Origin of the sequence: Ruania alkalisoli (genome assembly GCF_014960965.1) — a bacterium.
In the GTDB taxonomy this organism is placed as follows: Bacteria; Actinomycetota; Actinomycetes; order Actinomycetales; family Beutenbergiaceae; genus Ruania; species Ruania alkalisoli.
On the sequence record NZ_CP063169.1, the window covers coordinates 1 to 57,671 of the forward strand.

Annotated in this window: 52 protein-coding genes and 2 tRNA genes (1 of these 54 running past the window's edge); 41 read left to right on the plus strand and 13 right to left on the minus strand. The window is 66.2% G+C overall.

Translation table 11 applies throughout. From position 1 onward, the window contains the following. The first annotated feature begins 406 nt into the window (after window positions 1-406). The 13 genes from dnaA (at window position 407) to IM660_RS00060 (ending at window position 14,723) form a co-directional block, all read left to right on the plus strand. Entirely contained in the window at window positions 407-1,831 is a 1,425-nt protein-coding gene (dnaA, locus tag IM660_RS00005; RefSeq protein ID WP_246465359.1) for a chromosomal replication initiator protein DnaA, read from the plus strand. Between the two features lie 516 nt (window positions 1,832-2,347). Next, the gene (gene dnaN, locus IM660_RS00010) at window positions 2,348-3,472 is read left to right on the plus strand and encodes a DNA polymerase III subunit beta (protein ID WP_193497434.1); all 1,125 of its coding nucleotides are present in this window, start codon (window positions 2,348-2,350) and stop codon (window positions 3,470-3,472) included. A gap of 27 nt (window positions 3,473-3,499) precedes the next feature. After that, the gene (gene gnd, locus IM660_RS00015) at window positions 3,500-4,399 is read left to right on the plus strand and encodes a phosphogluconate dehydrogenase (NAD(+)-dependent, decarboxylating) (RefSeq protein WP_193497435.1); all 900 of its coding nucleotides are present in this window, start codon (window positions 3,500-3,502) and stop codon (window positions 4,397-4,399) included. A gap of 19 nt (window positions 4,400-4,418) precedes the next feature. Then, complete coding sequence (recF, locus tag IM660_RS00020; RefSeq protein WP_193497436.1) at window positions 4,419-5,591, plus strand: DNA replication/repair protein RecF; 1,173 nt, start codon at window positions 4,419-4,421, stop codon at window positions 5,589-5,591. Then, window positions 5,581-6,159, plus strand: a complete 579-nt coding sequence (locus IM660_RS00025) for a DciA family protein (RefSeq protein ID WP_246465051.1) — start codon at window positions 5,581-5,583, stop codon at window positions 6,157-6,159. Before recF ends, IM660_RS00025 begins: the two co-directional genes overlap by 11 nt. Before the next feature lie 223 nt (window positions 6,160-6,382). Continuing rightward, a complete protein-coding gene (gene gyrB, locus IM660_RS00030; protein WP_193497438.1) occupies window positions 6,383-8,419 on the plus strand; it encodes a DNA topoisomerase (ATP-hydrolyzing) subunit B in 2,037 nt (678 codons plus the stop codon). A 34-nt stretch (window positions 8,420-8,453) separates the two neighbouring features. Beyond that, entirely contained in the window at window positions 8,454-11,024 is a 2,571-nt protein-coding gene (gene gyrA / locus IM660_RS00035; protein WP_193499137.1) for a DNA gyrase subunit A, read from the plus strand. Further along, window positions 11,024-11,677 carry a DUF3566 domain-containing protein gene (locus tag IM660_RS00040; RefSeq protein ID WP_193497439.1) on the plus strand — a complete coding sequence of 218 codons (654 nt, stop codon included), beginning with the start codon at window positions 11,024-11,026 and terminating at the stop codon, window positions 11,675-11,677. The genes gyrA and IM660_RS00040 overlap by 1 nt, the downstream gene beginning before the upstream one ends. A gap of 106 nt (window positions 11,678-11,783) precedes the next feature. Next, a tRNA-Ile gene (locus tag IM660_RS00045) sits at window positions 11,784-11,857 on the plus strand. A gap of 23 nt (window positions 11,858-11,880) precedes the next feature. Continuing rightward, window positions 11,881-12,000 (plus strand): DLW-39 family protein, encoded by a 120-nt coding sequence (locus tag IM660_RS19705; protein WP_210769046.1) that lies wholly within the window; start codon window positions 11,881-11,883, stop codon window positions 11,998-12,000. A 42-nt stretch (window positions 12,001-12,042) separates the two neighbouring features. Next, window positions 12,043-12,115 (plus strand) — tRNA-Ala (locus IM660_RS00050). Between the two features lie 36 nt (window positions 12,116-12,151). After that, window positions 12,152-13,201 (plus strand): hypothetical protein, encoded by a 1,050-nt coding sequence (locus IM660_RS00055; protein ID WP_193497440.1) that lies wholly within the window; start codon window positions 12,152-12,154, stop codon window positions 13,199-13,201. A 52-nt stretch (window positions 13,202-13,253) separates the two neighbouring features. Next, window positions 13,254-14,723, plus strand: a complete 1,470-nt coding sequence (locus IM660_RS00060) for a DNA cytosine methyltransferase (protein ID WP_193497441.1) — start codon at window positions 13,254-13,256, stop codon at window positions 14,721-14,723. Window positions 14,724-15,205: 482 nt separating this feature from the next. Here the strand turns inward: IM660_RS00060 and IM660_RS00065 are convergent, their stop codons facing one another. Both IM660_RS00065 and IM660_RS00070 read right to left on the minus strand, forming a co-directional pair. Then, complete coding sequence (locus IM660_RS00065) at window positions 15,206-16,258, minus strand: LacI family DNA-binding transcriptional regulator (RefSeq protein ID WP_343072107.1); 1,053 nt, start codon at window positions 16,256-16,258, stop codon at window positions 15,206-15,208. After that, the gene (locus IM660_RS00070; protein ID WP_246465052.1) at window positions 16,255-17,400 is read right to left on the minus strand and encodes a LacI family DNA-binding transcriptional regulator; all 1,146 of its coding nucleotides are present in this window, start codon (window positions 17,398-17,400) and stop codon (window positions 16,255-16,257) included. Before IM660_RS00070 ends, IM660_RS00065 begins: the two co-directional genes overlap by 4 nt. A 133-nt stretch (window positions 17,401-17,533) precedes the next feature. Between IM660_RS00070 and IM660_RS00075 the strand changes: the two genes are divergently transcribed. From IM660_RS00075 to IM660_RS00090, 4 genes are read left to right on the plus strand one after another with little or no spacing between them, the layout of a single operon-like run. Further along, complete coding sequence (locus IM660_RS00075; protein ID WP_193497443.1) at window positions 17,534-18,841, plus strand: ABC transporter substrate-binding protein; 1,308 nt, start codon at window positions 17,534-17,536, stop codon at window positions 18,839-18,841. Next, window positions 18,838-19,755, plus strand: coding sequence for a carbohydrate ABC transporter permease (locus IM660_RS00080; RefSeq protein WP_425503848.1), 918 nt, complete (start codon window positions 18,838-18,840; stop codon window positions 19,753-19,755). The genes IM660_RS00075 and IM660_RS00080 overlap by 4 nt, the downstream gene beginning before the upstream one ends. 14 nt (window positions 19,756-19,769) lie before the next feature. Continuing rightward, a complete protein-coding gene (locus IM660_RS00085) occupies window positions 19,770-20,585 on the plus strand; it encodes a carbohydrate ABC transporter permease (RefSeq protein ID WP_193499140.1) in 816 nt (271 codons plus the stop codon). Window positions 20,586-20,613: 28 nt separating this feature from the next. Further along, window positions 20,614-23,415, plus strand: coding sequence for an alpha-L-rhamnosidase (locus IM660_RS00090; RefSeq protein ID WP_193497444.1), 2,802 nt, complete (start codon window positions 20,614-20,616; stop codon window positions 23,413-23,415). 93 nt (window positions 23,416-23,508) lie between these two features. Here the strand turns inward: IM660_RS00090 and IM660_RS00095 are convergent, their stop codons facing one another. Further along, the gene (locus IM660_RS00095; protein ID WP_193497445.1) at window positions 23,509-24,402 is read right to left on the minus strand and encodes a helix-turn-helix transcriptional regulator; all 894 of its coding nucleotides are present in this window, start codon (window positions 24,400-24,402) and stop codon (window positions 23,509-23,511) included. 240 nt (window positions 24,403-24,642) lie between these two features. Between IM660_RS00095 and IM660_RS00100 the strand changes: the two genes are divergently transcribed. The 9 genes from IM660_RS00100 (at window position 24,643) to IM660_RS00140 (ending at window position 34,928) form a co-directional block, all read left to right on the plus strand. Continuing rightward, entirely contained in the window at window positions 24,643-24,834 is a 192-nt protein-coding gene (locus IM660_RS00100; protein ID WP_193497446.1) for a ferredoxin, read from the plus strand. A gap of 4 nt (window positions 24,835-24,838) precedes the next feature. After that, window positions 24,839-26,068, plus strand: coding sequence for an NAD(P)/FAD-dependent oxidoreductase (locus IM660_RS00105; protein ID WP_193497447.1), 1,230 nt, complete (start codon window positions 24,839-24,841; stop codon window positions 26,066-26,068). A 215-nt stretch (window positions 26,069-26,283) separates the two neighbouring features. Beyond that, the gene (locus IM660_RS00110; RefSeq protein WP_193497448.1) at window positions 26,284-27,264 is read left to right on the plus strand and encodes a cytochrome P450; all 981 of its coding nucleotides are present in this window, start codon (window positions 26,284-26,286) and stop codon (window positions 27,262-27,264) included. A gap of 160 nt (window positions 27,265-27,424) precedes the next feature. Next, window positions 27,425-28,696, plus strand: coding sequence for an ABC transporter substrate-binding protein (locus tag IM660_RS00115; RefSeq protein ID WP_246465053.1), 1,272 nt, complete (start codon window positions 27,425-27,427; stop codon window positions 28,694-28,696). Beyond that, window positions 28,693-29,610, plus strand: a complete 918-nt coding sequence (locus IM660_RS00120; RefSeq protein WP_425503849.1) for a carbohydrate ABC transporter permease — start codon at window positions 28,693-28,695, stop codon at window positions 29,608-29,610. Before IM660_RS00115 ends, IM660_RS00120 begins: the two co-directional genes overlap by 4 nt. Next, complete coding sequence (locus IM660_RS00125; protein WP_425503850.1) at window positions 29,607-30,440, plus strand: carbohydrate ABC transporter permease; 834 nt, start codon at window positions 29,607-29,609, stop codon at window positions 30,438-30,440. Before IM660_RS00120 ends, IM660_RS00125 begins: the two co-directional genes overlap by 4 nt. A gap of 21 nt (window positions 30,441-30,461) precedes the next feature. Continuing rightward, entirely contained in the window at window positions 30,462-33,062 is a 2,601-nt protein-coding gene (locus IM660_RS00130) for an alpha-L-rhamnosidase (protein ID WP_193497450.1), read from the plus strand. A gap of 79 nt (window positions 33,063-33,141) precedes the next feature. Further along, window positions 33,142-33,711, plus strand: a complete 570-nt coding sequence (locus IM660_RS00135) for a dihydrofolate reductase family protein (protein ID WP_193497451.1) — start codon at window positions 33,142-33,144, stop codon at window positions 33,709-33,711. Between the two features lie 173 nt (window positions 33,712-33,884). Further along, window positions 33,885-34,928: an NAD(P)-dependent alcohol dehydrogenase gene (locus IM660_RS00140; protein ID WP_193497452.1), complete on the plus strand. Its 1,044-nt coding sequence runs from the start codon at window positions 33,885-33,887 to the stop codon at window positions 34,926-34,928. 4 nt (window positions 34,929-34,932) lie between these two features. Here IM660_RS00140 and IM660_RS00145 read toward each other — a convergent pair whose 3' ends face one another. Both IM660_RS00145 and IM660_RS00150 read right to left on the minus strand, forming a co-directional pair. Then, window positions 34,933-35,121 carry a helix-turn-helix transcriptional regulator gene (locus tag IM660_RS00145; protein ID WP_159618833.1) on the minus strand — a complete coding sequence of 63 codons (189 nt, stop codon included), beginning with the start codon at window positions 35,119-35,121 and terminating at the stop codon, window positions 34,933-34,935. A gap of 3 nt (window positions 35,122-35,124) precedes the next feature. Further along, window positions 35,125-35,604, minus strand: coding sequence for a hypothetical protein (locus tag IM660_RS00150; RefSeq protein WP_193497453.1), 480 nt, complete (start codon window positions 35,602-35,604; stop codon window positions 35,125-35,127). 211 nt (window positions 35,605-35,815) lie between these two features. On the opposite strand from IM660_RS00150, the gene IM660_RS00155 reads away from it, so the two are divergent. Both IM660_RS00155 and IM660_RS00160 read left to right on the plus strand, forming a co-directional pair. Further along, on the plus strand, window positions 35,816-36,100 hold the full coding sequence (locus tag IM660_RS00155) for a DUF2277 domain-containing protein (protein WP_193497454.1): 285 nt from the start codon (window positions 35,816-35,818) through the stop codon (window positions 36,098-36,100). 83 nt (window positions 36,101-36,183) lie between these two features. After that, window positions 36,184-37,044, plus strand: a complete 861-nt coding sequence (locus IM660_RS00160; protein ID WP_193497455.1) for an aldo/keto reductase — start codon at window positions 36,184-36,186, stop codon at window positions 37,042-37,044. A gap of 46 nt (window positions 37,045-37,090) precedes the next feature. Here the strand turns inward: IM660_RS00160 and iolD are convergent, their stop codons facing one another. Genes iolD through iolC form a run of 4 tightly spaced genes read right to left on the minus strand, consistent with a single transcriptional unit; the run spans window position 37,091 to window position 41,828 of the window. Further along, window positions 37,091-39,013 carry a 3D-(3,5/4)-trihydroxycyclohexane-1,2-dione acylhydrolase (decyclizing) gene (iolD, locus tag IM660_RS00165; RefSeq protein ID WP_193497456.1) on the minus strand — a complete coding sequence of 641 codons (1,923 nt, stop codon included), beginning with the start codon at window positions 39,011-39,013 and terminating at the stop codon, window positions 37,091-37,093. Next, window positions 39,013-39,906: a 5-deoxy-glucuronate isomerase gene (iolB, locus tag IM660_RS00170; protein WP_193497457.1), complete on the minus strand. Its 894-nt coding sequence runs from the start codon at window positions 39,904-39,906 to the stop codon at window positions 39,013-39,015. Before iolB ends, iolD begins: the two co-directional genes overlap by 1 nt. Window positions 39,907-39,942: 36 nt before the next feature. Continuing rightward, window positions 39,943-40,845 carry a Cgl0159 family (beta/alpha)8-fold protein gene (locus tag IM660_RS00175; protein ID WP_193497458.1) on the minus strand — a complete coding sequence of 301 codons (903 nt, stop codon included), beginning with the start codon at window positions 40,843-40,845 and terminating at the stop codon, window positions 39,943-39,945. Next, window positions 40,842-41,828, minus strand: a complete 987-nt coding sequence (gene iolC, locus IM660_RS00180) for a 5-dehydro-2-deoxygluconokinase (RefSeq protein ID WP_193497459.1) — start codon at window positions 41,826-41,828, stop codon at window positions 40,842-40,844. Before iolC ends, IM660_RS00175 begins: the two co-directional genes overlap by 4 nt. 159 nt (window positions 41,829-41,987) lie before the next feature. Between iolC and IM660_RS00185 the strand changes: the two genes are divergently transcribed. From IM660_RS00185 to IM660_RS00205, 5 genes are all read left to right on the plus strand, one after another. Further along, a complete protein-coding gene (locus tag IM660_RS00185) occupies window positions 41,988-42,737 on the plus strand; it encodes a GntR family transcriptional regulator (RefSeq protein WP_193497460.1) in 750 nt (249 codons plus the stop codon). Window positions 42,738-42,989: 252 nt separating this feature from the next. Beyond that, a complete protein-coding gene (locus tag IM660_RS00190; protein WP_193497461.1) occupies window positions 42,990-43,859 on the plus strand; it encodes a hypothetical protein in 870 nt (289 codons plus the stop codon). A 132-nt stretch (window positions 43,860-43,991) separates the two neighbouring features. After that, the gene (locus IM660_RS00195; RefSeq protein ID WP_246465055.1) at window positions 43,992-44,930 is read left to right on the plus strand and encodes an ABC transporter ATP-binding protein; all 939 of its coding nucleotides are present in this window, start codon (window positions 43,992-43,994) and stop codon (window positions 44,928-44,930) included. Continuing rightward, window positions 44,923-45,825, plus strand: a complete 903-nt coding sequence (locus IM660_RS00200; RefSeq protein ID WP_246465056.1) for an ABC transporter permease — start codon at window positions 44,923-44,925, stop codon at window positions 45,823-45,825. The genes IM660_RS00195 and IM660_RS00200 overlap by 8 nt, the downstream gene beginning before the upstream one ends. Beyond that, complete coding sequence (locus IM660_RS00205) at window positions 45,822-46,634, plus strand: ABC transporter permease (RefSeq protein WP_193497463.1); 813 nt, start codon at window positions 45,822-45,824, stop codon at window positions 46,632-46,634. Before IM660_RS00200 ends, IM660_RS00205 begins: the two co-directional genes overlap by 4 nt. 48 nt (window positions 46,635-46,682) lie before the next feature. Here IM660_RS00205 and IM660_RS19790 read toward each other — a convergent pair whose 3' ends face one another. The 3 genes from IM660_RS19790 to IM660_RS00220 all read right to left on the minus strand — a co-directional run bounded on the left by IM660_RS19790 (window position 46,683) and on the right by IM660_RS00220 (window position 48,997). After that, complete coding sequence (locus IM660_RS19790; protein WP_246465057.1) at window positions 46,683-47,393, minus strand: sortase domain-containing protein; 711 nt, start codon at window positions 47,391-47,393, stop codon at window positions 46,683-46,685. Between the two features lie 18 nt (window positions 47,394-47,411). Continuing rightward, window positions 47,412-48,182: a hypothetical protein gene (locus IM660_RS00215; RefSeq protein WP_193497464.1), complete on the minus strand. Its 771-nt coding sequence runs from the start codon at window positions 48,180-48,182 to the stop codon at window positions 47,412-47,414. 146 nt (window positions 48,183-48,328) lie between these two features. Beyond that, window positions 48,329-48,997: a GntR family transcriptional regulator gene (locus tag IM660_RS00220; protein WP_159618860.1), complete on the minus strand. Its 669-nt coding sequence runs from the start codon at window positions 48,995-48,997 to the stop codon at window positions 48,329-48,331. A gap of 213 nt (window positions 48,998-49,210) precedes the next feature. Between IM660_RS00220 and IM660_RS00225 the strand changes: the two genes are divergently transcribed. The 6 genes from IM660_RS00225 to IM660_RS00250 all read left to right on the plus strand — a co-directional run bounded on the left by IM660_RS00225 (window position 49,211) and on the right by IM660_RS00250 (window position 56,013). Further along, window positions 49,211-50,986, plus strand: coding sequence for a GH39 family glycosyl hydrolase (locus tag IM660_RS00225; protein WP_193497465.1), 1,776 nt, complete (start codon window positions 49,211-49,213; stop codon window positions 50,984-50,986). Then, complete coding sequence (locus IM660_RS00230; RefSeq protein ID WP_246465058.1) at window positions 50,979-51,827, plus strand: aldo/keto reductase; 849 nt, start codon at window positions 50,979-50,981, stop codon at window positions 51,825-51,827. Before IM660_RS00225 ends, IM660_RS00230 begins: the two co-directional genes overlap by 8 nt. Window positions 51,828-51,852: 25 nt before the next feature. Continuing rightward, entirely contained in the window at window positions 51,853-52,830 is a 978-nt protein-coding gene (locus IM660_RS00235; protein ID WP_193497466.1) for a carbohydrate ABC transporter permease, read from the plus strand. An 8-nt stretch (window positions 52,831-52,838) separates the two neighbouring features. Beyond that, window positions 52,839-53,699 carry a carbohydrate ABC transporter permease gene (locus tag IM660_RS00240; protein ID WP_193497467.1) on the plus strand — a complete coding sequence of 287 codons (861 nt, stop codon included), beginning with the start codon at window positions 52,839-52,841 and terminating at the stop codon, window positions 53,697-53,699. A 66-nt stretch (window positions 53,700-53,765) separates the two neighbouring features. Continuing rightward, a complete protein-coding gene (locus tag IM660_RS00245) occupies window positions 53,766-55,220 on the plus strand; it encodes an ABC transporter substrate-binding protein (protein ID WP_193497468.1) in 1,455 nt (484 codons plus the stop codon). Window positions 55,221-55,248: 28 nt separating this feature from the next. Beyond that, window positions 55,249-56,013: an SDR family NAD(P)-dependent oxidoreductase gene (locus IM660_RS00250; protein ID WP_193497469.1), complete on the plus strand. Its 765-nt coding sequence runs from the start codon at window positions 55,249-55,251 to the stop codon at window positions 56,011-56,013. Between the two features lie 104 nt (window positions 56,014-56,117). Here the strand turns inward: IM660_RS00250 and yczE are convergent, their stop codons facing one another. Continuing rightward, entirely contained in the window at window positions 56,118-56,885 is a 768-nt protein-coding gene (gene yczE / locus IM660_RS00255; RefSeq protein WP_246465059.1) for a membrane protein YczE, read from the minus strand. A gap of 121 nt (window positions 56,886-57,006) precedes the next feature. On the opposite strand from yczE, the gene IM660_RS00260 reads away from it, so the two are divergent. Both IM660_RS00260 and IM660_RS00265 read left to right on the plus strand, forming a co-directional pair. Beyond that, a complete protein-coding gene (locus IM660_RS00260; protein WP_218958797.1) occupies window positions 57,007-57,504 on the plus strand; it encodes a DinB family protein in 498 nt (165 codons plus the stop codon). A 162-nt stretch (window positions 57,505-57,666) separates the two neighbouring features. Next, window positions 57,667-57,671 carry the 5' portion of a zinc-binding dehydrogenase gene (locus IM660_RS00265; RefSeq protein WP_193497470.1) on the plus strand. It continues 964 nt past the right edge of the window, so the window shows 5 of its 969 coding nt (coding positions 1-5); its start codon is at window positions 57,667-57,669; the stop codon falls past the right edge of the window.

The window sequence follows — 57,671 nt, forward strand, 5'->3', positions numbered from 1 at the left end:
GAGTCCGCGTCAGGTCCATCACATCACGGTGCCGCACGTCCCCTGGGCCTACGCCCATCACCACCGGCCCGCTCTCTAGCGGCTCCTCACCACGGCGTGCTCGGCACACGCTCGACCGAGCGGTCATCGCACCACCCCCACCTTCACCCACAACTGTGGACAACCGGTGGCGGGAGGTGCCCATCCACAGTTAGAGTCACAACTTCCAGCACGACGTTCCTCCGGTCGCAACTCGCACCAGGACGCGGTACGTGCCTGAGCGGAGAGTTTCACACAGACTGTGGATACAGTTGTGGATCAACGCCGTCGAGAAGTCCGAGAGCAACTGCGTCCCACAGGGGGTCACGTGTCCGAGTCGCCCGTGGATCCAGCCGACCTCACCAAAGCCTGGGATCGTGCCTTCGAGATTCTCAGCCAACGAGGTGATCTGGCAGGGGCGCAACTGGGTTTCATCCGGCTCACCAGGCCACTCGGTGTCATCGATGAGACCATCCTGCTCGCTGTCCCCAGCGATTTCGCCAAGGACTTCATCGAGACCCGGGCACGGGAGTCGATCATCGCCGCCCTCACCACCGCCCTGGATCGCACTGTCCGGGTGGCGGTGACGGTCGATCCGTCGCTCGAGGACGCCGTCCCGGCCGAGCCTCCCGCCAGCGTGGACCCGGAGCCGAATCTCCGCGAGACACCCCCGCCGCCCAGCCAGATCGCCGATCCGCCGCGCGCTGAGCGCCCGCCGCGATCGGAGACCTATCGCTCCGAGAACCGCCCGGACAACTACGCCACCGGTGTCGACCCCTACGCCCGGCTGAACCCGAACTACACCTTCGACACATTCGTGATCGGTTCGAGCAACCGGTTCGCACATGCGGCCGCGACCGCCGTCGCCGAAGCTCCGGCGAAGGCCTACAACCCGCTCTTCATCTACGGTCAGTCCGGTCTGGGCAAGACGCACCTGCTGCACGCAATCGGCCACTACGCCAAGAGCCTCTATCCCGGCATCCGGGTGCGGTACGTCAACTCGGAAGAGTTCACCAACGACTTCATCAACTCGATCCGCGATGACAAGGCGGAGGCCTTCCAGAAGCGGTACCGCGAGGTGGACGTCCTCCTCATCGACGACATCCAGTTCCTGCAGGGCAAGGAACAGACGATGGAGGAGTTCTTCCACACCTTCAACACCCTGCACAACGACAACAAGCAGGTGGTCATCACCTCTGACTTACCGCCCAAGCACCTGAACGGGTTCGAGGACCGGATGCGGTCTCGCTTCGAGTGGGGTCTGATCACCGACGTCCAACCGCCGGACCTGGAGACTCGAATCGCCATCCTTCGCAAGAAGGCCGGGGCGGAGTCGCTGCAGGCGCCCAGTGAAGTGCTCGAGTACATCGCTTCGAAGATCTCCTCCAACATCCGCGAGCTCGAAGGCGCACTCATCCGCGTCACGGCATTCGCCAACCTCAACCGCCAGACGGTCGACCTGGCTCTGGCGGAAATGGTCCTCAAGGATCTGATCACCGATACGGACGGAGCCGAGATCACACCCTCGGTGATCATGGCCCAGACCTCGGCGTACTTCGGAGTCACGATCGAAGCCCTGTGCAGCGCCGATCGCTCCCGGGTGCTGGTCAACGCTCGCCAGATCGCCATGTATCTGTGCCGCGAGCTCACCGAACTCTCCTTGCCGAAGATCGGCCAGGTCTTCGGCGGACGTGACCACACCACCGTGATGCACGCCAACCGCAAGATCCGCCAGCAGATGGCCGAGCGACGATCTACGTTCAACCAGGTCACCGAGCTCACCAACCGCATCAAGCAGCAACAGCGGGCCTGAGCCTGCTCAGCGTTCACGCAGCCCCTCTGACCAGGGACGATGGACGCGTCCATGCACAGATGTGGATGAATCTGTGGATGGCCGTGGATAGCCGGGCCCCATCCGTGGACGAATGACATCAATCTCGTGGACGGCGGCTGTGCACGCACGCCCGGTCCACATGCCTCCCGTCACCCTGTGAGGTGTAGTTCATGCATCCATCCACACCCTCGCGCGGCCGCTGACCTGCAACAACGCCGCTTACCCACATCCTCCACAACACCGATGACGAAGATGACACTTATCTCCGGACATCAGGGTGTGAACAACCAACATTGCCCCTCTGGCCACTCCAGGGGCCCCTCAGGTGGATCTCACGACCCAAGAGATGACAACCTGTCGCCCGGAGTGCTCCGTGTCGTCTACTGTCGAGACGGGACGCACGACTCTCGATCTGTTGATCGAGGACGTATGACACCGCCAGTCACTATGCTCGGGAGCCCCGAGTGCGCATGAACGAGGAATGAGGCCGACATCGTGAAGTTCAGGGTGGAGCGAGACGTCCTGGCGGACGCCGTTACGTGGACAGCACGCACCCTGCCGAGCCGTCCGCCGTCCCCAGTACTGGCTGGCGTGCGCCTCGAAGCCGACGGCACCGGCCTCGTCCTGTCCACTTTCGACTACGAGGTGTCCGCTCGCTCGGCCGTCGTCGCCGACGTCGAGGTGCCAGGCAGCGTCCTGGTCTCCGGCCGCCTCCTCGCCGAGATCTCCAAGGCACTACCGAACAAGCCGGTCGAGGTCAGCGTCGAAGGTAACCGTGTCAGCGTCGTCTGCGGTTCGTCGCGCTTCACCTTGCTGACCATGCCGGTCGAGGACTACCCGACACTGCCGGAACTTCCGGATGTCACCGGCAGTATCGCGGGAGATTCTTTCGCTCAGGCCATCTCGCAGGTCACGATGGCAGCTGGTCGGGACGAGACCCTGCCGTTGCTGACAGGTGTGCGGGTCGAGATCGACGGTGATGCTCTCACCATGCTGGCCACCGACCGTTACCGCCTCGCCATGCGGCAGATCACGTGGTCTCCCGCGGCACCGTCGGTCTCCCGGGTGGCACTGGTCCGGGCTCGAACGCTCTCCGACGTCGCGCGGAACCTCTCCAACGCCGGGTCCATCGATATCGCCCTCGCCGACGGTGGCGACATCATCGGGTTCGAAGCCGGCGGCCGGCGCACCACCTCGCTTCTCGTCGACGGTGAGTACCCACCGGTCCGTCGCCTGTTCCCCGACCAGACGACGACGCATACGATCACCAGCACTCATGAGCTGGTCGAGGCTGCCAAGCGCGTCTCGCTGGTTGCCGAGCGCAACACTCCGATCCGGCTCTCCTTCAGCGAAGGGCAGGTCGTCCTCGATGCGGGACAGGGTGATGATGCCCAGGCCACCGAGGTGCTCGAATCCACCCTGGTCGGTGAGGAGATCTCCACGGCATTCAACCCGCAGTACCTGTTGGACGGACTGAGCGCGTTGAACACCGACTTCGTGAGGCTCTCCTTCACGCACCCGTCGAAGCCTGCCGTCATGACCGGCCAGGACGATGCGGACGGCACCGATCACGCCGAGGAGTTCCGTTACCTGCTCATGCCCATCCGGTTCGGAGCCTGATCACCACCACGCAAGGAAGGCGCGCGCATGCACCTCGGACTTGTCGGACTCGGCAAAATGGGCGGCAATATGCGCGACCGCCTGCGTGCTGCCGGTCATCACGTCACCGGATATGACCGCAATCCCGAGGTCACCGATGTTGCCTCGCTTGAGGACCTGGTCGCTGCGTTCGACGCGGAAGAACGCACGGTCGTCTGGGTGATGGTGCCGGCCGGCGAGATCACTGAAGCGGTGATCACCGAACTCGCCGGCTTGCTCTCAGCAGGCGACGTGATCATTGACGGTGGAAACTCCAAGTACGTCGATGACCTGCGCCGTGCGGAGCAGTTGAGCGCTTCCGGTATCCAGTACGTCGACGCCGGCGTCTCCGGCGGGATCTGGGGCAAGGAGAACGGGTACGGCCTCATGGTGGGCGGGGCTGACGATGTCATCGACTCACTGATGCCGATCTTCGATGACCTCCGCCCCGATGGACCCCGGAATGAGGGTTTCGTCCACGCGGGGCCGGTCGGTGCGGGCCACTACGCCAAGATGGTCCACAACGGCATCGAGTATGGCGTGATGCAGGCGTATGCCGAAGGTTACGAGATCCTCGCCGCCAAGGACGAGCTGATCACCGATGTCGGTGCCATCTTTGAGGCATGGCAGCGAGGCACGGTGGTGCGCTCATGGCTGCTGGAACTCCTGGTGAAGGCCCTCAACGAGGATCCGGACCTGGATGACATCCGTGGATATGTCGCAGACTCTGGTGAAGGGCGCTGGACCGTGGAGGAAGCAATACAGCGGGCGGTGCCTGCACCGGTGATCAGCGCAGCGCTCTTCGCTCGTTTCGACTCCCGCCAGGAAGACTCCCCGGCGATGAAGGCTGTTGCCGCGTTGCGCAATCAGTTCGGCGGGCACGCCACCAAGCCGTCGGCAGACGGCTGATCGCATCACATCGACAGGCATGTACGTCTCTGACCTCGCCCTCACCGACTTCCGCTCCTACCATGAGGCGCTGCTGTCCCTGGATCCGGGGATCACTGCTTTCGTCGGTCCCAATGGGCAGGGAAAGACGAACCTCGTCGAGTCGATCGGCTATCTGTCCACGTTCTCCTCGCACCGGGTCGCCTCCGATGCGGCGCTCGTGCGGCACGGCGCCTCCCGGGCGATCATCCAGGCGAAGGTGGTCAGTGACGAGCGGACCTCGGTGCTCGAACTGGAACTCGTCTCCGGCAAGGCGAACAGGGCGCGTCTGAATCGTTCCCCGATGCCGCGTGCCCGCGAGCTACAGGGCATGCTCCGAACTGTCGTTTTCGCCCCCGAGGATCTCTCGCTCGTCAAGGGCGATCCGGATGGCCGGCGCCGCTTCGTCGATGAGCTGCTCGTGCTGCTCAGCCCCAAGCTCGCCGGTGTCCGTTCCGACTACGAACGGGTCGTTCGGCAGCGCAACGCCTTGCTCAAGTCGGCTGCGGGTGCACGTCGAGGCGGTGGAAACGCGGATCTGCGCACGCTCGACGTCTGGGACGAGAAGGCTGCAGCCGCAGGCGCCCAGCTGACCGCCGCCCGGGTCAGGATGCTGCGTGACCTGCGACCACATGTGCAGAGCGCTTACGAACGCGTCAGCTCAGGGCAGAGCCTGGCGGAGATCGCTTACCGCGCCACCGTCCAGCAGGCGATGTCCGATCAGGGCAGCGAGTCTGGCGGAGAAGAGGCGCTCACGAACGCGGACCTGGTGGAGGCTCAGCTGCTGGAGGCGATGTCGCGGCTGCGGCCCAAGGAGATCGAGCGCGGCGTCAGCCTCGTGGGCCCGCACCGTGACGAACTCGAACTGCGCCTCGGTGGACTGCCGGCGAAGGGATATGCCTCCCACGGGGAGTCGTGGTCGTTGGCGTTGGCGCTGCGCTTGGCGAGCTATGAGCTGCTCAAGGCCGATGACTGGCGGTCCGATGGCGAACCCGTGCTCATCCTCGACGATGTCTTCGCCGAGCTCGACAGCCGACGTCGCAACCGGCTGGCTGAGTTGGTCGCCAAGGCCGAGCAGGTGCTCATCACTGCCGCTGTCGCAGAGGATGTGCCGGAACAGCTCGAGGGTGCCCGGGTCGACGTCATGGGATCGGTGGCCACCCGTGTCCGCTGACGATGCCCCCGGCCAGGAGCCGGGGAAAGGGCCCAACGACGGCGTAGCTGAGCCCGATCAGGATGAAGCCGCCCGTAGCGCGCTGGCCAGGGCCCGCGATGCTGCCCGGGCGAAGGGCCTCCGCACGGCACGCCCTGGGACGGCTACGCCGCGCAAGTTCCGCCGTCATGACGGAGTGGTGTTCGAATCGGCGCCGGGGCATGGCAGTGGGCGAGACCCAGCACCTCTCGGAAACACCGTCGACGCACTCGCCCGGCAGCTGGGTTGGAGCCGGCCGCTATCCATCGGTGGCGTGATCGGGCGGTGGCGAGAGGTGGTCGGCGACCAGATTGCCGACCACTGCACACCCGAAACGTTCGACGAGGGAGTCCTGATCGTCCGAGCCGATTCCACGGCATGGGCGACCCAGATCCGGTTGCTGATCCCTCAGCTGGATCGACGCCTGGCCGAGGAGGTCGGTGAGGGCGTCGTCACCCGGATCCAGGTGCTTGGTCCCGGGGGGCCGACCTGGCGCCGCGGACCCCGTGTTGCGCCTGGCGGCCGTGGCCCACGCGACACTTACGGATGATCTGCCGGAGCGAACGCCAGGCTCGCAGTCGAGTCAGCGACACAGTCCTGTGGACAAACGTGTGGATATTCGTCTGTTCGGGCTGGTGAGGGGTAGAATCGCACGGACCGCCTGAGGGTTGTGGGATACGTTCCACCGCGCGCGGGCCGGCGTCCGCCTGCATCGGCTCCAACCGGAGGCGGTGCGGTGGGCGCACTGATGACGATAGGAGAGCCAGACGAACGTGGCTGACGAGACTTCTGAGCCAGCACCCGGGCAGCACACCGCCGGATCCACTGGCTACGACGCCGGCAACATCACCGTTCTGGAAGGGCTCGAAGCAGTCCGCAAGCGACCCGGGATGTACATCGGGTCCACCGGGGAGCGCGGACTGCACCACCTGGTCTACGAGGTGGTCGACAATGCGGTGGACGAAGCCCTCGCGGGATACTGCGACCACGTCCAGATCACGCTCCTCGCCGATGGTGGCGTACGTGTGATCGACAACGGCCGCGGCATCCCGGTCGCGATGCACCCGACCGAGGGGCGCCCGACCGTCGAAGTGGTCATGACCGTGCTGCACGCCGGCGGCAAGTTCGGTGGCGGCGGCTATGCCGTCTCCGGTGGTCTGCACGGTGTGGGTATCTCGGTCGTGAACGCCCTCTCCACCCATGTGGTGACCGAGGTCAGCCGCGACGGCTACCACTGGCGTCAGGAGTTCTCCGACGGCGGCGCTCCGCTGGGTGAGCTGCAGCGCCTTGCGCCGACAGATGAGACCGGTACCACGCAGACCTTCTGGGCGGATCCGGGCATCTTCGAGACCATCGACTACGACTTCGAGACGTTGCGTTCCCGGATGCAGCAGTACGCCTTCCTCAACAAGGGGCTGCGCATCACACTCACGGACGAGCGGCACGGCGACACCGACGACGAGGTGGCCGGCGCCGCCTCTGACGATTCGAACCACCCTGATCACAGCCGGTCGATTAGCTACAAGTACGACCGCGGCCTGCTCGACTATGTCGCGCATCTGAACGCAGCCAAGCGGTCCGATCTCGTGCACCCGGAGCCGATCTCGTTCGAGTCTGAGGACGTCGAACGCACGATCTCGCTCGAGATCGCCATGCAGTGGACCGGCGCGTACTCCGAAAGCGTGCACACCTACGCCAACACGATCAACACCTCTGAGGGCGGTACGCACGAAGAGGGATTCCGGTCAGCGATGACCACGTTGGTGAACCGGTACGCCCGGGAGAACAAGTTGTTGCGTGAGAAGGACGACAACCTCACCGGAGACGACATCCGGGAAGGGCTGACCGCCGTCATCTCGATCAAGCTCGGCGAGCCGCAGTTCGAGGGACAGACCAAGACCAAGCTCGGAAATACCGAAGCGCGCACCTTCACGCAGAAGGTGGTCTTCGACCAGTTCGGCGACTGGCTCGAGCGCCATCCGAACGAGGCGAAAGACATCATCCGCAAGGCGATCCAGGCCTCGGCCGCGCGGCTGGCCGCTCGCAAGGCTCGAGAGGCGACACGCCGCAAGGGTCTCCTCGAAGGCGGTGGCTTGCCCGGCAAGCTGAAGGACTGCTCGACCCGGGATGCATCGCGTTCGGAAGTTTTCATCGTGGAGGGCGACTCGGCAGGCGGTTCGGCGGTCCAGGGCCGGAACCCGGAGACGCAGGCGATCCTGCCGATCCGAGGAAAGATCCTCAACGTCGAGAAGGCGCGGGTGGACAAGGCCCTCGGTAACCAAGAGGTGCAGGCTCTCATCACGGCCTTCGGCACCGGGATCGGCGAGGACTTCGATATCTCGAAACTGCGGTATCACAAGATCGTGCTGATGGCCGATGCCGATGTGGACGGCCAGCACATCTGCACCCTGCTCCTCACCCTGCTGTTCCGGTACATGCGCCCGCTGATCGAAGGCGGCTACGTCTACCTCGCGCAGCCACCGCTGTACCGGATCAAGTGGACCAACGCTCCGCACCAGTACGTCTTCACGGACAAGGAGCGCGACGCGATGCTGGCAGAAGGCCTGGCCAAGAACCAGCGCCTGCCCAAGGAGACCGGGATCCAGCGATACAAGGGTCTGGGCGAGATGGACTACCGGGAACTGTGGGAGACCACCATGGATCCCGACACGCGCACCCTGCGTCAGGTGACGATCGGGGAGGCAGCGGCTGCGGACGAGATCTTCTCCATCCTCATGGGTGAAGACGTGGAGTCCCGCCGTTCGTTCATCCAGCGCAATGCCCACGACGTGCGCTTCCTCGACGTCTGAGTAAGGAAACTTCGTGACAGACGACATCACCCCTATGCCCGGCGACGCGGCGGAAGTCATCACCGATCGCATCGAGCAGGTCGACCTGCAGCTGGAAATGCAGCGGTCCTACCTCGACTACGCGATGAGCGTGATCGTCAGTCGTGCACTGCCCGACGTGCGCGACGGTCTCAAGCCGGTGCACCGGCGCATCCTGTACGCGATGTTCGACGGCGGATACCGCCCGGACTCCTCGTTCTCGAAGTGCTCGCGCGTGGTCGGGGACGTGATGGGGCAGTTCCACCCCCACGGCGACAGTGCGATCTATGACGCGATGGTTCGCCTCGTGCAGCCGTGGTCGATGCGTTATCCCCTGGTGGCCGGCCAGGGGAACTTCGGCTCCCCAGGTAACGACCCTGCAGCGGCGCCGCGGTACACCGAGTGCAAGATGGCACCGCTCGCACTGGAGATGGTGCGTGACATCGACAAGAACACCGTCGATTTCGGGGACAACTACGACGGGAAGACGCAGGAGCCCACCGTCCTGCCGTCCCGGATCCCGAACCTGCTGGCCAACGGCAGCTCTGGTATCGCCGTCGGGATGGCGACCAATATTCCCCCGCACAACTTGCGTGAGCTCGCCGAGGGCGTCCATTGGCTGCTACAGAACCCTGAGGCGACAGCGGAGGAGCTGCTCGCAGCTCTCTTACAGCGCATCAAGGGGCCCGACTTCCCGACCGGTGCGCAGGTGCTGGGGCTGCGCGGTATCGAGGACGCATACCGGACCGGGCGGGGTTCGATCACGATGCGCGCCGTGGTCGAGGTGGAGGAGCTTCAGGGTCGGACCTGCCTGGTGGTCTCCGAGCTGCCGTACCAGGTGAATCCCGACAACCTCGCGTCGAAGATCGCCGATCTTGTTCGTGATGGGCGTGTGCAGGGAATCGCCGACATCCGCGACGAGACCTCCGGTCGAGCCGGTCAGCGCTTGGTCATCGTCCTCAAGCGCGACGCGGTGGCGAAGGTGGTGCTGAACAACCTCTACAAGCACACGCAACTCCAGGACAACTTCGGCGCCAACATGCTCGCCCTCGTTGACGGCGTGCCGCGGACATTGAGCCTGGACGCGTTCATCCGGCACTGGGTCGCGCACCAGATCGAGGTCATCGTCCGGCGCACCGAGTTCTTGCTCAAGCAGGCCGAGGATCGCATCCACATCCTGCGCGGGCTCATCAAGGCCCTCGACGCCCTGGACGAGGTCATCGCGCTGATCCGTCGCTCTCCCACGGTGGAGGAGGCGCGTACCGGTCTGCGTGAGCTGCTCGGGATCGACGAGATCCAGGCGAATGCGATCCTGGAGATGCAGCTGCGGCGCCTGGCGGCACTCGAGCGGCAGAAGATCCTTGACCAGTTCAAGGCCCTTGAGGCGGAGATCGCCGACTATCAGGACATCCTCGGTTCTCCGGCCCGTCAGCGCACGATTGTGGGCGACGAGCTGACTGAGATCGTCGCTAAGTTCGGCGACGAGCGTCGCACGACGATCCTTCCGTTCGACGGTGAGATGTCCATGGAGGACCTCATCCCGGAAGAGGATGTGGTCGTCACCATCACGCGAGGTGGGTACGCCAAGCGCACCCGCACGGACAACTATCGTGCGCAGCACCGCGGCGGCAAGGGTGTGCGTGGCGCCCAGTTGCGCGGTGACGATGTGGTGGACCACTTCTACGTGACCACCACCCACCACTGGCTGCTGTTCTTCACCAACCTCGGCCGGGTCTACCGGGCCAAGGCGTACGAACTGCCCGAGGGTAGCCGCGACTCCAAGGGCCAGCATGTAGCCAATCTGATGGCGTTCCAGCCTGGCGAGGAAATCGCTCAGGTGCTCGATCTGCGCGACTACGACCAGGCCGAGTACCTGGTGCTCGCGACCAAGAGCGGTCTGGTGAAGAAGACACGGCTGGGCGAGTACGACTCCTCACGCACGGGTGGTGTGATCGCGATCAACCTGCGCGAGAACGGATCCGGGGAGCTGGACGAGGTCGTGGCCGCCCGGTTGGTGAACTCCGACGACGATCTGCTGCTGGTCTCCCGGAAGGGGCAGTCGTTGCGCTTCAGCGCCACCGATGAGGCGTTGCGACCGACAGGTCGGGCGACCTCCGGCGTCACGGGCATGAAGTTCCGTGAGGACGATTCGCTGCTGTCGATGGACGTGGTGCGCGAAGGCTGGGACCTGTTCGTCGTGACCGAGGGTGGCTTCGGCAAGCGCACCCGGGTGGACGAGTACCGGGTGCAGGGTCGCGGTGGTCTCGGCATCAAGGTGGCCAACCTGGTCGAGGCGCGTGGTGATCTGGTGGGCGCACTGATCACCGGCGAGGACGATCAGGTGCTCGTGATCATGGAGAAGGGCAAGATCGTCCGCACGGCGGTCTCCGAGGTCAACCTCACCGGACGCACCACTCAGGGCGTGACGTTCGCGAAGCCGGACGCCGGGGACCGCATCATCGCGATCGCCAGGAACGTGGAAACAGCAGTGGAGGACGAGGTCGAGGCATCGGCCGACAGTACCGAAGGTGCTCCTGATGGCGTACCGTCGGGCGAGTCCCCAGCTGATGGGCAGGAAGAGAGCTGATGAGCGAGCAGACTCCGCGGCCGACCACACCTCCGGTGCGCACCTCCACGAAGACCTTCCAGCCCGGTGAGCGACGCGCACCGAGCGTGCAGCCGTCGCGCGTGGACATGCCCACCCAGCAGCAACCGGCAACGGTTCCTCCGGCTGGTGGTCAGTCGCAGCCACAGCCGGCTCAGTCGCAACAGCCCTCGCAGGGCAGGCAGCAGCATGGCGCACGGCAGGGCGACTCCTCGGCAACCCCTGGTCGGGCAGCCGGGGCCGCGAGTGCGAGTGAGTCGAAAGTCGACAGCGGCCCGCGCCGGGTACGGTTGGCGATCTCCCGCGTGGACCCGTGGTCGGTGATGAAGTTGTCGTTCCTGCTCTCCATCGCGATAGGGATCGGGATCGTCGTCGCCACTGCGGTGGTGTGGGGTGTACTGAACTCCATGGGCGTGTTCTCCCAGGTTCAGAGCCTGATCGATGAAGTCGGAGCGATGGCCCAGTTCGGAGGTCTGCTGGAGTACGTCGAGTTCTCCCGGGTGATCTCGGTGGCGACCGTGATCGCGATCGTAGACGTCATCCTGCTGACAGCCCTGGCCACCCTCGGCGCGTTCATCTACAACTTGGTGGCGGCCATGGTCGGCGGGTTGCACCTGACCCTCACCGACGACTGAGTCGTTCAGCCGCAGACGTGACGCGTGCCACGTGGATCTGTTTTGGAGCCGGTGCGCGCGCTGAGGTAGTCTCTGGGGGCGCCCATGCGGGGGTTCCCGGGGCAACGGGCCTATAGCTCAGACGGTTAGAGCGCTTCCCTGATAAGGAAGAGGTCGCTGGTTCGAGTCCAGCTAGGCCCACACCCGCCACGAACGGAGACGATATGAAGAAGGTGCTCGTCCTCGTCGTGGTGGCCGTGGGAGGTTTCCTCGCGTGGCGCAAGATCGCCGAGGAGCAGGCCAACCGCGACGTCTGGTCCGAGGTCACCGATCCGCTTCCGTGAGCGGCCGGCGACGACCGGGCAGTATCCTAGATCCACCCTCACGGGGCCGTAGCTCACCAGGTAGAGCGCCGCTTTTGCAAGGCGGAGGTAAGGGGTTCGAGTCCCCTCGGCTCCACCCACCAAGGTCCATGTTGTGGCAGGATCCGTGACGATGAGTGAAAACCTGCCCGACCAGGAGACCGAGCGAACTTTTGTCGGCTGCGTGCGAGAGATGCTAGCTCGACCCGACTTCCTGATTCCGCTCGCTGCCGCAGAACGTCAGTATCGTGATCACTACTACGGTCTCAACTCGGCTGCGCTTCTGGAAGATCTATTCTTCGATGCGCTCGGCAACTTCGTCCGGCAGACCCGTCCCGACGTTGGTCTGAGGCGACCACCCACTGGCCAGAAGGGCTGGGACTACGACTTCAACGGACTCCGCATTTCACACAAGGTGAGCCAGAACATCAGTGCGGTTGCGGCGCTCTGGGACGCAACCAGGCAAGACCTCGCAACGTGGTCGTTCGATGAGCCGATTACGTATGTGCTAGGTGGCAACACACCACCGACGCAGGTGCGGCTCGTGCTCGGTGACGGTACCGAGATTCGTTGTCGCGCCGCCGCCAGTCTCACCCCAACCTATCGCCTCGATGGACGGAGCCTGATCGTTGTCAGGTGGCCAAGCTCCGGATCGCAACCATTGCTGCTCAGAGTGGTCGATCTTGTGTCAGCTGTCCAAGTGCGTGAGGCGCTGCCGTTTGGGGAACTTTGGGATCTCATCGCCGACCATGTGAGTTCAGGCGGGCCAGCCAACGATATCGACGTGCTCGTCACGAACCGTCGGACTTCTCCTTCGGAACGAGCTGCTCTCAACCACGCGCTGGGTAGTGACCCAAGCGTCGACATCTCAGTCCCGATGAGAAGCGGTGTCTACATCCTCAGCAGAGATACCCTGCAGGATCTGCGCGTTGAGACGAACAACCGTGCTGTCCTGATACCCAAGGATACGGTTGCCGGACTCCTGACGGAGGCAGTGCTGAGGAGCAACTTCATATCTCTGCCACTTTGGTACTGGGCCTACGCCGAACCCAGGCCCCCAGACATGTACCTTTCACAACGCTTGGAATATGACGGGCTCTTCAGCGCTCGACGCCAGGATCGGCGGCTGTCGAGGGCCGAATCAACATCAGAGGATTCCGCCGACTGGTCCAGTTCGACGTGACACCACGACGCGGCTGCTTGCGTACAGACGTTCGAGCTGGCAACCTATGACTATGGATCAGACTGTCGGAGACCCGCGAGCTACCTTTCGCTACATCGACCTGTTCGCTGGCATCGGGGGCTTCGCAGCGGCGCTCGAGGGCTTCGGCGGTGAGTGTGTGTACTCAGTCGAGATCGACGAGGCTGCGGCCCAGGTCTATGAACGCAACTGGGGTCATTCGCCGCTAGGCGACATCACCCGAGACTCGAACGACGTGGTGATGAACGTCCCGGCGCACGACTTGCTTGCCGCCGGATTTCCATGCCAACCGTTCTCCAAGTCAGGCGCGCAGCGCGGGATGGACGAGGCTCGTGGCACCCTGTTCTGGAACATCATGAAGATCATCCAGGCCCATCACCCCACGATGGTGCTCCTCGAGAACGTCCGAAACCTCGCTGGTCCACGCCACCGACATGAGTGGGACGTAATCATCGCCAGCCTGCGGGACGAGGGCTACCGCGTCTCTGAGCAGCCGGCTGTCTTCTCGCCGCATCTCCTTCCTCTCGAGTTGGGCGGGAGGCCGCAGGTTCGCGAGCGGGTCTTCATCTCGGCAACGTTTGATCCGGACGGAGTGCTCGACGGCGTCCCGGCACTGCCCCCACTTCCGAACCTCACGCTTCGCGGGCCAGAGGAATGGGATCTGATTGCGGATCTCCCGGTTGACCTCGACTTCCACGCGGACTCGATCCAGTTGTCCTCGAACGAGGTCGAGTGGATCGACGCCTGGGAGGACTTCGTCGTAACGATGTGGAAGCATATTCAGCGCGCGACGCCGGAAGGAGCGAGAGCAGCGCTGCCGGGATTCCCCATCTGGGCTGACCACTGGGTGAAGGTTGAGGACCTCGACGGTTGGATAGCGGGTGGCCCCACCCCCTACCGTCCCGTCGCAGCCTTGCCGTCGACATGGGTTGAGGTACCACGGTGGAAACAGAACTTCCTGAGGAAGAACGCGGCCTTCTACACGCGCTTCAAAGCACAACTGGACCTCTGGAAGGTCCGCCACGACATCGAGCGCTTTCCAGCGTCTCGTCGCAAACTTGAGTGGCAAGCACAGGACGCTGCACGGCTTTGGGACTGTGTCCTGCAGTTCCGGCCGTCCGGCATCCGCGCCAAGCGACTCACGCACCTGCCTGCGCTTGTTGCGATAACTCAGACATCGATCATCGGGCCGCTTCGCCGCCGCTTGAGCACACGGGAGGCTGCGCGTCTGCAGGGTCTGCCTGACAACTTCGACTTCGGGACGCAGAGTGACGCTGCGACCTATAGGCAGTTGGGGAACGGTGTGAGCGTAGGGGTGGTGTGGAACATACTGCGGGCACACGCGAATCGGGACGCGGCGATCCTCAGGACCACCGATGTGGGCCGAGTCCTACTACAGGCACTGGTCGACGACGCCCCGAAGAGCCCAGATGACGTCCTCGAATCTGCCGTTGTAGCTGGCCAGCGACGATTCGAGGAGTCGATGCTGCCTGTCGCAGTATAGGAATCATGGACGCCATGCTCCCGAAGCCCCAGCAGGTCGCTGAGCATCCTGGACCGTCTTCGCCAGGCGCCTCGCAGCGAATGAAGGCGGCGAAGCGATGCGATACGGCGGCCTAACTGGCGCTTCGTGCTGAGTTGCACCCGCGCGGAGAAACGTACCGCGTCGCCTATCCCGTGCCCTCGGCACGTCGTCGAACGATCGACGCTGCCTCTTCACCCGCGCACATGTGGCCGTTTTCGTCGACGGCTGCTTTAGGCACCGGTGCCCTATGCACGGTACCGAACCACGTTCGAACAGCGGTTGGTGGAAGGCGAAGTTGAACGCCATTGACTCGAGACCGTGACACGGGCCATCTGCTGAAGGAGCAGGGGGTGGAGTGTCGTCCGTGTGTGGGAGCACGAAGCGCCAACTGATGTCGCGGACCGTGTAGTCGCTGAGCTTCGGAGCAGGCGACCGTGGCGTACCTAGTGTGCCTGACTCGTTCAGTCCCGGGTCGACCCGCGCTCGACCAGCCGCACCGGACTGACCAGATGCTCGGCCTCGCTGGGCGGGTCGTCGCCCATCCTGGCCTGGAGCAGCCGGACCGCGTTGTCGACGATCCAGTCGCTGCTGGGATCAACGCTGGTCAACTCGGGATAGATGTGTGCCCCGATCTCCAGGTTGTCGAAACCGACCACCTGGACGTCCTCGGGAACCTGGCGCCCCACATCGCGCAGGCCGGCGAGAGCCCCGATGGCGACGTCATCGGTCACGCCGAAGACGCCGTCGATACCAGGATCCGCGGCCACAGCCGCGGCGACCGCTCTGCGTGCGTGGGCGATGTCCAGCTGGGTCATGTGAAGAATGAGGCTCTCGTCGGCCTGGATTCCCACCTCGTCATGGGCCCTCAGCCAGCCGAGTGTGCGTGCGCGGGACATTCCGAGCGCGTCCTGGCCCCGCTGTCCGCCGGCGATCAGCACTCGTCGCGAGCCGCGGTCGAGCATGTGCCTCACTGCCAGCCGCGCTCCCTCGACATTGCCCATCATCACGTGGTCGAAGCGCGCCGGAACCTCTCGCTCCCCCAGCAGCACGATCGGGATCGAGTCGCGGATCCTGTCCAGCTCTGCTTCCCGCAGGCCCACCACACTGAAGATCGCGCCGTCGTACATATGCAGCCGTGCCAGCGAGAGCGCCGAGAGCTCCCCTTCCGGGCTTGCCGTCGTCTGCTCGATCACCACCTGCCGCCCCAGGTCTGCGATCGCTCGCGCCACCCGGGCTCCCAGCGCCCCGAAGTAGGCGTGGTCGAACTGCGGGACCAGCAACGCGATGGAGCCGCTGCGTCCGTACCGCAGGTTCCTGGCGGTGAGGTTCACCTGGTAGTCCAGCTCTGCCACTGCCCGCAGCACCCGCTCCCGGGTCTCGGGACTGACTCGGCGGCGGCCGCTGAGCACATTGGAGACCGTCATCACCGACACCCCGGCAGCCCGGGCGACATCGGTCATGGTGGTCATGTGTGGTCCGTTCCGTCGCGGCTCCGTGCTCGGGGACGAGCCTATTCTGTCGTCGTTCCCCGGTGCGGAGCGGGGGCGGTGGAGCCACGCACCCGGAGGTGGACCTGCTCCTCGACCTGGACGGACTCGGTCCGGCCCGCGATCCTCTCCAGCAGGAGGCGAACCGCCTCGGCTCCGATGCGCGTCCCCGACTGGTCCACGCTGGTCAAGGACACCAGTGGATGACTGGCCATCGTGATGTCGTCATAGCCGACCACGGAGACGTCCGCCGGACCCAGGCCTGCTTCGGCTACGGCACGCAGGGCGCCCATCGCGAGCGTGTCGTTGCCGGCGAAGATCGCGGTGGGGGGCTCACGTCTGGCCAGGAGCTCCGCCGCGGACGACTGGGCCTCCAGCTCATCCCCCCCGGTGTACAGGACCTCCGGTTCCAGGCCCCGACGGCGCATCTGCTCGGTGTAGACCGTGTGCCGGATGGCGTGCGGTTCACGCCCCGAACGCTGCCAGTCGGTCGGATCGTCCACCAGGATGTGCTCACGGGCATTGTCGATCGTCAGATGAGTGATGCGAGAGTGGCCGAGATCGAACAGGTGGGCCATCACCTGATCGGTTCCCGACCGGTCCGCCCCTGCCACGGTGTCGTAGTGCGTCGATACGTCGTGGCGGCCGATGATGACCACGGGGATTCGGTCACTGAGCGCTTCCAGCCACGCCTCACCGACCATCGGGGAGATGGCGATGATCCCGTCGACCTGCCTGTCGGCGAGGCTCTGCAGCGCGTTACCGGTCTCGTGCGGGGCGGTGACGGGTGCGACCACCAGTTGGTACGGCGTCCCCACGAGAGTCTCCAGTGCCCCACGCACGATCATCGTGAGGAACTCGTTGCTCACCTGGGCGATCTCGATCCCGAGCGTGTGCGAAGGCCCGCGCATGGCTCGTGCCGCTACCCGGGGACGGTAGCTGAGCTGAGCGATGGCGGCCTCCACCTTGCTGCGCATCTGCGGGCTGACCCCGTAGGCGTTGCGGATGACCTTGGAGACGGCGGCGCGGGAGACCCCGGCCGCGTCTGCCACGTCCTGAATGGTTGCGTTCCGCGGCGCGGCTCCGAGCGAGGTGCTGTCGCCGTGGCCGGGGTGGACCAGTGATGCCGGCCCTTCAGTGGCGTCGTTGCCACGATCTCTGGTGTCCACAGGTCACAGGCTAGTACCAATTGTGTAGATCGGTTGACGAACGCGGATCGTGCCACCTATCGTCGACCCTGAAAGGATTCAGCGACGTGCGCAGAATGACCTGCCGCACTGTCTTTGCGAGGAGGCAAAGCACATGATCCCCAAGACGTCCCGACGGCACTTCGGTGCCGGGGTGGCAGCCGCGGCTGCAGCTGCGCTCGCACTCTCGGCCTGCTCCGGTGGAGGAGATGATGACGGCAGTGTCGAGATCACCTTCCTGTCCACATCGGATGAGGACAACACCGCGCTCGCCGAAGCGCTGATCGACGCATTCGAGGCTGAGAACCCCGACATCACGGTCAATCTCGATGGCCGGCCCGGAGGCACCGAGGGCGACAACCTCATCAAGACCCGGCTGGCCACGGGCGAGATGGCCGAGGTGTTCAACTACAACTCCGGATCGCTGTTCCAGGCACTCAACCCGGACCAGAATCTGCTCGAACTCAGCGACCGGCCGTGGGCGGATTCGCTCACGGACGACTTCACCTCGGTGGTCAGCACCGAGAACGGCCTCTATGGCGGCTCCTATGGCAGTTCCTTCGCCGGTGGCATCGTCTACAACGGCGCGATCTACGACGAGCTCGGACTCGAGGTCCCGCAGTCGTGGGACGACTTCATGGCCAACAATGAGCAGATCGCCGCAGCCGGGTACGACCCGATCATCCAGACCTACGGCGACACCTGGACCAGCCAGCTCTTCGTCCTGGGCGACTACGCCAACGTCCACGCGCAGGATCCGGACTGGGCTGACCAGTACACCGCGCACGAGCGCTTCTATGCGGATGAGCCGGCCCTCGCCGGCTTCCGGCACCACCAAGAAGCCTATGAGTCCGGCTACTTCAACGAGAACTACCCGTCGGCCACCTTTGAGGACGGCGGTGCCATGCTCGCCGAAGGCACCGGGGTGCACTATCCGATCCTGACCACGATCCTCAGCTCCATCCGGTTCAACCACCCGGACGCAGTGGAGGACATGCGCTTCATGGCCATCCCCGCCGATGACCCGCAGTACACCTCCGCCACGATCTGGCAGCCGGACGGTCTGTACATCCCGAACACCGTCGAGGGTGCTGAGCGGGATGCTGCCCTGGCATTCGTGGACTTCGTGACGGGTCCGGACGCATGCGAGGTCTTCATCGAGGCCGTCAATCCCACCGGGCCCTACGTCAACGGTTGCGAGCTTCCGGCGGATGTTCCTCCGCTCGTCCAGGATGTGCAGTCCTACTTTGACGCCGGCAACACGGCACCGGCGCTGGAGTTCCTCTCCCCCATTAAGGGCCCGAACCTGGAGAACATCACCGTCGAGGTCGGCTCCGGTATTCGTGGAGCTGAGGAAGCCGCGGCGAACTACGACCGCGATGTCGAGAACCAGGCACGGCAGCTGGGCCTCGAGGGCTGGTGACCGCTGCAACCACCGAGGTGCGGGCCGGCAGGTCTCGCAAGGCCCGCACCTCGGGCGTCTCCCGTCACGCGTATCCGCTGTGGTTCTACCTGCCTGCGGCGGTGTTGTTCCTGGTGTTCTTCGCGATCCCGACGTTCGCCTCGTTCTACTTCAGCCTCACGCGGTGGACGTTGTTCGACCAGGAGTTCATCGGATTCGAGAACTACGTCCAATTCTTCCGTGAGCCGCAGCTCTATCAGGGCTTCATCAACACCTTGATCTACGGGTTCCTCACCTCTGGGCTGAAGGTCGTGATCGGACTGGCGTTGGCGGTACTCCTGACCTCCGCGCTGGTGGGGCGGCACTTCCTGCGGTCGGTGATCTTCTTCCCGGTGCTCGTCTCCACAATCGGGGTCGGGATCATGTTCAAGGCGCTGCTCGACCCCTTCGACGGGATGGTGAACGGGGCGTTGGAGACGCTCGGTATCACCGGCCCGGGATGGTTGACCGATCCGGACCTGGCGCTGTACTCGATCATCGGGATTGATGTGTGGAAGGGCCTGGGCATCGCATGCCTGATCTACATCGCCGGTCTCGTGGCGATCCCGACCGAGTACTACGAAGCGGCGCGGGTGGACGGTGCGAGCAAGTGGGCAGCCTTCAAGAGCATCACCTTGCCGCTGGTCAAGCCAGCGACCGGGACGGTGATCATCTTGTCGCTGATCGGCGGATTGCGTTCCTTCGACCTGATCTGGGCGACCACCGGTGGTGGGCCTGGCTTCAGTTCGGATGTAATCGGGTCGGTGATCTACAAGCAGTACCAGGCCGGCTTCTACGGTCTGTCGACCGCCGGGAACGTCGTGCTCTTCGTGGTGGTGACGGTGATCATGGTGCCGATCTCGCTGATGCTGAACAAGCGGGAGGTCGAGCAGTGAGGCGTGAACGCACCATGCGGTGGGTGCTGGGCATCGCCGCGATCGCGGTATCCATCGTGATCTTCATCGTCCCCTTCATCTTCATCGTGCTGCAGGCGATGAAAACTCGTCAGGAAGCCTCCGAACTGGCCTTTTCGTGGCCGAGGCAGCTGGCATTCGTGGAGAACCTCATCGAGGTGATCACCCAACGCGACTACATCGTGGCCCGGGCGTTCCTGAACTCCACGATCCTGACCGTGGCCAGTGTGACCCTGCTGGTAGTCATCGCCGCCATGGTCGGCTATGTGATGCAGCGGCGCGCGTCCAAGATCCGCACGGTGGCGAACTTCTTCGTCCTGGCCGGTCTCATCATCCCCCCGGCAGTGGTCCCGACCGTATGGGTGCTGCAGAGCCTGGGACTCTTCGGAACACTGCCTGGTCTGATCCTGATCGAGATCACCTTCGGACTCGCATTCTCGATCCTGTTGTTCCGGGCGTTCGTGAGCACCATCCCCCGGTCGTTGGACGAGGCGGCGATCATCGACGGTGCCAGCCCGTTCCGATTGTTTTTTGCGGTGATCATGCCGCTCATGAAACCCACAGTGGTCACGGTCATCGTCGTGCAGTCGGTGCAGATCTTCAACGACTTCGCCAACCCCTTGTACTTCCTCCCGGGGGACGACAACGCCACGGTGCAGCTCACGCTCTACAACTTCCAGAGCCAGAGCAACAACCAATGGAACCTGTTGTTCATGGACATTCTGCTGATCACGATCCCCCCGTTGGTCATGTACATCTTCTTCAACCGCCAGATCGTCGCCGGCATGACATCCGGCGCCGTCAAGGGCTGACCACGTCGACTATTGGAGCAATGAACGTATGAGTTCTCGCGTCACCCGGGTGCGGGTGGAACGACGCAATGACGCTGCCTTGGCAGATGTCCCCTCACCTCGGCTGAGCTGGGTGGTGGAGTCCGACGAACCGTGGCAGCAGGCCGCTGCTGAGGTACGCCTCGATGGTGGCGAGACGGTCCGGCTGGACACCAGTGAGTCGGTCTTCGTGGACTGGCCGTTCGCGCCGCTGGCCCCGCATTCTCGCCACGAGCTTCAGGCACGCGTCACCTCCACCGACGGCGTCACCACCGACTGGTCCGAGCCGGTTGCGGTGCGTAGCACGTTCCTGGCCGACGGCGAGTGGCGTGCTTCGTTCATCGGCCTCTCCGAGCCTGAGGGTGAGGCGTGCCCGGGACGGGTGCGCGCGGAGTTCCAGGTCCGGGGTCAGGTCCGTGCCGCCACGTTGTACGCCACGGCCGGCGGCGGCTATCAGGTCAGCATCAACGGCGCCGACGTCGACGATGCTGTCCTCAAACCCGGGTGGCGGGACTATCACGAGCGTCTCGTGCATGAGGCCACCGATGTCACGGGCTTGGTGCGCGAGGGATCGAATGCGATCGGGATCCGGTTCGCCGGTGCGTGGTGGACTGAGAAGTTCGGGTTCCATGGCGCCGCCAAGCGCATCTACGGTGACCAGCCGGTGGTCGCTGCACAGCTCCAGATCGAGTTCACGGACGGCTCGACCCAGGTGATCGGGACGGACGGGACGTGGCGAGGGGCCGCCGTCGGGGAGCTGACGGCGAGCAGCATCTATCAAGGTGAGGCGATCGATGGCCGGCGCGCCCTGGCGGGCTGGGATCAGGTGGGCTTTGACGACGCCACCTGGCCGGACGCCGTCGTGCAGGATCTGGGCGTGGTTCCCGAGGCAGACCCGGCCGAACCGGTGCGGCGCGTGGGTGAGGTCGCCGTGGCCGAGGTGATCCGGACGCCGTCCGGCAAGACGATCCTGGATTTCGGGCAGAACCTGGTGGGTTGGCTGCGGGTGCGGGTGAGGGGTCCGGAAGGCCACGTGATCACGGTGCGCCATGCCGAGGTGCTCGAGCACGGTGAGCTCGGGGTGCGGCCGCTGCGGCATGCCCAGGCCACGGATACCTTCGTCTGCTCCGGTGGGGACGATGTGTTCGAGCCGGAGTTCACCTTCCATGGGTTCCGGTATGCCGAGATCGAGAACTGGCCGGAGGAGTTCGATCCGGAGGTTGATGCCGCAGCCTTCACCGCCGTGGTGATCAGCAGCGATATGCGGCGCACGGGCTGGTTCGAGTGCTCGGACGAGCGAGTGAACCGGCTGCACGAGAACGTCGTGTGGGGGATGAAGGGCAACTTCGTCTCGATCCCCACCGACTGCCCGCAGCGGGATGAACGGCTCGGCTGGACCGGCGATATCCAGGTGTTCTCGCCGACCGCCACGTCGCTGTTCGACAGTGACGGGTTCCTGACCTCGTGGTTGCGGGATGTGGCGCTCGAGCAGGCCAGGAGTGGCGGGATCTGCCCGTTCGTGGTGCCGAGTGTGCTGGGGGAGTCGCAGGCCGCGGCTGCGTGGGGCGATGCGGCCACGGTGGTGCCGATGGTGCTCTTTGAACGCTTCGGTGACCGGGCCGCGTTGGCCGAGCAGTACCCCTCGATGAAGGCATGGGTGGATGTGCTGGCCGGGCTGGCCGGGGAGCGGCTGCTGTGGGAGGGCGACTTCCAGTTCGGTGACTGGCTCGACCCGGCGGCACCCCCGGACCAGCCGGGCGGTGCGCGCACCGACTCCGACATCGTGGCCAGTGCGCACGTGGTCCGTTCGGCTGCCCTGGTGGCGAAGGCTGCGGACCTGCTCGGGTTCCCCGAGGACGCCGCGCACTATCGCGACTATGCCGAGCGGGCCCGGAAGGCGTGGGTGCGCGAGTACGTCACGGGCGCGGGCCGGATCGTCTCGGACTCCCAGACCGCGTACGCCATGGCGATCTCCTACGGACTGCTCGATGCCGCGACCACTCAGGCGATGGGGGACCGGCTGGCCGAGATCGTGCGCCGGGACGGGTACGTGATCGGAACCGGGTTCGTGGGCACGCCGATCATCGCGGATGCGTTGTGCGCGACCGGTCACGCCGACGCGGCCGGACGGTTGCTGTTGCAGACGGGGGTCCCGTCGTGGCTGTATGCGGTGACCATGGGAGCCACCACGATCTGGGAGCGGTGGGACTCGATGCTCCCCGACGGGACCATCAACCCCGGAGAGATGACCTCCTTCAATCACTACGCCTTCGGCGCGGTGGCGGATTGGTTGCACCGGGGGGTGGCAGGACTGGCCCCCGAGGCGCCGGGCTATGCGCGCCTCCGGATCGCGCCGACCCCGATCGAGGGGCTCGAGCACGCCTCGGTGCGGCGTGAGACGCCGTACGGGTTCGCTGAGTCTGGGTGGGCCGAGGTTCGCGAGGGCAGGCTGCGGGTGCATGCACTGGTCCCGGCCAACACGACGGCGGAGGTCGCCCTGCCGGGCCAGGATCCGTTCGAGGTGGGGCCGGGTAGGCACGAGTGGGAGGTGGAGGACCCGCGATCCTCGACCTCGGTAGGCTCGATCGGGTGGGACACCCCGCTCGGCGCGATCGTCGACGATCGGCGTGCGCATGAGGCACTGCTCGCCGAGGCCGCGGCGATCGATCCGGGCTTCGGAGACCGGTTGCGCCGGGATACCGACTGGCGTGACGGGCAGCATCTGGCCGGCACCCTGCACGGGGTCACCGGTGAGGTGCGCAATCAGATTCCGGCGATGTTCGAGCGGGTGAACGCCGCGCTCGCGGGCTGATCCACGCAGACACATCCTCCAGAGCGGACCTGGACTGGAGGGTGTGTCCCGTGTATTCAAGGGCTTGTTGGGCACCGTCCGGGTCGCGCGTCACTATGGCCGCAGCTGCGCGGCGGCGTATCGACTTGGCGGCACACCGAATACTGTCCGAAACGCTCGGGAGAAGTAGAGCGGATCTGCGAAGCCCACGTGCTTCGCGACCTCATTCACGCGCATTCCAGTGGTGCGAAGGAGAAGAGCGGCCTCTTCGATCTGCCGCCGCCGCGTCCATGCCAGCACTGACTGGCCGGTGTATCGCGCGAACAGGCGCTGCGCCGTTGTTGTGCTGCAGTCGCCTGCCCTCGCGATGTCATCGACGGTCAGTGCCCGATCGAGGTGTACCCGCACATACTCCATCATCACCTCGAGAACCGCGGGTACGCCGGCATCCTGAGGGGTGCTGGCATACGCACTCGCCTCGGCCAGCAGAACGCCCAGTGCGCGAAGTGCTCCGTCACTCAGTGCCCCTTCGAGGAAGCGCTCCACCGCGTAAGAGCCCAAAGTCACGATGTGACGGCCTGACCCATTGAGTCCGCTCAGCAACTGCGGCTGCTCGGCTTGCTCACCGCGACGCCGCTGCGCATTCAACAGAGGGTCTCCGCGACGCCAGTCCGCGTGCAGCAGCGGGTCACCCGGGCGATGCGCCACCTGTTGAGAGACGGGCACGTCATAGCGATGCCAAGGGACGAGATGGATCGTGCCGACCTTGAACGGGGATCGTTCGTCCGCCACGTACTCGACATCGTGGCGCCAGGGCAGCCGAAGAAGGCACGTCGAATCCAGCTGGAAGCGCTGCCCGCGGCTCGTGATCTGACCCGAGCCGGTCAGCGGCCAGATGAAGGCGACACTGGCCACCTCGGCATGGCGGATCTGCTCCCCCGCCACGAACCGGTACCAGTTCGCTCCTACGATCGCCGGCCCGCCCTCAGGAACGGAATCTCCAGCCACCGGGTTCTCCCTTCACTGGTCATGCGATGAGGAAGGTACGTATCCATTGTTGAACATCGCATCTATCCCGGAGTGACGCCCCAGCCGCTTGCTCGTATTGTCCATATTCTGCCCGATGTTGCCATGGTCACGCCGGCGCCTCCTTCCTACGGTGGAGACAACGTGTTGCTGGCAGGGATCGACTTCATCATTCGCGTCGGAACCAGCGAGCATTCCCTCAGACAGCCGGAGAGACGACTCATGCACATCAGTGTGGACCGCTCGGCCTGCGTCGGAGCCGGGCAGTGTGCCCTTGTGGCCGACGAGGTCTTCGATCAGGACGACGATGGAATCGTTGACCTGATCAAGGCTGAGCCCTCGGCCGCCGACCAGCCTGCCGTCCAGCGTGCCGCAGCGCTCTGCCCGGCTCGTGCGATCTCCATCGAGATGTGACGTCATGCAACTCACCAAGAGTGGAACCGGCACGCCGCACATCGTGATCGTCGGAGCGTCCCTGTCCGGCCTTACGACAGCAGAAGCTCTCCGCGAGCGTGGAGAAACGGCGCCGATCACCCTCATCGGCGCCGAACAGCACCTGCCCTACAACAGGCCGGCCTTGTCCAAGCAGGTGCTGCTCGGCACGTGGACCCCTGAACAGACGGCCATCACCGATCGGGCTCGGCTCGACGCGCTTGACGTGCAGTTCCTGCCAGGAGTGCGCGCCGAGTCGCTCGATCTTGCATCGCGCACCGTCAGCCTTGATGGACGCGACGTCCCTTACAGCACGCTCATCGTGGCGACCGGTGCTCGTCCGCGGAAGCTGCCTCAGGTGCCAAGCGCGCACACCGTGCGCACACTGGACGACGCCGTCGCCCTCCGGGCAGCCTTCGATCGACAGTCGCGAGTGGTCATCGTGGGAGCAGGAGTGCTCGGATGTGAGATTGCTGCCGCGGCTCGCTCGCAGGGCCTCGAGGTCACACTGCTCGGACGCGGTGACGCGGTACGTCTTGGCGCAGTCGGGAACCTGCTGGAGCACCGGGTCGACAGACTTCTCGGTGAGCACGGCGTCGACCTCAGGCTCTCCCGCGAGGTGCTTGGCGCCTATGAGGGATCCGACCACACCACGCTGTACCTTGCAGACGGTGAGCTACGCGCCGATCTGGTCGTGGGAGCTATCGGCTGCGAACCTGAGGTGGAGTGGTTGCACGGAAGTGGTCTCGCTCTCGATGACGGCATCCTCTGTGACCCAACAGGATGCGCGGCACCAGGGGTATTCGCTGTCGGTGACGTAGCACGGTGGATCGATGCGGCCACGGGTGTGCCCGTCCGGGTCGAACACCAGCTCAGGGGTATCGAACATGCCCGCACCGTTGCTGAGCAGATCGTCACCGGCACATCGAGTCCGGTAGGGCACCCGTTCTACTGGACGGAACTGTTCGGAACCCGAATTCAGGTGCTCGGCACGTTCCCTGGCGACGTCGAGCTACGGCTCGAGGCCGGGGACATGAACGGAGACCGGTTCGTGGCGGTCGCCTACGTCGGTGACACAGCGACGGGTGTCGTCGGATGGAACATGGCGCGTGCTTTTCGGACCGCACGTCGGAGGCTGCCGGACCCTCTCACATGCCCGCCCGCCCAGGACATCACCTCGATACCCGACCTCGTCGGTTCCGGGAAAGGACTGTGATGAGCTCGTCCGCTCGATGCCCCATGCATGACGTACGAACGCTACCCGATGACGGCACCCCGTTGCGCCCATCCCGAACGTTGACGGACTGGCGGGACGAGGCTGGCGCCACACCCCTTCGATACGCTGACGGGCACGATGGCCTGATAGTGACCAGACACGATCTCGCCCAGGCCGTGCTCGCGGACCCGCGATTCAGCCAACAGCCACAGCGCATGCCGCTCGAGACGGGGTCGAGCGCGGAGCCGCCTGATCTCGCAGCACAGCGATCGATGCGTGAGGCGGGCTTGTTGGGGTTGGATGGAGCCGAGCACGCACGACTGCGGCGGGCAATCACCAGCCGGTTCTCGGTGCGTGCGGTACGCGGCATCCGCGACGTTGTAGCCTCCACTGTCAGCGACCAGCTGCAACGGCTACTTGCGGGAGGCTCGCCCGGCAATGTGACCACTGCATACGCCGAACCCATATCTGCTCGGATGCACTGCCACGTGCTCGGCATACCGAACGAGTTCGCGGACACCTTCAGCACGCTGTTCGTCGGAGGCGGAACCACTCAGCAGAAGTTCGACTTCATCCGGGAGGTGATCGACGCCAAGCGCACGCACCCCGGTGAGGACGTTCTCAGTGACCTCGTCCGTGGAGAACTGAGTCAGTCAGAGATCGAAGGGCTGGCATTGGTCCTGATGGCATCTGGCCGCGACTCTGTCGCCTACATGATCACCACCACGACGGTGGCGTTGCTGACGCACCCGGACCAGCGTGCCGTGCTTCGCACTGACCCTGCGCTGATGACGGGGGCGGTTGAGGAGTTCATGCGCTACGGGGCGATGTTCCTGACGCTCTTTCCGCGCACCGCACTCGAAGACGTCGAGCTCGACGGCGTACGGATCAGGGCCGGCCAGTCCGTCTCCGTCTCTTCGGTCGGTGCGAATCGTGATGAGCGAAAATTCGAGGAACCGCACCGATTCGATGTGAAGCGCGACGCCTTCGGCCACCTCGGATTCGGGCATGGGCGCCACGGATGTGTGGGTCAGCAGTTGGCGCGCGTGGAGATTGCCGAAGCAATCAGCCAACTCTTTGCCACCGTACCTGATTTGCGTCTCGTTGAGGCGGAACAGATGTCCCCACAGCCCTTCGCAAATCCTGTGGGTACGTACGAGGCGGGCGACGTGATCGTCGCCTGGGGTGGAGTGTAGTCGCAGAAGGCGCGACCGCAGAAATATCGACCGGGTAACCACTGTGGCGCGCCCGGAGGAACGAGAAGAGTCCATCAAGTGGGGCGATAAGCGCGTCCCACATCGTCCTTTGCAAGGAGGCAAGGAAATGAACACAACTCCCTTTCGACGCAGAACTGGCATGGTCGCGGCTACCGCCGCCGCTGCCCTCGTTCTAGCCGCATGCTCTGGCGGTGGTAGTACTGACGGAACCGTCGAGATCACGTTTCTCACGAGTGCCGGTGACCTGAGCACCGCCACCGGGGAGGCATTGATCGAGGCTTTCGAGGCCGAGAACCCCGACATTGTGGTCAACCTGGACACCAAGCCCGACGGCACTGACGGTGACAATCTCGTCAAGACACGCTTGTCTACTGGAGAGATGGCGGACGTCTTCATGTATAACTCTGGATCGTTGTTCCAAGCGCTGAATCCGGAGCAGAATCTCGTAGAGATGAGCGACTTTGCGTTCGCGGACTCGCTCACGGACGATTTTGTCTCCGTCGTCAGTACGGAGAATGGCCTGTATGGCGGTGCATACGGGGCGTCACTGGCGGGAGGGATCGCCTATAACGGTGCGATCTACGATGAACTCGGCCTGGAGGTCCCGGAGTCGTGGGACGACTTCATGGCGAACAATGAGGAGATCGCTGCGGCGGGCTATGACCCGATCATCCAGACCTATGGGGACACGTGGACCGCTCAACTCTTCGTGCTCGCTGACTTCGCGAACGTCAACGCCGCGGACCCTGAGTGGGCGCAGGGGTATACGGCGCACGAGAAGTTCTACGCGGAACAGCCTGCGCTGGCTGGCTTCGTGCACCACCAGGAGGCCTATGAGGCTGGGTATTTCAACGAGAACTATCCCTCGGCCACATACGAGGACGGGGCGCGGATGCTCGCCGAGGGCACGGGTGTGCACTACCCGATTCTGACCGGCGTGATGGACACCATTCGAGCCAACCATCCGGATGCTGTCAGTGATATTCGATTCATGGCACTGCCTGCCGATGACCCGGCGAACACCTCGGCCACGATCTGGCAACCGAGCGGCGTCTACATCCCGCAGACCACTGAGGGTGAAGAGCGTGAGGCAGCTCAGGCGTTCGTGGAGTTCGTGAATAGTACTGAGGCCTGTGAGATCTTCACCGCGCAGGGGGCGCCGACCGGTCCGTATGTGAACGGTTGCGAGCTTCCCGCTGATGTGGATCCGTTGGTTGCGGATGTGCAGGCGTACTTTGATTCTGGGAGGACCGCTCCAGCGTTGGAGTTCCTCTCCCCGATCAAGGGCCCGAACCTCTCCCAGATCACGGTTGAGGTGGGCTCCGGTATCCGGGGCGCTGAGGAAGCCGCGGCGAACTATGACCGTGATGTGGAGAACCAGGCTCAGCAGCTAGGCCTCGAGGGCTGGTGACCGCTGAGGCCACCGAGGTGCGGGCCGGCAGGGTTCGTCAGGTCCGCACCTTGGGCACTGTTCGCCATGCGTATCCGCTCTGGTTCTACCTGCCCGCGGCGGTGTTGTTCCTGGTGTTCTTCGCGATCCCGACGTTTGCGTCGTTCTACTTCAGCCTGACCCGCTGGACGTTATTCGATCAGGAGTTCATCGGGTTGGAGAACTACGTCCAATTCTTCCGTGAGCCGCAGTTGTATCAGAGCTTCATCAACACGTTGATCTACGGGTTCGTCACCTCGGGGTTGAAGGTGGTCATCGGTCTGGCGTTGGGAGTGCTGCTCACCTCGGCGCTGGTGGGGCGCAACTATCTGCGGTCAGTGATCTTCTTCCCGGTGCTGGTCTCCACGATCGGTGTGGGGATCATGTTCAAGGCGCTGCTGGACCCTTTCGATGGTGTGGTCAACGGGGCCTTGGAGACTCTCGGGATCACAGGTCCGGGATGGCTGACGGATCCGAGTCTGGCGTTGTTGACGATCGCTGGGATCGATGTGTGGAAGGGCCTGGGGATCGCCTGCCTGATCTATATCGCCGGCCTGGTGGCGATCCCGACCGAGTACTACGAGGCCGCCCGGGTCGATGGGGCGAGTAGGTGGGCAGTGTTCACATCGATCACGTTGCCGCTGGTCAAACCAGCGACCGGCACGGTGCTCATCTTGTCCTTGATCGGTGGGCTGCGTTCGTTCGACCTGATCTGGGCGACCACCGGTGGCGGGCCGGGGTTCAGCTCGGACGTGATCGGGTCGGTGATCTACAAGCAGTACCAGGCCGGGTTCTATGGCTTGTCCACCGCCGGCAACGTGGTTCTGTTCCTCGTGGTGACCGCGATCATGGTCCCGATCTCACTGATGCTGAACAAGCGGGAGGTCGAGCAGTGAAACGCGACCGCACCATGCGCTGGGTGATTGGAATCGCTGCCATCGCCGTCTCGATCGTCGTGTTCATCCTGCCGTTCATCTTCATCCTTCTTCAGGCCGCGAAGACGCGCCGCGGGGCAGCCGAGCTGTCGTTCAGCTGGCCGACGGAGTGGGTGTTCGTCGACAACCTGATCGAGGTCATCACCCAACGCGACTTCATCGTTGCTCGCGCCTTCGTGAACTCCGTGGTCTTGACGGTGGCGAGTGTGACGGTGCTGGTGGTGATCGCCGCGATGGTGGGCTTCGTCATGCAGCGCCGGGCCTCCCCGGTGCGAACGGTGGCGAACTTCTTCGTCCTGGCTGGTCTGATCGTGCCGCCGGCAGTGGTGCCGACGGTGTGGGTGCTGCAGACGGTGGGCCTGTTCGGCACGCTGCCGGGGTTGATCTTGATCGAGATCACGTTCGGTCTGGCGTTCTCGATCCTGTTGTTCCGGGCGTTCGTGTCCACGATCCCGCGGTCGTTGGATGAGGCGGCGATCATTGATGGAGCGAGCTCATTCCGCTTGTTCTTCTCGGTGATCATCCCATTGATGAGGCCCATCGCGATCACGGTGATCGTCGTGCAGTCCGTCGCGATCTTCAACGACTTCGCCAACCCGCTGTACTTCCTGCCCGGGGACGACAATGCGACCGTCCAGCTGACGCTCTACAACTTCCAGAGTCGCTCGTCGAACCAGTGGAACCTGCTCTTCATGGACATTCTGCTGATCACCATCCCACCGCTGATCATGTACATCTTCTTCAACCGCCAGATCGTTGCCGGAATGACCTCCGGCGCCGTCAAAGGCTGACCAGTTCCGGAAGGAATCCTTGTGAGTATCCAGATCCGACGTGTCCGTGTTGAACGCCGTACCGATGGCGCCCTCGCGGATAGCCCGACCCCGCGTATCAGCTGGGAAGTGACTTCCGACGCCACCGATTGGCACCAGCGCAGCGCAGAATTGCGGCTGGACGGCGAGCAGGTAGCAGCGATGACGTCTGCCGACTCGATCTTCGTGGAGTGGCCGTTCGAGCCGCTGGTTCCGCATGCCCGGCACACGCTCGAGGTACGGGTGACCGGCATTGACGGCGTCACGTCGCCATGGAGCGCGCCTGTGGCCATGCGCAGCGCGTTTCTCGACGACGGCGAGTGGCAGGCCGCATTCGTGGCTCTCGCCGAGCCAAGAGGCGAAGCGTGCCCGGGACAAGTTCGCACCGACTTCGCGGTGACGGGGTCCCTGCGCTCAGCCACCCTGTACGCCACCGCCTGCGGTGCCTATCAGGCGAGCATCAACTCCCGCGATGTGGACGACGCCGTACTCAAGCCTGGGTGGACGGTCTACCAGGAACGGCTGGTGCACGAGGCCACCGATGTGACGGATCTGGTGCGCGAGGGGACGAACACCATCGGAATCCGCTTCGCTGGCGCCTGGTGGACGGAGGAGTACGGCTTTGACGGGAACACACGCCGTTTCTATGGAGACCAGCCGCGTGTTGCGGCGCAGCTGCACCTGGTCTTCGAGGACGGGGCGACCCAGGTCATTGGTACCGACGGGAGCTGGCGCGGTGCCGCCGTCGGGCCGGTCACGGCCAGCTCGATCTACCACGGTGAGCATGTGGATGCCCGGCGCACGCTGCCCGGCTGGGACGCACCCGAGTTTGACGACTCAGGTTGGCCGGAAGTTGCCGTTGTGCCGGACGTCTCCGTAGTGCCGGAGCCGGACGTAGCCGAACCGGTGCGGCGCACGGGCGAGCTTGTTGTGGCCGAGGTGATCACGACGCCGTCGGGCAAGACCGTGCTCGATTTCGGGCAGAACCTCGTCGGACGCCTCCGGGTGCGGGTGAGTGGGCCTGCCGGGCACACCATCACCCTCCGACATGCGGAGGTCCTCGAACACGACGAGCTGGGCACACGCCCATTGCGTGCTGCCGCGGCCACCGACACGTTCACGTGCTCCGGCGCCGAGGATGTGTTCGAACCCGAGTTCACTTTCCACGGGTTCCGGTACGCCGAGATCGAGAACTGGCCGGGCGGGCTTGACCCTCGGGATCTGACGGCCATTGTGGTGGGTAGCGACATGCGCCGCACGGGCTGGTTCGAGTCCTCGCACGAGTTGGTGAACCAGCTGCACGAGAACGTGGTCTGGGGGATGCGGGGCAACTTTCTTTCGCTGCCCACCGACTGTCCGCAGCGCGACGAACGTCTCGGCTGGACCGGCGACATTCAAGTGTTCTCCCCGACGGCAGCCACCCTGTTCGATTCGGACGGCTTCCTGACCTCATGGTTGCGGGACGTGGCGATCGAGCAGGCGAGGAGCGGCGGGGTCTGCCCGTTCGTGGTACCCAACGTGCTCGATGAGCCGAAGGCCGCCGCGGCGTGGGGCGATGCGGCCACGGTGGTGCCGATGGTGCTGTTCGAGCGCTTCGGCGACCTGGCCGCACTCGAGGAGCAGTACCCCTCCATGAAAGCTTGGGTGGACGTACTGGTCGGCCTTGCCGGAGACCGACTGCTCTGGGAGGGGGACTTCCAGTTCGGCGACTGGCTCGACCCGGCCGCACCGCCCGACCGGGCTGATGGGGGTCTGACGGACAAGGACATCGTGGCCAGCGCGCACGTGGTTCGCTCGGCCGCGCTGTTGACCGAGGCAGCCACGATCCTCGGTCATGCCGAGGACGCGGCCCACTATGGCGATTACGCCGAGCGGGCCCGGCAGGCGTGGGTGCGCGAGTACGTCACCGGGTCTGGTCGGATTGCCTCCGACTCCCAGACTGCCTACGCGATGGCCGTCTCCTACGGCCTCGTCGACTCCGAGACCACCCAGGAGATGGGGGACCGGCTCGCCGAGATCGTCCGCCGGGACGGGTATGTGATCGGCACCGGCTTCGTCGGCACACCGATCATCGCCGACGCGCTGTGCTCGACTGGGTACTCGGACGTCGCGGGCCGATTGTTGCTGCAGACCGGAGTGCCGTCCTGGCTGTACGCCGTCACGATGGGTGCCACCACAATCTGGGAACGATGGGACTCCATGCTCCCGGACGGCACCATCAACCCCGGAGAGATGACCTCCTTCAACCATTACGCCTTCGGAGCGATCGCGGACTGGCTGCACCGCGGCCTGGCCGGACTCACGTCGACCGGCCCTGGGTACCGGAGAATCAGGATCGCACCGACTCCGATCGACGGTCTCGAGCACGCCTCGGTACGGCAGGAAACCCCGTACGGACTCGCCGAGTCCGGCTGGGCCGAAACCGGCGAGGGCACCCTGCGAGTGCACGCCACCATCCCCGCCAATACGACGGCGCAGGTCACCCTCCCCGGGCGTGAGACGTTCGACGTGGGTTCGGGCATACATGAATGGACCGTCGACGATCCACGTGGGCGATCGTCAGTGGACCGCCATGACGACCTGTCGGCGGGTGTGGCCGGGTAGCGGAGATGCTCGGCCAGTGACCTGTCACGCGGGTAGTCGCGCAGAGCACATGTCAGTGCCCGGTCGTACCGTGCCATCTATGGGACGCATTCTGTATGACACGGCAACGACGCTGAACGGCTGGATCGCCGACGAGAACAACTCGCTGAGCTGGTTGTTCGAGGTGGACGGCGGTGATCATCCTGATGAGGGGCTGTTTCCCTCCGGTGCGAGCGTGCTCGTCGAGGGGTCGACGACGTACGAGTGGTTGCTCGCTCAGGAGGACGTGCTCGCTCACCCGGAGAAGTGGCAGGAGTTCCACGGCGATCGGCCGACGTTCGTCTTCACCAGCCGTGACCTGCCCGTGCCCGAGGGGGCGGATGTCCGCTTCGTCTCCGGCTCGGTAGCCGAGGTACTGCCGTCGATCCGGGAGGCAGCGGGAGACGGCGATATCTGGGTGGTCGGCGGTGGTGACCTGGCCGGCCAGTTCCTCGACATCGGTGCGCTCGACGAGATTGCGCTGTCGGTGGCACCGGTGGCGTTGACCGGCGGGGCGCCCGTGCTGCCCCGGCGGATCGAGTCCGATCGGCTGCGGCTCGTCTCGGCGACGGCGTTCGGCCAGTTCGCGCGCCTCGTGTACAGGGTGGAGAGTGCCTCCTCGAAGGACTGAGGCGAGCCCAGCCGCCGATGCTCGCGCTCGGACTCGGCAGGGGTTTCGCGTCGACAGGACAACCTGCACTCTGTGAGTGAGACTGGTCATGTCGGGGGTCAGAGCACGCATCGGGCTTCGATCCGTGTCAGCACTCACGAGCTTCAGTACCCACGAGATGCCGGAGGATCACGGTGAAGGCGCTGCAGTATGTCGAGGTCGGTCGTCCCCCCGAGCTGCGGGAGGTGCCCATCCCGGAACCTGGACCGGGTGAGGTTCGGGTCAAGGTCACTGCTGCCGGTGCGTGTCACTCCGATTCGTTCGTGATGGGGCTGTCGGCGGAGCAGTTCGCCCAGTTCGGCTACCCCCTCCCGATGACCCTGGGCCATGAAGGTGTGGGTGTGGTGGACAAGCGCGGCGAGGGGGTCGATGCCGTACAGGAGGGTGACGCAGTCGCGATCTACGGCCCGCAGGGCTGCGGCCGGTGCTACGAGTGCGCGCAGGGGAAGGAGAACTACTGTCCGCGCGCCGCGGAGCTCGGCATCACCCCACCCGGTCTCGGATCCGATGGCTCGATGGCCGAGTATGTGCTGGTCCGCAATCAGCGCCACCTCACCCCGCTCGGCGATCTGGACCCCGTGCGCAACGTCGCCCTCACCGATGCCGGCCTCACTCCGTACCACGCCATCAAGACGTCGCTCCCGAAGCTTGTCCCTGGCACGGTCGCGGTCGTGATCGGGGCAGGCGGCCTGGGTCACGTCGCCATCCAGATCCTGCGGGAGATCACTCCGGCGACGGTGATCGCCCTCGACGTGAGCGAGGACAAGCTCGCTCTCGCCCGGGATGTCGGTGCCCACCACGCGTTCGCGTCGGACGAGGAGGCAGCAGGCAAGATCCGTGACGCCGTCGGCGGGGCGAAGGTGGCAGCCGTCTTCGATTTCGTCGCGATCCAGCCCACGGTGGACTTGGGACTGTCGCTGCTGGGTACCGAGTCCGACCTGGTGCTGGTGGGGGTCGGTGCCACGAAGGCCGATATCGGGATGCTCGCGCGTCCATATGACTCGACCATCCGCTCCCCCTACTGGGGTAGCCGCTCCGAGCTGATCGAGGTGCTGGAGCTCGCCCGTGCCGGGCGCGTCTCAGTGGAGGTGGAGACCTTCTCGCTCGACGAGGCACCGGAGGCGTATCGCCGCCTGCACGAGGGCACACTGCGGGGACGGGCCGTCGTGGTGCCGTGAGGGATCACGGGCTGAACAGATCCTCGATGCGGCATCCGAACACCTCGGCGAGCCGGAAGGCGAGGGGCAGCGAGGGGTCGAACCGGCCCTTCTCGATCGAGATCACGGTCTGGCGGGAGACGCCGAGCTGCTCGGCCAGGAACTGCTGAGACCAGCCCCTTTCCTGACGGCGGACCATCAGTGAGTTCTGCATGCCTCACCCGGCCCGGCGAGCCAGGACGTACCGGATCGCAACGTCGGCGGCGATGAGCCCTGCGAGAGCCATCAGGGCCGTGACCGCGGTGACCTCCCAGCCGGTCAGGCTCAATACGGCGGCACCGACACCGATGACCACCACCACGTCATAGAGCGTGTGCTGGGTGGCCTTATCCCACCAGATGTTCTCGACCGTCTCCTCCGGACGGTCGACGGCGCCTCGGATCGTGGAGCGGTCGACCACCACGATCCACGCCAGGGCCAAGGCGGGGCCGGTAAAGCAGAGCAGGCCGATCCCGAGAGCGAGCCGGCGCTGCTCGGCGTCGAAGCCGATGAGACTGAACGCGATCGACAGAATCACGGTGAGCACGATCCCGAGCGGGGCGGCGTGCCACCAGGCTGCCGGGCGGGTGCGACCCCACTGTGACCGTCCCCAGCGCAGGCGCTCGCGTGCGGCGGTGCCGTCTGCATCGTGTGTCATGAGTTCCTCCGTCCTGTTAAGGACACTTAACACGTCCGATCGACGTTGTGTCAAACATGCTTGACACTCGCGCCGTGGAATCGCATACCTGCCGGCCCAGGCTGGGTGCTATCGCTGGTATTCGGCGCACCCGCTCGCTGAGCGTGCGTCGAGTGTGATGAACCCCTGCCGGCCCCTGGCGCCGGGCGGCCCGGCGTGCCAGCCTGGTGATATGTGCCGCAACATCCGGACCCTCCACAACTTCGAACCGCACGCCACGTCGGAGGAGGTGCACGCCGCCGCGCTGCAATATGTGCGCAAGGTGAGTGGGATGAACAAGCCCTCCGCCGCGAACCAGGCCATTTTCGACCAGGCTGTCGCCGACATCGCCCACACCACGGAGCATCTACTCGCGGACCTGGTCACCCAAGCCCCGCCGAAGGACCGGGAGGTCGAGGCCGCGAAGGCCAAGGCGCGGGCGGCCAAGCGCTACGGGACACAAGCAGCCAGCGCCTGAAACCTGAACCGCGCGGTCACCGAACCCGTGCGGCACCGTCCACGCCCGGTAGACGTGGAAGCAGTATCTCGAAGAGGAGAATCGTGCACGAACGCAAGATCGGCAACCGACTCGTCTCCGCCATCGGACTCGGAGCCATGCCCATGTCGATCGAGGGCCGGCCCGAACCCGAGCGCGCCATCGCGACGATCAATGCCGCGCTCGACGCCGGCATCACCCTGATCGACACCGCCAACTCCTATCACCGCGACGCCGGTGAGGAGGGGCACAACGAGGAGCTCGTCGCCCGTGCCCTGCGTGCCCGTGGCGTCAGTGACGACGAGGTGCTGGTGGCCACGAAGGGCGGCACCCAGCGCCCAGGCGACGGATCGTGGACCAAGAACGGACGCCCCGAACGGCTCAAGCAGGCCGCGAAGGACTCGGCCCGGCGGCTCGGCGTGGAGGCGATCGGGCTGTACCAGTTCCACCGCCCCGACCCCGAGGTCCCGTTCGCCGAATCAATGGGCGCGATCGCCGAACTCCTCGACGAGGGCGTGATCCAGATGGCCGGCGTCTCCAACACCGACGTCGCCCAGATCAACGAGGCCAACGACGTGCTGGACGGACGCCTGGTGAGCGTGCAGAACCAGTTCTCACCACGGTTCCGCTCCAGTCACGACGAACTGGAGCACTGTGCACGGCTCGGCATCGCATTCCTGCCCTGGAGCCCGCTCGGTGGCATCGCCAAGGCGGCCGAGCTCGGCAGCCAGCACCGTGCATTCGCCGACGTGGCCGGCGAGCTCGGAGTGAGCGTCTACCAGGTCACGCTCGCATGGGAGCTGGCGCTGGCCGACGTGGTCATCCCGATCCCGGGCGCGTCGCGGCCCGAGAGCATCGTCGATTCCGCTGGGGCGGCCGAGGTGCGACTCTCCGAGGAGCAGATGGCGCGCCTCTCCGCGAGCTGAGGGACCTGGGCGGGGCAGTACGGCAAACGATCCGCTGACGGCGGCCCTACAGGTAGTGCCGCTGCCTCGCCCGGAGCCGGGCGTACTCCTCGTAGGCCCGCTGCGTGCTCTCCAGCCGCGCCACTTCGGCGACCGGCACGTCCCAACCGTTCGTGGCCGGTGGGTTCGGACCGACCGGGTCGGTCTCGATCACGATCACGGTGGCGTCCGGTGCAGCGGCCGCCTGCTGGTAGGCCTCCCGGAAATCATCGACCGAGGAGGCGGTGACGGTCCGCACGCCGAAGCTCGCCGCATTCGCGGCCAGGTCCACGCCCACGTACTCACCGGCCAGCTGCCCGGAGTCGTCCCGCATCCGGTAGGCGGTGCCGAAGCGCTGCGAGCCCACCGACTCCGAGAGCGCCCCGATCGAGGCGAAGCCGTGGTTCTGCAGCACCACCACGATCACCTTCAGCCCCTCGGCCACGATCGTCGCCAGCTCGGTGGGCATCATCTGGTACGTGCCGTCGCCGACGATCGCGACCACCTGCCGCTCACTCTCGGGGCGGGCGAGCCGCACCCCGATCGCTGCCGGGATCTCGTACCCCATGCAGGAGTAGCCGTACTCCACGTGGTACTGGTCCGGGCCTGCCGCACGCCACAGCGCCTGCAGGTCACCGGGCATCGAACCGGCGGCGTTGATCACCACGTCCTCGGCGCCCATCAGCTCGTTCAGGGCTCCGAACACCTCCACCTGCGCGGGGAGCTGACGCTCAGGTGAGGCGGCGGGCCGGGTGAGCTCCGCCGTCGTGCGTGCCCATTCCTGGGTGAGCTTGTGCGCCTCAGCGGCGTACTCCTCGCTCACCCGGTGCCCTGACAGCGCGCCGGTCAGGGCCGTCAGTCCCTCGCGCGCGTCGGCCACGAGCATCTCGGCGCTGTGCTTGGCGGCGTCGAAGCTCGCCACGTTCAGGTTCACGAAGCGCACGCCCTCGCGCGCGAAGGCAGTGTGGGAGGCCGTCGTGAAGTCCGAGTAGCGCGTGCCCACACCGATCACCACGTCCGCCTCGGCCGCCAACGCATTGGCCGCCGCCGACCCCGTGGAACCGACGCCTCCGACGGCGCACGGGTGGTCCGCCGGGATCGCCCCCTTGCCTGCCTGGGTGTCCGCCACCGGGATACCGGTCGCGTCGGCGAAGTCGATCAACGCCTGGCTGGCCTCGGAGTACTTCACCCCACCGCCGGCCACCAGCAGCGGGCGCTGGGCGGACCGGATCGCGGCCACGGCGCGCTCCAGGGCCGCCGGCTCCGGCACCGGCCGCCCCACATGCCAGGTGCGCTCGCGGAACAGTCCGACCGGGAAATCATGCGCCTCGGCCTGCACGTCCTGCGGGAGGCACAGCGTGACCGCACCAGTCTCGGCCGGGTCGGTGAGCACGCGCATCGCCTGCGGGAGCGAGGCGATCAGCTGCTCGGGCCGGGTGATGCGGTCCCAGAAGCGCGAGACCGGCCGGAACGCGTCATTCACGCTCACCTCGGGCGATCCCGGGTCCTCGAGCTGCTGCAGCACCGGATCGGGCCGGCGGGTGGCGAAGATGTCCGAGGGCAGCAGCAGGACCGGCACCCGGTTGATCGTCGCCAGTGCGGCGCCGGTGACCATATTCGTCGATCCTGGACCGATCGAGGCCGTGCACGCGTAGGTCTGCAGCCGGCTGCGCGCGCGGGAGAACCCGACGGCGGAGTGCACCATCGCCTGCTCGTTGCGTACCAGGTAATACGGCAACGACTCCTCGCCGTCCGCAGGATCCAGGGCGTTCTGCAGCAGCGCCTGACCCACGCCGGCCACATTCCCGTGCCCGAAGATCCCGAAGGCGCCGGGGATCAACCGCTGACGCACGCCGTCGCGCTCGGTGTACTGCACCGAGAGGAAGCGCACCAGCGCCTGCGCGACGGTGAGTCGCACGGTCGCCTGTGAGTGCTGCGGGGCCTCGGTCATCACTGCTCCTTCGCCAGCGGCAGCCGGGCGTCGAACTCCTGGTCGTCCCACGTCTCGCGCACCCAGGTGTAGTGCGGGTCGTCGGTCATTTTCCAGGTGCCGTCACGCTCGGGGCCGGCCATCACGTTCAGGTAGTACATGTCGCATCCCGGCGGCACCATGCACGGCCCGTGGTAGCCGTGCGGCACCAGCACCGTGTCTCCCGAGCGCACCTCGGCGAGCAGCTCCATCGGTCGCTCGGCGGTGCCGTGCTGACGGTGATAGCCGACGCCGTCACCGGTCTGCGCACCCGGGGCGTGGGAGCGGAACCGGAAGTGGTAGATCTCCTCGAGGACCCGCTCGTCATCGGTGTGCACGTCGTGCTTGTGCGGCGGGTAGGAGGACCAGTTGCCGCCGGGGGTGATCACTTCCACCACCAGCAACCGGTCCGTACGTACGGCGTTGCCGAGGGCGTAGTTGCGCACCTCCCGGGAGGCGATCCCGGAGCCGCGCAGCTCCAGCCGTACCTCCTCGGTGGAGTGGTAGGAGCTGGTGAGCTGCTCCTCGGCGCGCGCCGTGGCCAGGGCGAGCCGGCCGCCGTCGTGATCTGCGGTGGCTGTGATCTGCGCGTGAGCGCCACGGCCGAGGTAGGCGTAGTCCGTCAGGGCGCTGAACTCATCCGGTCGCCCGTGCAGGTGGAAGGTCTGCCCCTCCACAGCGATCTCGAAGCTGCCCGCCAGCGGCAGCGCGATCGCCTCGTCCTCACCGAGACTCACCTCCACCGTGGCGCCGGCGGAGATCTCCAGCATCTTCAGCCCGGAGTAGTCCCAGCCGGCCCGTTCCGGGGTGATCTCCAGCCCGAACGGCCCGTTCGGGGCACTGCCCGCGCGTACCAGCAGGTCGGCATCAGTCATCGCCACATCCTCCTCGAGTTGTCCACACCAGTGTGCTCACAGCAGCCCGACGGCGGCATCCACCGCCGCAGCCACGTCACCGTCCGGCGGGTACAGCAGGCTCCGTCCGACCACCAGGCCCATCACGTTCGGGCAGGCGAGTGTGGCCTCCCAGGTGGCGAGTGCGGCGTCGGGATCGTCGGAGACCTCGCCGCCGAGGATCAGGCTCGGCAGGGTCGTCGCGGCCATCACCCGCTCCGGCTCGGGAACGGCCGGCAGCTTCAGCCAGGTGTGGGCCGACGTGCGGCCCAGGCCCGCGGCCACGGCGATCGAACGGATCACCGCATCCGGGGAGAGGTCATTGCGCAGCCGGCCGTGCTCGGTGTAACTCCAGAACGGCTCCACCATCGCGGTCAGTTCGCGTTCGGCCAGGTCGTTGACGGCCTCGGCGCAGGCGGCGATCGTGTGCATGGTGCCGGCATTGTCCGGGGCGATGCGCAGCAGCATCTTCCCGCCGTCCAGCCCGGCGGCCGCGACCCCGGAGGCGTCATAGCCGGTGAAACGGTCGTCGGCCTCGAACACCGCTCCCGGGAGACCGCCGCGGTTCATCGAGCCGAACACCAGCTTGCCCTCGAGGGCGCCGAGCAGGGTGAGGTCCTCGATCAGATCGGCGGTGCCGAGAAACCCGTCCACGCCGGGGCGGGCCAGGGCCTCCAGGCAGCGCCCGAGCAGATCGGTGCGGTCGGCCATGGCCATCGCGTCCGGGCCGGCACCGAGTGAGCCGCGAGCCGGGTGATCGGCCGCGATGATCATCAGCTGTTCCCCGGCGGCGGGGCGCTGACCCGGGGTGCGGGCCGCGAGCGAGGCGGCGATGCGGCCCGGGTGATGGGCGCGGATCTGCGGTAGATCGGCGATGGCAGGCCGCGGGGTGATCGTGGCGCCTGGGCTCCCCCCGCTCATCGGCCGGCCTTCGCGTTGACCTCGGTGACCGGGGTCCCCGCCAGTACTGCCTCGAGTTCGGCGAGCGTGGGCATCGCGGTGGAGCACTCCAGGCGGGAGGCGACGATCGCACCCGCGGCGCTCGCGGCCTCGATCAGCTTCTGCAGCGGCCAGTCGTTGACCAGTCCATGCACCAGGGCGCCACCGAAGGCGTCGCCGGCGCCCAGTCCGTTCACCACGTCGATCTCGGTCGGAGGGACGACCACCCGCTCGGTGGCGGTCTTGGCGAGGGTTCCCGCCGGTCCCTGCTTGACGATCGCCAGGCGGACGCCGGCGGCGAGCAGCGCATCGGCGGCCGCCTCCGGCTCGGTCTCACCGATAGCCACCTCGCACTCTTCGCGGTTGCCCACGGCCACCGTGGCGTGGGCGAGCGCCTGCTGCATCTGCGCGGTCGCCTCGGCCGGTTCCGGCCAGAACATCGGGCGGTAGTCCAGGTCGAGCACCGTGTGGCGACCGCTGCCGTGGCTGCTGCGGTGCGCGAGGGCAGTGTGGTGCGCCTCCCGGCTCGGCGATGTGCAGAACCCGGTACCGGAGACCCAGAACAGGTCGGCCGCGGCGATCTGCTCCAGCGGCATGTGCTCGGGCCGCAGCTGCAGGTCCGGTGCGCTGGGCCGGCGGTAGAAGTACAGCGGGAAGTCGTCCGGTGGGAAGATCTCGCAGAACGTGATCGGGGTGGGCAGGTCGGGGTCGGTGACCACGAACTGATCGTCGACCCCGAGCCGGCGCATCTCGGCACGCACGTAGCGTCCGAACGGATCGTTGCCCACGCCGGTGAGCACTGCCGCCGGGCTCCCCATCCGGGTGGCAGCCACGGCCACATTCGTGGGGCTGCCGCCCAGGAACTTCCCGAACGTCTCTACCTGCTCCAGACCAACGCCGGTCTGGAGCGGATAGAGGTCGACGCCGGAGCGCCCCATCGTGATGACGTTCACCGCGTGCCTCATCCCTTTCGCGCGGACGTGTTCGACCGATCTGGTCCCGATTGTGCCGTACTACGTCCGGTTTCGACAAGCGATTGTCCTAACAAATGCATCCATGTGGGATAGTTTGTATGCTCGTTGATGACAGTGATGGCAATCGTGACCACAGAACCAGGAGAGCGGATGGGTTCCGACGATGTGGCGACGGTGCGGGTCGAACTTGACCGGACCAGCTCGACACCCCTGTACCACCAACTCTCCACGGCGATCGAGAAGTCGATCGAGGGTGGTGCACTTGCGCCGGGGCAGCGGCTGGAGAACGAGATCGCCCTCGCCGAGCGGCTCCGCGTCTCGCGGCCGACCGCTCGCCGAGCCCTGCAGGAACTGGTCGATCTGGGCATGCTCGTGCGTAAGCGCGGTGTCGGCACCCAGGTGGCACCGGTGCGGGTGCGGCGGCGAGTGGACCTGTCCAGCCTCTACGACGATCTCGAGCGCAGTGGGCGCAAACCGAGTACATCGGTGCTCGAGTACTCGGTGGCGCCGGGAGGTTCCGACATCACCGAGGCGCTCGACCTGCCCGACGGATCTGACGTCGTCACCATCCGGCGGTTGCGACAGGCCGACGGTGAGCCGCTCGCTCTGATGACCAACTACATCGCCCTCGAGCTGGCGCCCTCGTACGAGCAGCTCGGTGAGATGGGTCTCTACCACGCGTTGCGCGACTCCGGGGTGGAGATCCACATGGCCAACCAGCAGATCGGCGCGCGCACCGCGACCGCAGCCGAGGCCCGGCTGCTGGAGGACAAGCCGAAGGCCGCCGTGCTCACCATGGAACGCACGGCCTACGACTCCACCGGCCGCGCAATCGAGCACGGACGTCACATCTACCGGGCCAGCCGGTACAGCTTCTCCACCACGCTGTTCGCTCCCTGACCGATCCCGTCTGCCGCGCCTGCCTGGACCTGCGGTGACCGAATCGACCGGGATTCGTCGGCCCGCGGCACCATGCTGCGTGCATCAACGCCACGGTGACGAGTGCGTCACGGGGTGGTCCCGCGCGACGTTGCGCCAACAGGTGAACCACCACCCGGCGTGCCAGGATCGAGACATGAGCACCCGGCGAGGATCGACCAGGTGAGCCTCTCGCCCACCTCAGCACCGCGGACCCCTCCGCGGGATCAGCGCATGCCGATGTGGCTCTACCCCCTGGTGGGGCTGACATCGGTGGTCGTCGGTCTCTTGCCATGGCTGCGGACCGGCCCTCGGCTGCCGTTGCAGAACCTCTGGGCGAGCGAGACCAGCCCGGAGCAGATGCCACTCGCGCTGCTTCCGTTGAACCAGTACCACCTGGTGCAGCTCTTGGGGATGCTCATGACGGCGGGCCTCATCGCCGGCGTGATCGCGCGCCTTGAACCACGTGACCGGCGTCGTCGATCCACCGGCCTGACCGCGCTCGGCGTTCTGGCGGGGATGCTGGCAGCCGGGATCCAGAGCGGTCTGGTGCTTGCCGCCGGACTCGAGGAGCGCTCCCTGGCCACCGTCTACCTCGCGGGAGTGCTGACCTGGGCGACACTCAGCGCACTCGGCGCAGTCTTCGTTCTGGGGCTGATCGGGCGCGGTCGCCGCGGTGCGGCCGCGATCGCCGTCGCATTCGCTGCCGCACCGGTCGCAGCCTGGGCCCGGATGCTGCTCCTCCCGGAGCCGGCCGCGGCCACACCCGCGGTGATCGACGTGGTCGGGAGCCTGCGGTGGCTGCCCGCCGTACTCGTGGGGGTGGCGCTCGCATGGTGCGGGATCCGGCTCAGCGCGAAGATCGCGGCGTGGGTGCTCAGCCTGGTGCTGCTGTGGGTGATGCCCGCCTTGCTCACGACCATCGGCTATGCGGCCGACTATCGAGCCGATGTTGGTGAGCGGGTAGGAGCCGGACTCGACGTTCTAGCAGCGGCGATGGCTCCCGGGATCGCCGGGCCACCCGTTCTCGTGGCGCTCGCGATCGGAGCGGCGGGTGCCACCGCCGCCGCCGTCGTCCGCTGGTGGCGCCGCCGCCGTACCTGAGCGACCGAGCCGGTGGAATCCACCTTTGCCATGGGAGTCCACATCTGACCGTCCACGCCTGGACTCCAACGGCAGACATGGACTCCGATGGGAGATCTCCGTCCTGGACCGCGCGACGTAGAGTTGACCCCCGTGACCGAGTCAGTTGTCGAGCCAGTGATCAGCGCGCGTGGCCTGCGCAAGACCTACGGTGATTTCGTCGCCGTCGATGGGATCGACTTCGAGGTGCGCCCGGGCGAGAGCTTCGGTCTGCTCGGGCCGAACGGCGCCGGGAAGTCCACCACGATGCGGATGATCGGCGGCACCCTCGATCGCACTGGCGGCGACCTCACCGTGCTCGGCATGGATCCCGGCCCGCAGGGGCCCACCGTGCGTGCGCATCTGGGGGTGATCCCGCAGCAGGACAATCTCGACGAAGAGTTGCGGGTGCGCGAGAACCTCATCATGTACGGGCGCTACTTCGGGCTCTCCCGGTCCTTCCTCGCCGCGAAGGCCGACGAGCTGCTCGCCTTCGCGCAGCTGGAGGCGAAGGCCAAGGAGAAGGTGCAGTCGCTCTCCGGGGGGATGAAGCGGCGCCTGACCATCGCCCGCGGCCTGGTGAACGAACCGAAGATCCTGCTCCTGGACGAGCCGACCACCGGGCTGGACCCGCAAGCCCGGCACGTGCTCTGGGATCGGTTGTTCCGCTTGAAGGAAGCGGGCACCACGCTGGTGGTGACCACCCACTTCATGGACGAGGCCGAGCAGCTGTGCGACCGGCTCATCGTGGTCGATCACGGGCGGATCATGGCCGAGGGCAGCCCCCGTGAGCTCATCCGCACCTACTCCACCCGCGAGGTGGTCGAGCTCCGCTTCGGATCGGCCCGCAACGCCACCGTGGTGGCGGAGCTGGACGGGGTCGGCAGCCGCCTCGAGGTGCTGCCGGACCGGGTGCTCGTCTATGCCGATGACGGCGAAGCCTGCCTGGAGGAGGTCGCTCGCCGTGGTCTGGCTCCCGTGACGTCGCTGGTGAGACGCTCCTCGTTGGAGGACGTGTTCCTGCGCCTGACAGGGCGGTCCCTCATTGACTGACGAGACCGGTTCCGCGCGCGAGCAGACCGTGGTGGGGCACCACCACGACGACCTGGATACGACCACTCTGGCCTACTCCGGCCAGGCACCCAGTCATGCGGTGATGGCGCAGCGGGCACACCGGTTCGGCACGTGGTACCACGCCGAGGCTGTGCTGCGCTCGATGCGGGCCTTCATCGTGCCCGGGCTACTGAACGCCGTCGGGCAGCCGTTGCTGTACATCATCGCGATGGGCCTGGGCCTGGGCGCCCTGGTGGGCAACGGAGTCGGCACGGTCGACGGCGTGGACTACCTGACGTTCGTGACTCCGGCATTGCTGGTCTCCACCGTGGTGATGTCGGTCTCCGGTGAGATGACGTATCCGGTGATGGCCGGATTCAAGTGGATGCGCACCTACTACGGCCCCGCCGCCACCGGGCTGCGACCCGCGCAGATCGCCGCCGGCCACCTGCTCGCCGTGGTGATCCGGTTCGTGGTGCAGTGCACGATCTTCTGGGTGATCGCCGTCGCGTTCGGAGCGACGAGCCTGGGCTGGTCGGTGCTGATGGTGCCGATCGGGGTGCTCGCGGCCACGGCGTTCGGTGCGCCCCTGCAGGCGTACGCCGCGAGCCTGGAGGGTGAAGGCTTCCAGTTCTCCTTCGTGCAGCGGTTCATCGTGATGCCGATGTTTCTGTTCTCCGGGACCTTCTTCCCGCTCTCGGTGATGCCGGTCTACCTGCAGTGGATCGGCTGGCTCTCGCCGGTCTGGCACGGCACGCAGCTGGCCCGGCTTGCCTCCTACGGCGCGTCCGGACCCGGGTGGCTCATCGCCGTGCATGTACTGGTGCTGGTCGCGGCGACGCTGGCCGGCGTGATGTGGGCTCGGCGCGTCTACACCCGGAGGTTGACCTCATGAGTGTGCACGAACAGCAGCGACCGGTGCTCGCCGAGCCCGGCGCCCGCAGCAGCGTGATCTCGGTGCTCGAACGCGGCTTCTCGGTGATCCGCAACCAGAACTGGATGATCCTCGTCTCCGGGTTCTTCGAGCCGGTGTTCTACCTGCTCGCGATGGGTGTGGGCATGGGGATGCTGGTCGGCGAGGTCTCCGGGCCGGGCGGCCGTGGGATCACCTACGCGGCCTTCATCGCACCGGCGTTGCTGGCGACGTCGGCCATGAACGGCGCCTTCTACGACTCGACGTGGAACGTCTTCTTCAAGCTCCGCTTCGCCAAGCTGTACGAGGCGATGCTGCAGACCTCCCTCTCGCCCTGGAACGTGGCGCTCGGGGAGATCCTGATGGCGCTGTTCCGCGGCTTCCTGTATGCCCTGGGATTCCTGGGGGTGCTGGCCGTCATGGGGCTGGTGACCTCGTGGTGGGCGCTCGCGATGGTGCCGGTGGCCGTACTCATCGCGTTCGGCTTCGCTGCGCTGGGGATGGGCGTCACCAGCTTCCTCACCCGGTTCCAGCAGATGGATCTGCTGAACTTCGTGATGCTGCCGATGTTCCTGTTCTCCGCCACGCTCTACCCGATCACCGTCTACCCCGAGGCGGTGCAGTGGCTGGTGATGGTGTTGCCGTTGTGGCACGCGGTGGAGCTGATGCGTCAGCTCTCGGTGGGCTACCTGACGTGGGCAACGCTGGTGCACGTGGGCTACTTCGTGGCCATGACCGCCGCCGGCCTGTGGTTGACGACGACGAGGTTGCGGGCACTGTTCCTGCGGTGAGTCATGGTCCGGTTGGACAGGTCGAGCCAGTCGGGCCCGTCGGTGCGCTCAGGCGTCGAGCCGGCCGTAGGCGATGAAGTTGTCCTCCAGGATCCCGGTGTCGGTGTTGAGCCCGTCGCAGGTGATCAGCCGGATCTCCGCCTCGTCGGTGTTTCCGTACACCTCCAGGGTGGGGAAGCCCTCCCGGCTCTTGTCGAAGAGTTCGGTGCGGTAGATCGTGAACGTCGCCACGGAGCCGTCCTCGCGCATGACCTCGATGCTGTCGCCGATCTCGACCTGAGGCAGGTCGGCGAAGATCCCGGGCCCGCCCTCGATGCCGTTGCGGTGACCGAGAATCACCGAGGGTCCGATCTCGCCCGGCGTGGGGGAGTGCACGTACCAGCCGGGCGGGGAGCCCAGGTTGTACGGCGGCACCTCGATCAACCCGTTCTCCTGAAGTCCGAGATCCATCAGCTCGGCCTCGACGCCGATCACGGGTACGGAGACGACGGTCGGCTCCGAGGCGGGCAGCGAGACCGGCTCCGGCTCCTCGGCCGGGGTGGGGTCCTCGGTCGGGGCGGGCGAGGGAGACTCGCTGGTAGGGGCCGGGGCCGGTTCCGCCGTCGGCGTTGCCTCGGAGGGAACCTCCTCGACCTGAGGGGAGTCGGATGCGCTGGGCGCAGCCACGCCGTCGTCCGGCCCGGCGCAGGCGGTGAGGGCGAGAGCGACGGCCGCCGCGCAGACCGTGAGGCCTGCGCGGCGACCGCGGAGTGAACTCATCGGTGGGTGCTCAGTCGATCAGGCGTTGTCCGAACGACGACGCAGCATCCAGGCCCCACCGGCGGCCAGGGCCACGGCGCCGGCACCGGCTGCGATCATCGCGCCGGTGTTGTCGGCCGGCTGGACCGGCGAGCCGGTGTCCGCACCGCCGTCAGGCATCGCGTCCATCTGGGAGACGCTCACCGCTCCGCATGCCGCGGGCAGGGTGGCAGCCAGGGGCAGCTCCTCGTTCAGCGGGCTCATCTTCTCGGCGGCCTCCTCGCTCAGGAGCTCCGGGTTGACACCGTGGATGACCACGACGGCGGTTCCGTCCGCCAGTGCGGCAGCGGTGTCATCGTTGACTTCGAAGGTGCGCTCATAGGTGTAGGACTCCCCGCCGGGGAAGCGCTCGATCGCGAGAGCCGAGTCCGCACTCGTGTCACCCTCGGTGGTCAACGAGGTGCTGACCTGACCGTAGGAAGGAATGCCTTCCGGTGTGCTCACGGCACCGTCGCCGTCTTCGTCGGCGCTGGCATCGGGGCAGACTCCCTGGCCACCGATGTGGATGTGCTGGGCGTGCGGGAACGGGCCGTCGCCGAACGTGGCGGCCGCACCTGAGATGTTGATGGTGACGGTCGCTTCGCTCCCGTCGAGCTCGATCATGGCATCACCGCTGGTGCCGCTGCCGTTGAGCTCATCGAGTGTGGCCTGACCGGACCAGGGTTGGTGGTCAGCGAGGGCAGGTCCGGCGGTCATTGCCAGGGCGCTGATCGCGACGGCCGGAACCGCCAGTAGCGTCTTCTTTCGCATCGTGCATCTCCTTCGTGGATCGTCAACGTGCACCCTGTGTTCGGAGTGTGCGCAGATCCGGATTGGTCGAGTGCCGATCCGGTTTTCCGCAGTCCGGTCAGAGCGTGTTGACGCCCGCACCTGGAGGGTGCAGATGCCGCGAGATCTCAGGCCTCGGGCAGTTCGAGCTGGCGCAGTCGCGAGTACGCACCCCGCATGTGATCGGCTACGGCTGCGCGCGCCGCTTCCGGGTCGCCGGAGGCGAGGATGTCCCGCAACTCCTTGTGCTCGGGGTAGCCGACCGTGGGGAAATCGGGGAAGTTGATGTTGCGGGTGATCAGGAAGAAGGCCACCTGGCTGCGCAGTGAGGTCCACACCCGGTGCAGCCGGGCGTGATCGGCGGCGTCGTAGATGACGTCGTGGAAGGCGAGGTCCAGCGCCACGGCCTCCTCGGGCTGCACCGATCCGGACGTGTCCTTCATCTGCTCCAGCACCCGGTCCAGCTCGGCGAGGTGATCGGGAGTGAGGCGGGTGGCGGCGCGCTCACCGGCGAGCGTCTCGACGGCGGTGCGCAGCGTGTGCACCTCCTCGACATCGCGTTGGGTCAGGATCGAGACGAAGGCACCGCGGTGCCGTTTGATCTCCACCTGGCCCTCGGCCTCCAGGAGCGCGAGCGCTTCGCGGACGGGCCCTCGGCTCACGTCCAGCGACTCGGCGATCTCCGCCTCTCGTAGCCGCGAGCCGGGCGGCAGCTCGCCGTTGGCCATCTTCTCGCGCAGGATGCGCACGACGTGCTCGCTCAGCGAGGTACGCGGTCCGATCGTGCCCAGCGTCATCGCATGTCCTTCCCTCGCCGATCCAGCCGGGGCAGTTGCCTGCCATGCACATGATGGCGGCTCATCGCTCCCCATGCCCGCCATTCTCGCATGCAGAAAATATAGCGTTGACAATCTGCAATTACCAGGGCTACCGTCGGACTACGTCGTCACCGAGGACGACGGCCCTCCGCGACGAGGGCACGCTGCCGACGCAGGAGAGGCACCCGCCACGTGAGCACCCGAACCGACGAGACTGCTCCCCCCGAGGCCACCGGTCCCCGCCCGGATCACAACCCCGGGATCGGCCACGACGTCTCGCCCTACCCGAAGGCCGCGCCGAGCGACCCGACGGCCCCCCACGTCCGCTCCGCCGAGGTGGAGGTGGACGCCGCCTCGGACGCGGGCCCGCTCACCCGGATGTGGGAGAGCATCGGCTACGACGAGATCAACTGGACCTACACCCCGACCGGCCGCACGCTGCTGAACACGTTCGGTGAGATGACCGAGCGCGGCTTCCACGTGCGCCCTCACTACGTCTTCTGCTCCGGTAGCGGTTTCGGCATCCCGCACTGGGGCAACGGGAACGTGTACCACGAGCGCAGCGACGGGTCTGTGACGTACGACTTCACCATCGTCGACCAGACTTACGACGCGATCGTCGAGGCCGGGCACCACGTGCTCGTCGAACTGGCCTTCACGCCGCGCGATCTCCTGCCCGAACAGGCCGAGGAGCTCACCGTCACCCCCAGCCCCACCGTCTACAGCGCCTACGAGGCCGGCCAGTGGTCCTACCCCCCGCGTGACTACGAGCGCTGGGGCGACCTGGTGGCGGCCCACGCCCGGCACTGCCTCGAGCGCTACGGCGCCGAGGAGGTCAGCACGTGGCTGTGGGAGTTGTGGAACGAGCCGGACATCTTCTACTGGCGTGGCACCCCGCAGGAGTTCTACGACCTGTACTCCGTCACTGCCCGCGCGGTCCGGTCGGTGCTCCCCGAGGCCAAGGTGGGTGGGCCCACCGTCACCGGCGCCGGTGTGGAGTTCATGCGCGGCTTCCTCCAGCACACCCGGGATCAGGGTGACCCGCTGGACTTCGTCTCCTTCCACACCAAGGGTTCGGCGTTCACCCCGTGGCGCGCCTACGGCCCGACCGGCGCCCCTGCTGCCGAGCAGCAGAGCCCCTCGGCGAACAAGATGATCTTCGAGGTCCAGCGCCTGCTGCAGGTGATCGCCGAGTTCCCCGAGTATCACGACCTGCCCGCGATCGTGGACGAGTGCGATGCCGGTGTACCCGCGCACTTCTCCGCCTATGACAACGGCAACTTCGCCTTCCAGAACACCGAGTACTTCCCCGTGTTCCAGGTGAAGCTGATGAAGAAGCTGCTCGACCTGAACGCCCTCGAACCGGTCCAGGTGGAGCAGGCCACCTCGTGGAGCTTCTACTTCGAGGGTGAGCGCTACTTCGAGGGGACCCGCGCCTTCCTCACGGCCGGCGGTGTGGAGAAGCCGCTCCTGAACGCCTACCGGATGCTCAGCCACCTCGGTCAGCGGCGCCTGGCCGCATCCTCGAGCGCCGCCGTCGACGTGGCCCAGATCGACCACGCGACCGGGGCGAGCATGCCCGAGGAGGTGGACGTGCTGGCCTCCCGCGGTGAGGACGGCACCGTGGCGATCCTGGTGTGGCGCCACACCGACGACCAGTACCGCACCGACGACGCCGAGACCGAGGTGAGCCTCGCCGTCACCGGCCTGGAGGGTTCCTACACGCTGCGCCACTTCCGGATCGACGCCGACCGCTCCAACTCCCACACCCGCTGGGCCGAGCAGGGCAGCCCGCAGGTTCCTACCGAGGATCAGCTCGCTGCCATCAAGGCACGTCAGGGCCTGGAGGAACTCACCTCTCCCACGCAGATCACGACGGCGGAGGGCGCCTTCCGTACGACTGTCGCCCTGCCGTTGCCGTCGGTGTCGTTGCTGGTGCTCGATCCTGCCGGGGGCACCAGTGAGTGAGCAGATCTTCGCCCGCCGGGTGCCACTCGCCGGTGGGACCTCGATCCCGCAGTTCGGCCTCGGGGTGTTCCAGGTGGAATCCGGGGGCACCCAGCAGGTGGTGGAGCAGGCGCTGGAGATCGGCTACCGGCACATCGACACCGCCGCGGCGTATGTGAACGAGGAGGGCGTGGGTGCGGCGATCCAGGCCACCGGCATCCCCCGGGAGGAGGTGTTCGTCACCTCGAAGCTGCGCAACGGCGACCAAGGGTATGAGTCGGCGCTGACGGCCTATGCCGACACGTGCAGGCGCCTGGGGCTGGACCGGCTGGACCTGTACCTCATCCACTGGCCGAACCCGGCAGCCGGCCTGTGGCAGGACAGTTGGCGAGCGCTGGCGCACCTGGCAGCGGAGGGTGAGGTGGCCGCCGTCGGGGTCTCGAACTTCATGACGGAGCACCTGACGGAGCTGGCGGACCTCTCAGAGCGCACCCCCGCCGTCAACCAGATCGAACTGCACCCGACCTATCAGCAACGGGAGCTGGCCGACTTCTGCCGGTCCCGCGGGATCGCGGTGGAGGCATACTCCCCGCTCGGGCAGGCGGGCGATCTGGACCACCCGGAGGTGACGGCCCTGGCGCAGCGGCTGGGCGTCACTGCCGCCCAGGTGATCCTGCGCTGGCACCTGGACCGCGGGCACGTCGTGATCCCCAAGACGGTCAACCCCGAGCGGATGCGCACCAACGCCGACCTGGATCACGTGGCGTTGACCGACGAGGACCTGGCGGTCATCGATGGGCTCGACGCCGGCCAGCGCATCGGCAACGACCCCTACACCTTCGCCAAGTCCCAGATCCGCTGACCCACCGACACGTTCGGAGAACTCGATGGCGAGTCCCACTCTGATCGCCGAGACGGCCACCCGGTCCGGCTCGGCGGCTGCCAAGGCAGCGAAACGCCCGGGGCAACGATCCCGGGAGCGTCGCCGCAACCTCTGGATCTACGTCTTCCTGCTGCCCACCTTCGTGCTCTACGGCCTGTACACCCTCTACCCGATGGTGGCGAGCTACTGGTACTCGCTGGTGGAGTGGAACGGCTTCTCCAGCCAGCAGACGTTCGTCGGCCTGGACAACTACGAGGCGGTCTTCGCCGACCCGCTGTTCTGGTCCTCGGTGCGGGTCACGCTGCTGTTCATGCTGATCGTGGCGCCGCTGCGGGTGTTCGGTGCCTTCGCCCTGGCGATCCTGCTGAACTCCCCGAAGCTGCCGTTGCGGTCGTTCTTCCGTACCGCCTACTTCCTGCCGGTGGTGACCACCACGGCCATCGTCGGTGTGGTGATGCGGTTCATCTTCGACCCGGCCAGCGGCCCGACGGCGGCGCTCGCGACCATCTTCGGGCTCGGGCCGATCGACCTGCTCGGTTCGTCTGAGACCGCGTTGATCACCGCCGGGGTGATCTACGTGTGGAAGTTCTTCGGCATCACGCTGATCTACTGGCTGGCGGCGCTGCAGACCATCCCGGCGGACCTGTACGAAGCGGCAAGGATCGACGGGGCCGGTCCGATGCGGCTGTTCCGCTACATCACCCTGCCGATGCTGATTCCCTTCCTGCTGATCATCTCGGTACTCACGATCGAGGACTGCTTCCACGCCTTCGACCTGATGCAGACGATGACCGCGGGTGGGCCGTTCTTCAGCACCGAGATCATCGAGATCTACATCTACCGGTGGGCCTTCGCGGCTTCGATCCCGCAGCTCGGATTCGCCTCTGCGGCCGCCGTGCTGTTCGGCGTGATCGTGCTGCTGGTGGTCATCCTGCAGGTGTGGGCGACGGTGGTCTCCCGACGGATGCGAGCTCGCTCATGAGTGTGACGATGACGGCGACCACACCTCGGACCACGCGCCGGCTAGGCCGCCGGTTCTGGTGGTGGGTGCTGACGGCTCTGCTGCTCGCACTGGCCTTCGTGTGGGTCTTCCCCTTCATCTGGATGGTCTCGGCGTCGCTGAAGACCTCCGGTGAGATCTTCGGTGGTGGGCTGGGACTGATCCCGGAGACCTTGCAATGGGAGAACTACTCCCGTGCCTGGATCGACGGGCGATTCAACATCTACCTCCTGAACACGGTGATCGTGACCGTGGCGACCACGGCGATCGTGGTGGTGCGGTGCGCCCTCGCCGGCTATGTGCTCGGGCGGTACCGCTTCCCGGGCTCGCGGCTGGTGATCGCGATCCTGGTGGCCACGTTGTTCGTGCCGACCGGTTACACGATCATCCCGGTGGTCAAGCTCTCGATGGAGCTGGGCCTGCTGGACAGTCTCGCCGGGATGATCCTGGCACTCGCCGGAGCGGCGAACGTGGCGTCGATCCTCATCTACGCGGGCTACTTCCGCGGGATGCCGGCCGAGCTCGAGGAGGCCTCGATCGTCGACGGCGCAGGTTTCGTGCGCACGTTCACGCAGATCATGCTGCCGTTGTCGATGCCGGTGACGGCGACCGTCGGCATCCTGACGTTCCTGTTCACCTGGAACGCCTTCTTCCTGCCGTTGGTGTTCTCCTTCTCCAACCCGGCGCTGCGCACGGTCAGCGTCGGCATGCAGGCCTTCGTCGGGGAGAACTCCACCGACTGGCCCGGAATGGCCGCGGCGGGTGTGATCTCGCTGCTGCCGATCGTCGCGCTGTTCGTGTTCATGCAGCGCTACTTCGTCGAGGGAATCGCCGGGGCGGTGAAGTCCTGACCTGACTCTCGCACCACTCGTTCTCTCGTTCGACCCCGTTTGTCCGATCTCGATGAGGAGATTCACATGACTCGCAACGCACTCAGCCGCCGTCAACTGATGGGCGGCGCTGGACTCACCGGAATGGCCGGTCTGCTCGCCGCGTGCAGTGGGGAGAGCCCGCCGCCCGATCCTGCCGGGGGTGGTGGCACCGGCGGCGGTGGCGGCAGCGGCGAAGGGCTGCAGTGGTGGGACCACTTCGGTGGCCTGCAGGACCTGCACGCCGAATGGGCAACCACCGAGGGTGACCAGATCGGTGTCCCGATCGAGTACTCCTACAACGAACCCAGCCAGACCACCGAGGCCTTGCAGGTGGCGAATCAGACGAACTCGCTGCCGGACGTGTTCTCGAACGTGCTCGGCCTGCCGCTGCCGGCGTTGGTCGAGGCGGGATGGCTGAGTCCGATCACCCTCTCCGACGAAGCGCTGGCCCGCCTGCCGGAGGGGACGTTCACAGAAGGAATCACCATGATGAACGGGGAGATCTATGGTCTTCCCGCTCTCTCGGACCGGCAGTACTGGGCCTGTACCTGGTACAACTCCGAGATCGCCGAGGAGGTCGGCTTCGAGCCGCCGTCCAGCTATGACGAGATGCGGGCGGCGCTGCAGGCGATCGCCGATCACGGTGAGTACGCCCCGATGACCCTGGCCCTCGGAGCGGCTGGTCGTATCCGCGACCAGGTGGACGGCCTCGCCCAGGGCGGTGGCTTCCCGGGCTGGCAGGGTCTGCGCTACGACACCGGCGAGTACGAGTACCAGCACGACACCTACATCAACGCGATCGAGCTGCTGAAGGAGATCTCCGACAACGGCTGGCTGCTGCCGGGGACGAACTCCTTCCAGATCCCCGATGCTCGTGGTCGCTGGGCAGCCGGGCAGATCGGGTTCTTCATCGACGGCCCGTGGTCCCCAGGTGGCGTGCGCTCGCTGAACGCCGAGCACCTGCCCAGGATGGCGGTGGCCGGGATGCTGACCCCGGGCGGTGAGGAGCTCATCATCACCCGTGGTGCACCGGCACCGACGTGGTTCGTCGCCGGGTCCAGCGCCAACCCTGAGGCCGCCAGTCAGCTGGTGGAGACCTTCACGCGTGATGACTACCAGCGGGCGCTGGCCGAGGCGATGGACCAGCCGCCGCTGAACCTTGATGTGGTGGCCGATGCCGACGTGATCGACCCCTACGCGTGGCTGATCGAGGACTTCAAGGAGCGGGTGTTCCGGGCTCCTGAGGCTGAGGTGCGCAACGTCGCTGCTACTGAGGCGCTGGCACGGACCACCCCGATCGCACCGCACCTGGGCGACATCATCCAGGGCTACCTCGGCGGTGACATCAGCGATCTGCAGGGCGAGCTGGTCAAGCTCAGCGACGCGTTCAACTCCGACCTCGACTCGGCGATCGAGTCTGCGGCGGCTGAGGGCTTCGAGGTTTCACGCGAGGACTGGGCGTTCCCCGACTGGGAACGCGGCACCGACTACACCTACTGACGCTTCGAGCGAGAGAAGGACGACAAGCATGGACACGTTCCCTAGCGAACGCACGGCGATCGTCACCGGGGCCGGATCGCCCCGGGGCATCGGGCGGGCGGTGGCACGCCGACTGGCCAAGGATGGCTGGGCGCTCGGCCTGCTCGATATCGACGGCGCCGCCGTCCGGGGCCTGGCCGAGGAGATCGTCGCGGCCGGTGGCAGGGCTGCAGGAGCCGGGGTGGACGTGTCCGACCGCGACGCCGTGCGCGCCGCGGTGGCCGAGGTGACGGACGCGCTGCCGCCGGTGCTGGCGCTCGCGAACATCGCGGGCGTCAGCTCCCCGGTGCCCTACCTGGACCTCGACGACGCGGAGTGGGAGCGGGTGCTGCGCACGAACCTGTTCGGGGTGCATTACCTGACGGCGGCCGTCGCCCCTGCCATGGTGGCGGCCGGGGGTGGTCGGATCGTGTCCATCTCCTCCGTCTCGGCCCAGCGCGGTGGTGGCACCTACTCCAAGACCCCGTACTCGGTGGCCAAGGCCGGCGTGATCGGTCTGACCCGGTCGCTGGCGCGCGAGCTTGGGCCGCATGGGATCACCGCGAACGCGATCGCTCCGGGGCCCATCGACACCGACATCATGGGCGGCACCCTCTCCGAGGAACGCAAGGCCGAGCTCGTGGGTGACCTGGTGGTGAACCGGGTGGGAACGGTGGAGGACATCGCGGCCTCCGTGGCCTTCCTGGTGGGGGAGGAGTCTGGCTATATCACCGGGCAGACGTTGAATGTGGACGGTGGGTTGTATATGCACTGAGCCGGCTACATCGGCTCGTAGGAGATGGCTCTCGGAGCTCGCGCATCGTGCACCTGGTCCCGCGTACCCAGGTCCTCACGCACCCGGCACGAGCCCACCCCGGGTCAGCCGCGCCACTTCGAATCCCTTTTCCGCCAGGGAACCACCGTTCTGGCATCCGTAGGTTGGTTCGGTGGCGGAAAGGGGATTCGGCGTGTCCGGGTCGGGGGCTCGGTGCGTGTCGTCGGGACATGGGTGTCTCGTTGGGGCAGTGTCACGATGAATCGGGGAAGCAGCGCCTGGGTGAGTGGTCCGATGGTGAGGGCGAACAGCACGGTGCCCACGCCGAGGCGCCCACCGAGGAGAACTCCGACGAGGACGACCGTGAGTTCCAGTGCGGTGCGGACCAGTCGTATCGAGAGCCCGGTCCGCCGGTGCAGGCCGGTCATCAGCCCGTCCCGTGGCCCACGCCCGAGCTGGGCGCCGACGTACAGGGCTGTAGCCAGGGCGCATAGCAGGATGCCTCCCAGCATCAGCCCCACCCGCGCTACCAGGACATCGGGCCGATCAAGGAGGGCGAGCGTGACATCGGCGGAGATACCGACGACGATTGCGTTGGCCACCGTGCCCAGGCCGGGCTTCTCCTTCAGTGGCAGCCAGAGCAGCAGTACCAGCAGACTCACTGCGATCACTGCTTGACCGAGCGTCAGCGGCACGTGCCGGATCAGCCCGGAGTGCAGTACGTCCCACGGTGTCGCTCCCAGATCGCCGCGCAGAATCACGGCGGTGCTGATGCCGTATAGCCACAGGCCCAGGAAAGGCTGTGGCAGCCGCCGGGGCAAACGGCCGGCGCGCAGTTGCGCAATCGGTCCGAGGTCGGCGAGCTGACTCATACCGGCCACTGTGGACCAGAGTGGCTCAGGAGTACATGGGCCCCACGAGGCAGTCGGCAGAGCGTTGCCAGAACGGCAAGATCTCCTGGTGCAGGTGGTTGGTCGTGCCAGGGTGGTGGGTATGACCCCCATGAACCGGGCAGGCCGGCGAGATCATCCGCCTCCGCGGACCGGTCCGAGTGAGAAGGAGGTGCTTGTCGGGTTCTTGGACTACCTGCGCGGATCCGTCGCCGCCAAGGTCGACGGCGTACCCGAGCCGGAGGTCAGGGAACCTGGGGTGCCATCGGGCACCAACCTTCTCGGCCTGATCCACCACCTGACGCATGTGGAACGCGCACTGTTCCTCGGAGTGCAGGTGCGCAGCTGGCCCGCGACCTTCCGTGCACCCCGATCCTCCAGCGTCGCCGGCGTCGTCTCCGCCTACTACGACGCCGTCGACCAGTCGAACGCGGTCATCGACGCCTGTGAGGACCTGGCCGGATCGGATTGGCGGCCCGAGGCGAAAGATGCCTGTCCGTCGCTGCGGTGGGCGTTGACGCACATGGTCGAAGAGACCGGTCGCCATGCCGGTCACGCAGATGTCCTGCGCGAGCAGATCGACGGACGTACCGGTCGTTGATGAGCGTGCGGACTTGAGTCCGCGCTGAAGCGCACCCCGTGTGGTGGTGGCGTAGCGAACTCCCTCAACTCGCACTTGACCTCAACCAAAGGTGAGGTTTCAGACTGATCATCGAACGGGTGGCGGCTGCCGCCCGTCGTGATCAGTCGAGAGGTGGAGCGCGTGCG

Bases quoted from the DNA above. Each gene is read 5' to 3' on its own strand.
- IM660_RS00190 (WP_193497461.1), top strand. From the start codon at position 42,990: ATGCCGATGTGGCTCTACCCCCTGGTGGGGCTGACATCGGTGGTCGTC.
- IM660_RS00250 (WP_193497469.1), top strand. From the start codon at position 55,249: ATGGACACGTTCCCTAGCGAACGCACGGCGATCGTCACCGGGGCCGGA.
- IM660_RS19705 (WP_210769046.1), top strand. From the start codon at position 11,881: ATGAAGAAGGTGCTCGTCCTCGTCGTGGTGGCCGTGGGAGGTTTCCTC.
- IM660_RS00240 (WP_193497467.1), top strand. From the start codon at position 52,839: ATGACGGCGACCACACCTCGGACCACGCGCCGGCTAGGCCGCCGGTTC.
- IM660_RS00100 (WP_193497446.1), top strand. From the start codon at position 24,643: ATGCACATCAGTGTGGACCGCTCGGCCTGCGTCGGAGCCGGGCAGTGT.
- IM660_RS00145 (WP_159618833.1), bottom strand. From the start codon at position 35,121: ATGCAGAACTCACTGATGGTCCGCCGTCAGGAAAGGGGCTGGTCTCAG.
- IM660_RS00060 (WP_193497441.1), top strand. From the start codon at position 13,254: ATGGATCAGACTGTCGGAGACCCGCGAGCTACCTTTCGCTACATCGAC.
- gyrA (WP_193499137.1), top strand. From the start codon at position 8,454: ATGCCCGGCGACGCGGCGGAAGTCATCACCGATCGCATCGAGCAGGTC.
- iolB (WP_193497457.1), bottom strand. From the start codon at position 39,906: ATGACTGATGCCGACCTGCTGGTACGCGCGGGCAGTGCCCCGAACGGG.
- recF (WP_193497436.1), top strand. From the start codon at position 4,419: ATGTACGTCTCTGACCTCGCCCTCACCGACTTCCGCTCCTACCATGAG.
- iolC (WP_193497459.1), bottom strand. From the start codon at position 41,828: ATGAGGCACGCGGTGAACGTCATCACGATGGGGCGCTCCGGCGTCGAC.
- iolD (WP_193497456.1), bottom strand. From the start codon at position 39,013: ATGACCGAGGCCCCGCAGCACTCACAGGCGACCGTGCGACTCACCGTC.
- IM660_RS19790 (WP_246465057.1), bottom strand. From the start codon at position 47,393: ATGAGTTCACTCCGCGGTCGCCGCGCAGGCCTCACGGTCTGCGCGGCG.
- IM660_RS00235 (WP_193497466.1), top strand. From the start codon at position 51,853: ATGGCGAGTCCCACTCTGATCGCCGAGACGGCCACCCGGTCCGGCTCG.
- IM660_RS00090 (WP_193497444.1), top strand. From the start codon at position 20,614: ATGAGTTCTCGCGTCACCCGGGTGCGGGTGGAACGACGCAATGACGCT.
- IM660_RS00155 (WP_193497454.1), top strand. From the start codon at position 35,816: ATGTGCCGCAACATCCGGACCCTCCACAACTTCGAACCGCACGCCACG.
- gnd (WP_193497435.1), top strand. From the start codon at position 3,500: ATGCACCTCGGACTTGTCGGACTCGGCAAAATGGGCGGCAATATGCGC.
- IM660_RS00150 (WP_193497453.1), bottom strand. From the start codon at position 35,604: ATGACACACGATGCAGACGGCACCGCCGCACGCGAGCGCCTGCGCTGG.
- yczE (WP_246465059.1), bottom strand. From the start codon at position 56,885: ATGAGTCAGCTCGCCGACCTCGGACCGATTGCGCAACTGCGCGCCGGC.
- IM660_RS00135 (WP_193497451.1), top strand. From the start codon at position 33,142: ATGGGACGCATTCTGTATGACACGGCAACGACGCTGAACGGCTGGATC.
- IM660_RS00055 (WP_193497440.1), top strand. From the start codon at position 12,152: ATGAGTGAAAACCTGCCCGACCAGGAGACCGAGCGAACTTTTGTCGGC.
- IM660_RS00115 (WP_246465053.1), top strand. From the start codon at position 27,425: ATGGTCGCGGCTACCGCCGCCGCTGCCCTCGTTCTAGCCGCATGCTCT.
- IM660_RS00075 (WP_193497443.1), top strand. From the start codon at position 17,534: ATGATCCCCAAGACGTCCCGACGGCACTTCGGTGCCGGGGTGGCAGCC.
- IM660_RS00185 (WP_193497460.1), top strand. From the start codon at position 41,988: ATGGGTTCCGACGATGTGGCGACGGTGCGGGTCGAACTTGACCGGACC.
- IM660_RS00175 (WP_193497458.1), bottom strand. From the start codon at position 40,845: ATGAGCGGGGGGAGCCCAGGCGCCACGATCACCCCGCGGCCTGCCATC.
- IM660_RS00085 (WP_193499140.1), top strand. From the start codon at position 19,770: ATGCGGTGGGTGCTGGGCATCGCCGCGATCGCGGTATCCATCGTGATC.
- IM660_RS00260 (WP_218958797.1), top strand. From the start codon at position 57,007: ATGACCCCCATGAACCGGGCAGGCCGGCGAGATCATCCGCCTCCGCGG.
- IM660_RS00205 (WP_193497463.1), top strand. From the start codon at position 45,822: ATGAGTGTGCACGAACAGCAGCGACCGGTGCTCGCCGAGCCCGGCGCC.
- IM660_RS00040 (WP_193497439.1), top strand. From the start codon at position 11,024: ATGAGCGAGCAGACTCCGCGGCCGACCACACCTCCGGTGCGCACCTCC.
- IM660_RS00245 (WP_193497468.1), top strand. From the start codon at position 53,766: ATGACTCGCAACGCACTCAGCCGCCGTCAACTGATGGGCGGCGCTGGA.
- IM660_RS00220 (WP_159618860.1), bottom strand. From the start codon at position 48,997: ATGACGCTGGGCACGATCGGACCGCGTACCTCGCTGAGCGAGCACGTC.
- IM660_RS00215 (WP_193497464.1), bottom strand. From the start codon at position 48,182: ATGCGAAAGAAGACGCTACTGGCGGTTCCGGCCGTCGCGATCAGCGCC.
- IM660_RS00110 (WP_193497448.1), top strand. From the start codon at position 26,284: ATGCCGCTCGAGACGGGGTCGAGCGCGGAGCCGCCTGATCTCGCAGCA.
- IM660_RS00105 (WP_193497447.1), top strand. From the start codon at position 24,839: ATGCAACTCACCAAGAGTGGAACCGGCACGCCGCACATCGTGATCGTC.